This window comes from Pseudomonas sp. B37(2017) (assembly GCF_002112885.1).
In the GTDB taxonomy this organism is placed as follows: Bacteria; Pseudomonadota; Gammaproteobacteria; order Pseudomonadales; family Pseudomonadaceae; genus Aquipseudomonas; species Aquipseudomonas paraglycinae.
Genome location: NZ_NEIX01000003.1, coordinates 110,096 through 165,272, shown reverse-complemented (window position 1 = coordinate 165,272; position 55,177 = coordinate 110,096). Strand labels below are relative to the sequence as shown.

Genomic DNA, 55,177 nt, shown 5'->3' with positions numbered 1-55,177 from the left:
CGCTGGACTCCAAGGCCAGCCCGTTGCTGCACTTGCAGCGTCTGGCACCGACCGAGCGCGAGCAGACCCTGCGCGATTTCCTCGGCGGTTTCGACTTCCGTGGTGCGCGGATCGATGAGCCGGTGCTGAATTTCTCTGGCGGCGAAAAGGCCCGTCTGGCTCTGGCACTGATCGCCTGGGAACGGCCGAACCTGCTGCTGCTCGACGAACCCACCAACCACCTCGACCTGGAAATGCGCCTGGCGCTGACCATGGCGTTGCAGGAATTCAGCGGTGCGGTGCTGGTGGTTTCCCACGATCGGCATTTGCTCAAGAGCACCACCGACAACTTCTTCCTGGTCGCGGACGGCAAGGTCGAGGAGTTCGATGGCGACCTCGAAGACTACGCCCGTTGGCTGGTCGAGTACCGTCAGCGCAATGCCCCGGTCAGCAACACACCGGTCAACCCGGACAAGACCGACAAGAAGGCCCAGCGTCAGGCTGCCGCTGCGCTGCGTCAGCAACTGGCGCCGCACAAGCGCGAGGCTGACAAGCTCGAAGCCGAGCTCGGCAAGCTGCACGAGAAGCTGGCGAAGGTCGATGCCAGCCTTGGCGACAGCGACATCTACGAGCCGGCGCGCAAGAACGAATTGCGTGACCTGCTGGCCGAACAGGCCAAGCTGAAAGTCCGCGAAGGTGAACTTGAAGAAGCGTGGATGGAAGCTCTGGAAACGCTGGAAAGCATGCAGGCGGAGCTGGAGGCTTTGTCCTGATGGAAGCCTTCAAACTTCCATTGCCGGCGATGTGGGTCGAGCCGATCTGGCTCGGCGTGCAGATTCTGCTGATCCTGCTGGCCGGCTACTTCGCTCAGCGCGTCGTCGCCCGGTTCCTGACCCGCCTGGGCGAGAAGTATCCGTTCCCGCCGCAGCTGCTGATGCCGCTGCGCGGTGGTCTGCGCTGGCTGATCATGGGCAGTGCGCTGATCTTCGTGCTGGAACGCCTCGGGGTCTCGGCCACGGTGCTCTGGACTGCGTTGTCGGGCTTCGTCGCGGTGGCGGCGGTGGCGTTCTTCGCCATGTGGAGCGTGCTGTCGAACCTGCTCTGCGCAATCCTGATCTTCACCGTCGGACCGTTCCGTCTTGGCGACGTGGTCGAACTGGTCGACACCACCGACAAACCCGGCGTCAAAGGCCGGGTGGTGGCGATCAATCTGCTCTACACCACGTTGATCGAGGCTGAAGAACTCGGCACCGGCAGCGCCATGGTGCAAGTGCCCAACAGCCTGTTCTTCCAGCGTTCGGTGCGCCGCTGGCGCGGCACGGATATCTTCCCTTCCAGCGGTTTCGAAAAGTGATCGGACGCCGGCCACGTTGGTCGGCGCCCGCAACATCCTGCAAAAAATCGGTAGTCATCCAGCCAAATCCGCATTAGCTTTGAGGATTGTCACGAGTCCGAGTCGAGGTGTGCGATGGAGCTTCAAACATGGCTGGCGTTTTTTGCCGCCTGCTGGGTGATCAGTCTTTCTCCGGGTGCCGGCGCGATTGCGTCGATGTCCAGCGGCCTGCAATACGGTTTCTGGCGCGGCTACTGGAACGCCCTGGGCCTGCAGATCGGCCTGGCTGTGCAGATTGCCATTGTCGGCGCCGGTGTCGGTGCGATCCTCACCGCTTCGGCCACTGCGTTCCATGCGATCAAATGGTTCGGTGTCGCCTACCTGGTTTATCTCGCGATCAAACAATGGCGCGCACTGCCGATGGACATGAGTGACGACGCGGCCGTTCGACCGATCGGCAAGCCGCTGGCCCTGGTGTTTCGTGGTTTTCTGGTGAACATCAGCAACCCCAAGGCGCTGGTGTTCATGCTCGCGGTGCTGCCGCAGTTCATCAATCCACATGCACCGCTGCTGATCCAGTACGTGGTGATCGGCGTGACCATGATTGCGGTCGACCTGATCGTCATGGCTGGCTACACCGGACTGGCTTCGAAGGTGTTGCGCCTGTTGCGCACGCCGACCCAGCAGCGACGCATGAACCGCACGTTTGCCGGGCTGTTCATTGGCGCGGCGGCGTTCATGGCGACGTTGCGCAAAGCGGCCGCATAAAGCGTACAGGCACAAAAAAGGCGACCTTCTCAGGTCGCCTTTTTTTTGTGTCTGGAACGCAGAGCGTCCCGGGCTGCATTCCCACGCGGACGGTTCGACGCCTCGACGTGGGAACGATCATCGGTCAGTGAAGAATCACCGGCGCCGTATCACGCGGCAGATTGTTGCGCTGCTGCGGTTCGCGCGGCTGCTCGTAACCGCCACCACCGAGCTGCATGCTCAGTTGTCCGGCCACGTCTTCGCCCAGTGCCTTCGACACGTCACGCACCACCCGTGGGCGGTTGAGTGAGATCTTGATGTCGCGGTGGTTCACCAGTTTGGTGTCCTGCGCCTCACCCATCGCCGTGAAGGCCGAGGTGATTTCGTAGGTCTTGGTGTTGATCAGGCTGAAATCGGCCACCAGCGTCAGGCCCAGTACTGCCGAATAGCTGTCGGTGTGCGCCAGCTCGTTCATGTCCTGGGTGAAGTCGATGTCCGACACGGTGCCGAACAGCACGTAGTCGGCACCCTTGAAGTTGCCGGCCTTGATCCGCTTGATCACATCGTAGATGTCACCCTTGGACGACGCCGTGTACGGTGTGCCCTGAATCAACTGGAACATGCCGGTACGCAGGATTTCACCTTTGATGTCGCCGGTGAATTTACGCAGCTCGGCCTGCTCGATGTAGCTGGTGTTGGCTTCGAATTCGTCGTAGCTCGAAGAACCGCTGGAGCTGTAGTAGCCCTCGCGGTAGTTGTTCTTCGACGAAACGATGTGGATGTATTGCTCCACACGTTCCTGGTACGCCAGATCCGTCACCGCGACTTTCGGGGCCGCTTGCACGCTGAACGCGCAAGCCAGGGCCATCATGCCAATCCATGCGCGCATCGATTAACGCTCCGTGGTTTTGCGGATCTCTTTCTCGTCCATCCACTCGGCCAGACCGCTTTCAACGTCGATCAGTTGCAGGCTGAATTTGTAGAAGACGTCCTTGTAGTCGCTGCTGCGCTTGACGATCGAGCTGATCGAACCTTCAAGACGGTATTTGGCGGCGATCATGTTGCCAGTCTTGGCCACGGTGCTCTTCTTGTACAGGCCGCTCTGGTTTTGCAGCTTGAGCTGGTCGACCTGGCTCTGCATCGCGGTGTTGTCGCTGGCGAAACGGGCGGTGCCGGACTTCATCAGCTGGGTCTTGATGCTGGTGGTGATTTCGCGGGTGTCGATGTATTCGCTGGTCTTGTTCTTCACGTCGTAGACCTGCACCACAGGGCGACCCTGCAGGATGCCGGACTGGGCCAGGGAACGGGTCATCGACTCGGCGATCATCTGCAGGTCGGTCGAACCGAACTCGTTGGTCACGGTTTCAACGGCCTTGGTGTCGCCGTAGCTGATGTTCTTGCTGCCCAGGGTCGGCGAAGTGTTGGCGCAACCGGAGGCCAGCAGGGCGAGGACGGCGATGAAGGAAAAGCGTGCAAACATGGGAATGCTCTCTGAATCGGGAATAGGGTGTCGGGCTTAAGGCGTCTTGAGTTCCAGACGGAAATCCACGGCTTTCGGCGTCGGGGCGATGCCCTGGATGAAGCTGGTCTGGGCGCCGTACATCATCTGGCTCTTCCAGACTTCTTCTTCGGCGACCGGGAAACCTTCCGGCCCGAGCCAGGCGAAGCGGTAGTAGAACGTCTTGTTGCTGTTGAGGGTGTTGCTCAACTGCACGTTGACGGTCATGAAGCCGTTTTCACGGGCCACGCGCATCGCGCCGACCACGATGTGTTTCTGCGGGCCCATGGCCACGACCTTGCTCGCGGCACTGCCCGGCTCAGGTGGTGGCGGGGTGGCGCAGCCGCTCGCCAAAAGGGCGAGGGCGGCGACGGCGATGAGTTTGAAGCGCATGCAAAGACTCCGTTCTTAAGGTTGTTTGAGGCTGGCCACGGCGGTGGCGCCAGCACTCGGGGTAACGTGGGCGGCGAGGCCTGCGGCGAATACCTGATTGCCGACGGCGCGCAGGGTGATCACCTGGTAACGCTGATCGACGGTCACCTTGACCTGAGAACCACCAACGGCGCTCGGCAGAGTGACTTGGTGCTCGCCTTTCTTCAAGCGCAGACGTACCACTTGTGTGGTGTCCGGCAGGGTACGCCACGTACGGGTATCGGCACCTTCGAGCACAGCTGAAGAAATACCGACCGCCAGGCCCGCCAGCGGGTTGGTTTCGTTGATCTTCTTCTGCGCCACACCTTTGGTGATCGCACGCACGGTGGTGCGCAGGATGATCCCCGGCATGTCATCGCGCAGGGCGCGGCGGGACATGGCGGTGGTGCTGTTCAGTGCGGTCAGGTCGACCTGTTGGCCATCGACACCGATCTGCGCGAATGTCGCGGTGGAGGTGTCAGGTTTGATGATCGGGAACGACAGCGGAGTGATTACTACGTTGTTGGAGATCGGCAGCGGCAGTGGCACGCGGATCGAATCCCGGGCCGGCGCCAGACCGCTTTGCACCACGATCAGGATGTCGCTGTCGTCGCTCTTGACCGGCTTGTCGAGGTTGACCAGCGCCTGCTCCAGCAGGGGAGTGTTCGGGCGCAGTTCGGCCGCCTTGCGATAGCCCGGCGCAGCGAGGTCTTTCTCGCCCAGGGCTTCATAGACGAAACCGGCCAGGTAATGGCTGAACGCACTCTGGTAGCTGTTTTTCAGGCCGACCACTTCCGGGGCGTCGAGGCTGGCGACCGGGTAGCCCTGCAAGTCTTTGTATTCGGTCTTGATGCCTTCTTTCTCGGCTTCCTCTTCGCTCTTGAGGTATTCCTTGTCGCGCAGGTCGGCGATCACCGCTTCACGTTCGTGAGTCTTCTTGATCGCGGTGCGGGCGCCGTCGAAATCGTTGACCGCCAGCAGGTTCAGGGCCATCTGCGTGGTCAGCATGACTTTTTCGTAGTCGTAGCCTTCGTAGCGGCGGACCTTGTCGTTTACCAGGAAACTGCCGAACTGGGCCAAGTACTTGTCGGTGTCGAGCTTGACCGAGTCTTCCCACTTGCCCACCACCTGGTCGGCGCTGGTCCAGGCATTCTGGCTGCCGGACAGATCGCCCTTGGCGCGCAGCAGCTCACCCTTCTCGAAGTAATAGAGCAGGTCCTTGTCCGGGCCGGTGTTGTTTTTTTCCAGCAGGGTCAGGGCGGCGTCGACGTTGCCGGTGGCCAGTTGCTGGTTGGTCTGGGCCAGTTCGGAATCGTAGTTGCGAAACGCCGAACAGCCGGACAGCAGGGTGACAGCGCTGAGCGCGATCAGAGTGGGAGCGCGGAATGCCATGGGGTACTTCTTCCATGAGTAGCGACAGCCTCGGGTGCGGGTCGGGCTGCTGGGACCGATCGGCAGTGGCGCTGGCCTCCTGCCAATTCCTCATAACAAGAGGAGCTTTAATGCCGCATCGCGATAGCGCGGGCGCGGCATTATAAGCGGGCGGTGCTGGCTATGTAATAGCTTTTTAATTGCACCGGTTAGTTAGGTGCCATTACTTATTTCAGGCCGGATACCACGCGGCTTTCCGGCGATGTGGAGGCCTGGAAAGCGCTGCCGTTGGCATAGATTCTGTCGCCCAGGGCGCGCAGGCCGATGATCTGACGATCCTGATCGATGCGGATTTTCAGCGGTGCGACACCGGGTGCGGTAGGCAGATTGATCATGTGCTCGCCTTTCTTCAGCCGCAGGCGCACTACCTGGGTGAGGTTGGGCAGGGTGCGCCAGGTGCGGGTGTCTGCGTGCTCGAATCCATCGTAATGGGTCACATAGGACGCCTTGGCCGGGTTGCGCCGATTGTCGGTGCCCTGGACGTCTGCCGCCAGGAACGCGCGATACGTGGTGCGCTGGATGATCCCGGGCATGTCGTCACGCAGAGTGCGCAAGGACATGTCGGTAATGTTGTTGACCGTGATCAGCTTCTTTGGACGACCGTCGAGGCTGATCTGATTGAAGGGTTGGGTGGACGTGTCGGGCACCATCACCGGAAACGACACATTGGCCACGATCACCTGACCGTCCTCAAGCTTCACCGGATACGGCACTCGCACCGAACTGCGAGCCGGCGCCAGCCCGCTTTGCACGATGATCAGCACATCGCTTTCGTCCGCCTTGAGCCCGGGGCTGTCGAGGTCATGCAATGCCTGTTGGAAGAACGGCATGTCAGGACGCAGTTCTATGGCCTGACGGTAACCGGGTGCGGCCAGATCCTTTTCACCCAGGGCTTCATAAGTGAAGCCGGCCAGATAGTGGCTGAACGCACTTTGATAGCCGTTCTTCAGAGCGATGACCGCCGGCGAGTCCAGCATGACCACCGGGTAACCTTGCAGATCCTTGTAATGAACGCGCGCGCCCTGGGCCTTGGCGGCATTTTCAATGCGCTCGTATTCCAGTTCTCGTTGCCGGGCGATCAGGGTTTCGCGCTCGTGGGTTTTCTTGATGTCCGCACGGGCACCGTCGAAATCATTCACGGCCAACTGGTTCAGGGCCATCTGCGTGGTCAGCATGACCTTTTCATAGTCGTAACCATCGTAGCGACGAATCTTGTCGTTGATGATGCTGCCCCATTGATTGCCCAGGGCGGACAGCAACTTGTCGCCGGTGGTTTCTATGGTGTCCTGACGCTGGATCACCATCTGTTCGGCGCTGCGCCAGGCGACCTGACTTTGCGGCAACTCCCCGGCAGCGCTGAGTACCGCGCCTTTCTCGAAGTAATACAGCAGGTCTTTTTCTTCATCCGGGTTATGCGCCTCGATCAGGGCCAGCGCACCGTTGGTGTCGCCCGCTTTCAACTGATCGGTGGTCTGTTGCAGTTCCAGATCGTAATTGCGGTAGGCCCCGCAACCGCTCAACTGCAAGACGATGCTGAACAACAGGGAAAACAGCAGGCAATGGCGCATGGCGAGGGGTTCTTCCTTGAACAGAAGGGCGACTGAAGTGGCGCATTATAGTGGGAGATGATGGCTAATTGCCGGGCAGATTTTTTCACATGGTCTGTGCAAAAGTTGCACAGATCATGTGCCAATACTGCCGTGGTCAGGCCGTTTGCGGATTCCTAGACTTGGCCGACTTACACGCCTCTCTACAGGAACCGCGCCATGACTCTCTCGCAAACGTATCGCTGCAGCTCAGTTTTCAGAATCCTGTTCGCCAGTCTTGGTCTCGCTGCGGTCAGCAGTGCGATGGCCAGTACTGCACCGGATGCTCATCCAACCATTCGTGCAATATCCGGCGCGGTGCCGATCGAGCGCCTCGACCCGAAGACCACCGCGCTGGTGGTGATTGATTTCCAGAACGAGTACTTCAGCGGGCGTCTGCCGATTCCCGACGGCATCGCGGCCATGAACAAGGCCCGTGAGCTGATCCGCTTTGCCGATCAGGCGAAGATGCCGGTGTTCCAGGTTCAGCACGTCGCGCCCGCCGGTTCGCCGGTGTTTGCGCAGGGTGGCGAGACCGTGAAGTTTCATCCGCTGATGCAGCCGAGGGCGCAGGATCACGTGCTGCAAAAGTCCACGGTCAGCGTGTTCGCCAGCACCGACCTTGATCGCCAGCTCAAGCAGGCCGGCATCAAGACCGTGATTTTCGCCGGGCTGATGACCCACGCCTGCGTTGCCGGCGGTGCCCGGGACGCTGCACCGTTGGGCTATCAGGTCGTGGTAGCATCCGACGCTTCGGCGACCCGGGCGATCACCCGCGTCAACGGCGACACCGTCGACAAGGACAGCCTGCACCGCGCGGCGCTGGCCGAAATCGAAGACACCTTCGGTGACGTCATGACCACGCAGCAGATCGTTCGCCTGCCACTCGACTGAGGGCTTCGATGAATCAGCTGTTGGCCATGCGCGCGTTCCGTTGCATCGTCGAGTGTCGCGGCTTCACAGCCGCCGCCGAGCGGCTCGACACCACGCATTCGACGATCTCCCGTCAGCTCCAGCAACTGGAGGCGGAGCTCGGCACGCGCCTGATCAACCGCAACACCCGGCGCTTCAGCCTGACCACGGCGGGGCAGCAGTATTACGCCGCGTGCGTGGACATTCTCGACCGCCTCGATCAGGCCGCGCTGGCGGTCGGGCAGGCCCGTGAAACCCCCAGTGGACTGTTGCGCATCAGCGCGCCGGTGGTGATCGGCACGCTGGAACTGGCGAGCTGGCTGCCGGCGTTTCAGCAGCGTTATCCCGAGGTTGAGGTCGATCTGTCCTGCGATGACCGTTTCGTCGACCTGATCGCCGAAGGCTTCGACGTGGCGCTGCGCATCTGCGGGCCGCTGGCGGATTCATCCCTGGTGGCGCGTCTGCTGACGGTGTCCGAGATGGTGCTGGTGGCCTCGCCGACCTACGTCGCGCGACACGGTCTGATCCGCCAGGTCAGTGAGCTGGCCGACCATCAATTGCTCGCGTTCGCCGGCGGTGGCGACTGGTCGTTGACCGATGCGCGCGGGCTGACGACAGCGGTGCGTGCCCAGGGGCGGTTCAAGGCGGACTCGATCAGCTCGCTGCATGCGGCGGCGCTGGCCGGTGTCGGCATTGCCGCGTTCACCCGGGCCACGGTGCAGGACGATCTGTTGCATGGCCGGCTGGTGCAAATCCTGCCCAACTACAGCCTCGGCCAGCGGCATTACTACGCGCTGTATCCCCACGCCCGGCATGTGGCGCTGAAGGTGCAGGTGTTCGTCGAATTCATGGCCGAACACTACCGCAAGGCGAGTGCACCCTTGCGCTAAAACCCGTTGGGCCGCCAAGAAAGCTTGAGGGAAACGCGCTCGACGTGAACAATATGTAACTTCGCATTTCCACTTGAGACTCATTCATGACTGCCGCGTCCCGATTTCTGGCCTGGCTGGTGTTCCCGTTGTGCGCCCTGAGCAGCTTCAATCTGCTGGCCGACACCGTGGAAGGCGCGCCGCAAGCGCTGCACCTGCTCGATTACATCAGCGCCGATTACCCGCCGACGGTAGAGGCAGGCAAAGTCATCGACGACGGCGAGTACCGCGAGCAGCTGGAATTCACCCAGGTGCTGCAAGGGCTGATCGCCGGTCTGCCGGCCAAACCGGAGAAAGCGGCGCTGGAGCAGGGCGTGACTGCCTTGCACGCCGCGATCACGGCGAAACAGGATGGCGCGGACGTCGCCCGTCAGGCCCGGCAACTGGGGGCGAAACTGGCGGTGGCTTATGAAGTCAGCCAGGCCCCGATTATCACGCCCGATCCGACCCGTGGTGCGCCGCTGTACGCGCAAAACTGCTCGGTGTGCCACGGCGACACGGGTGCCGGCGACGGCCCGGCGGGTCTCGGCATGACGCCGGCGCCGGCCAATCTGCGCGACGCTGCGCGGATGGATCACCTGAGCCTGTACGCGATCTACAGCACTCTCGGCCAGGGCGTCGAAGGCACTGACATGCCAGCCTTCGCCGATCAGCTGGATGACCGTCAGCGCTGGGATCTGGCGACCTACATCGCGCAGTTCAGCGCCGATCCGGCCACGGCCAAATCCGACAAGACCTACAACATTGCCGATCTGGCCCGCCAGACCCCGGCCGAAGTGCAGGCCGCCGAAGGCGCTGAAGCCGCCGCGATCTTCCGTGTGCAACGGGCGCAGCCGCCGCAGGTCAAGCGCGGCCCGGCGCAGTTGCTCGACTACACCGCCGCGACGCTGGACAAGAGCTTGGCGGCGTACCGCGCCGGTGAGCACGATCAGGCCTATGACCTGTCGGTGGCGGCGTATCTGGAAGGCTTCGAACTGGTCGAAAGCTCGCTGGACAACGTCGACGCCAACGTGCGCAAGGACACCGAAAAATCCCTGATGGCCTATCGGCAATCGTTGCAGGACGGCTTGCCGGTGGAGCAGGCCGAGCAGCGTCTGGACGCGGCCAAGGCCAAACTCAAGGAATCCGCCGGCCTGTTGGGCAGCGATGGTCTGAGCTGGTCGCTGAGCTACATCTCCGGTCTGCTGATTCTGCTGCGCGAAGGTCTGGAAGCGATTCTGGTGCTGGCGGCGATCCTCGCGTTCCTGCGCAACACCGGCCAGCAATCGGCGGTGCGCAGCGTCAACGTCGGCTGGGGGCTGGCGCTGCTGGCCGGCCTCGGCACCTGGGCGCTGGCGGCGTATGTGATCGATGTCAGCGGCTCCCAGCGTGAACTGTTGGAAGGCGCCACGGCGCTGTTTGCCAGCGTCATGGTGTTGTGGCTCGGCGTGTGGATGCACGACCGTCGGCACGCGGCGGCCTGGCAGGATTACATCAAGCAGAGCCTGGTGGGCGGAGGCGGGCGTTTCGGTTTCGCGATCCTGGCGTTCTTCTCGGTGTACCGCGAGCTGTTCGAAGTGATCCTGTTCTACGAAACCCTGTGGCTGCAGGCCGGTCCCGCCGGGCATAACGCGGTACTCGCCGGCGGCGCGACGGCGCTGGTGCTGCTGTTCGGTCTGGCGTGGGTGATCTTGCGCGGCTCGGCGAAACTGCCGCTGACGCTGTTCTTCAGCATCAACGCAGCGCTGCTCTGCGCGTTGTCGGTGGTATTCGCCGGCCACGGCGTGAAGGCGTTGCAGGAAGCCGGGATCTTCGGCACCCGCCCGGTGGCGTTCTTCGATTTCGACTGGCTGGGGATTCATGCCGATGCGTACTCGCTGACGGCGCAGGCCGTGGCGATTGCGGCGATTATCGTGCTGTATGGTCGTAGCTGGGTGGCTGAAAAACGTAGGGTGACTGCTGCTTAAAGGCATTCGCTGCGCTCATATTCGCGAGCAAGCTCGCTCCCACAGGGTTGGTGCGTAATCTGTGGGAGCGAGCTTGCTCGCGAATTTTTTGGAGGTAGAAAACATGCGCGTATGGATCGATGCCGACGCCTGCCCGAAGATGGCCAAAGAGCTGGTGGTGAAGTTCGCCCTCAAGCGCCGCTTCGAAGTGGTGCTGGTGGCGGGGCAACCGCAGAGCAAACCGGCGCTGGCGATCGTCAAGCTGATCGTGGTGCCGAGCGGCCCGGATGCGGCGGATGATTATCTGGTGGAACACGCGGTGCCGGGCGAACTGGTGATTTGCAGCGACATCCCGCTGGCCGACCGGCTGGTGAAGAAGGGCGTTGCAGCGCTGGACCCGCGAGGCAAGGAGTTCGACGCACAGAACATGGGTGAGCGGCTGGCGACTCGCAATCTGTTCACTGACCTGCGTGAACAGGGCCAGGTCAGCGGCGGTCCGGCACCGTTCGGTGACCGCGAGAAGCAGGCGTTCGCCAATGCGCTGGACCGGATCCTGACGCGGCTGGCGCGCCAGGTTTGATCGTTCCCACGCTCTGCGTGGGAACGCCTCTCGGGACGCTCCGCGTCCCAGCCTCACCGCCGATGCAAGGCAGACGCGGAGCGTCCAAGGCTGCATTCCCACGCGGAGCGTGGGAACGATCACTATCGCCGGTCAGGCGTCGTTTTCGTGGGTCAGTTCCAACACCCGATCCACCAGCTTGTTGATCCCCGAAGCCGCCTCGCTGATCGTCTGCGCCAGCATGTAGGCCGGGGTGGTCACCAGTTTGCGCGCCTTGTCTTCGATGATGTCGGTCACCGCGCAGTCTTCGTGGGTGGCGCCCATCTTGTTCATGGCAGCGGCCGTGTCGGCATCGTTGCCGATGGTGCAGGTCACGCCCGGGCCGTAGATCTTCGCGGCCAGTGCCGGCGAGATGCAGATCAGGCCAACAGGCTTGCCCGCTTCGGCAAAGGCTTCGGCCAGCGCCAGCACTTCCGGCTGCACGGTGCAGCCGGCGCCTTCGATGGCGAAGTTCGACAGGTTCTTCGCCGCACCGAAACCGCCGGGCACGATCAGCGCATCGAAGTCCTCGACATCGGCCTCGCGCAGATCCTTGACGTTGCCCCGGGCGATGCGTGCCGATTCCACCAGCACGTTGCGCGATTCGGGCATTTCTTCACCGGTCAGGTGGTTGATCACATGCAATTGCGCAATGTTCGGGGCGAAGCACTGCACTTGTGCGCCGCGCTGGTCGAGGCGCAGCAGGGTGATGACGCTTTCGTGGATCTCGGCGCCGTCGTACACGCCGCAACCGGACAGGATCACTGCAACTTTTTTGCTCATGGGTTTCTCTCCAGATTCATGGCGTTAAATGTCCACTAATTTGTCGTTCGTTGCCATAGGGTCTAGCCCCGGCTACACCTAGGATCTGTGCACACGGATCTCGATCAGGGCGCGTCATGAACTTCATTTTGTATGCGGTGCCTTTTTTCTTCGTATTGATTGCGGCGGAGCTCATCGCCGACCGCTGGCGCGGGGTGAGCAACTATCGCCTGGCCGATGCGGTGAACAGCATCAGCACCGGGGTGTTGTCGACCACCACCGGCCTGTTGACCAAGGGCGTGGGCCTGGTGACCTATGCGTTTGCCCTTGAGCACCTGGCGCTGGTCAGGTTGCCTGCGAACAGCGTATGGGTCTGGGTGTTTGCCTTTGTCCTCTATGACTTCTGCTATTACTGGCTGCATCGCATGGGCCATGAACGCAACATCCTCTGGGCCGCGCATTCGGTGCATCACCAAAGCGAGGACTACAACCTTTCCACAGCCTTGCGCCAGACCAGTACCGGGTTTCTGCTGGGCTGGATTTTCTACCTGCCGATGGCGGTACTCGGGGTGCCGCTGCTGGTGTTCGTCAGTGTCGCGGCGCTGAATCTGCTCTACCAGTTCTGGGTCCACACCCGGCACATTCCCAAGCTCGGCTGGTTCGAGTGGTGCTTCGTCACGCCGTCCAATCATCGGGCCCACCATGCACAGAACGCTCTCTACATGGATCGCAACTACGGCGGGGTGTTCATTATTTGGGACCGTCTGTTCGGCTCGTTCCAGGAAGAGGACGACAACGAACCGGTGATTTTCGGCGTGACCACACCGTTGGCGAGCTGGAATCCGTTGTGGGCCAACCTGCAGTTTTACGCGCAGCTATGGGATGACGCGCGCCGGGCCGAGCGTACGTGGGACAAGATCCGGATCTGGTTCATGCGCACCGGCTGGCGTCCGGCGGACGTCGCGGCGAAGTACCCGATGAGCAAGCCGGACCTGAGTCAGTTCCGCAAGTTCGAGGTGCCGTTGGACAGCCGTCAGCAGTGGTACGTGGGGTTGCAGTTCGGCGTGTATGTGGCGCTGGGCAGTTATCTGCTGAACCTGGAACGCAGTCTGCCCACCGGCGCATTGCTGCTCGGCTGGGGCGCGGTGGCGTTCGGTTTGTTCGTATTGGGCGTGGCCCTGGAGAATCGCCCGTGGGCGGGGAGGCTGGAAGTGCTGCGGCTGGCATCGAACCTGCCGCTGGTGTGGCTGGCGCCGCTGGTCGGGCTGTGGCCGGCCAGCCCGGGGATGTGGGTCGGCCTGCTCAGTTACAGCCTGCTCAGCGGCATCGGGCTGTATTGCTGCCGCCAGAGACTTACTCGGCTGGCGTCTTAGGGTCGGCGGCCTTGGCCATTTCGGCTTTGTGCCGTTCGGCCTTGGCCAGTTGCTCGGCCTGCTCTTCCTCGTAGACCTTTTTCGCCAGCCGGGCATTCTTGAACCGGCGGCGCAGCCACAGGCCCAGGCCAAGCACCAGCAGCGCGCCCAGTACCCACAATTCATACTTCTTGATGCTGCCGAGCATGCCTTCGAGCACGGCGCCGAAATGGTAAGCAGCGGCGGCCAGGGCGGTGGCCCAGATCGCAGCGCCGATGCCGTTCAGCAGCAGATAACGTCCCGGCGGATAGCCCGACAGGCCGATCGCCACCGGCATCACCGTGCGCAGGCCGTATACGAAGCGAAAGCTCAGGACCCAGATGTCCGGGTGCTTGCGGATGTGTTCCAGCGCGCGGTCGCCCATCATCTGCCAGCGCGGTTTGCGCGCCAGCAACTTGCGTCCGTGCTTGCGGCCCAGGAAGTACCACAGCTGATCGCCGGCATAGCTGCCGAAGAACGCCACGACCACCACCAGTTTGATGTCCATGTATTCACGGAACGCGAGGAAGCCCGCGAGCACCAGGATGGTTTCGCCTTCGAAAAACGTGCCGAGAAACAGGGCAAAGTAGCCGAAGTCATGCAGAAATTGTTGGAGCATTGTCTGGGTGCTGGCGAAATGAACGCGCAGCCTAACCCTTCGGACACATTCAGGAAAGTGTCGAAATGTGTCTCGACGTGAACATTTCCTACACGGACAATGGAAAGCGACTACCTGTCGCAGGGGTGCACATAACTGTAATACGTTGGTCATAATGGCCATCTATAACTGTCACGCTCGCCCGTTTGCGCGGGCTCAGGAGTCTGCCGTGAGCTTTACCCCAGCCAACCGTCTGTTCCCTGCCACCCGCCTGCGTCGCAATCGCCGTGATGATTTTTCCCGGCGGCTGGTGCGTGAGAATGTGTTGACGGTCGATGACCTGATCCTGCCGGTGTTCGTGCTCGACGGTGAAAACCGTCGCGAAGCCGTGGCCTCGATGCCGGGTGTCGAGCGCCTGACCATCGACCTGCTGCTTGAAGAAGCCGCCAAATGGGTCGAACTGGGAATCCCGGCGCTGGCGCTGTTCCCGGTTACCCCGCCCGAACTCAAATCCCTCGATGCCGCCGAAGCCTGGAATCCCGAAGGTATCGCCCAGCGCGCCACCCGTGCCCTGCGTGACCGATTCCCCGAGCTGGGCGTGATCACCGACGTCGCCCTCGACCCGTTCACCACCCACGGTCAGGACGGCATTCTCGATGAAGAAGGCTATGTGCAGAACGACATCACTGTCGATGCACTGGTCAAACAGGCGTTGTCTCACGCCGCTGCCGGCGCCCAGGTGGTTGCCCCGTCGGACATGATGGACGGCCGCATTCAGGCGATCCGCGAAGCGTTGGAGCTGGCCGGTCACGTCAACGTGCGGATCATGGCCTACTCGGCCAAGTACGCGAGCGCCTATTACGGCCCGTTCCGCGATGCCGTGGGTTCGGCCGCGAACCTGGGCAAGGCGAACAAGGCCTCCTATCAGATGGACCCGGCCAACAGCGACGAAGCGCTGCACGAAGTGGGCGCGGACTTGTCTGAAGGCGCGGACATGGTCATGGTCAAACCCGGCATGCCGTACCTGGACATTTTGTTCCGGGTAAAAGATGCCTTCAAAGTGCCGACCTTCGTCTATCAAGTTAGCGGCGAATACGCCATGCACATGGCGGCGATCCAGAATGGCTGGTTGAGCGAAGGCGTGATCCTCGAATCCCTGACCGCCTTTAAACGTGCCGGCGCCGATGGCATCCTGACTTACTTTGCTGTCCGTGCCGCTCAATTGTTACGAGAGCAGAAATAGCCCTCCCAGGAACATTCGATGAATACCGAAGGACTCACTGAAGTTGCCGTAAAAGAAGCTCAACCCGTGGTCGAGCAGATTACCGAAACCCCGCCGGAACTGGAGCCAGCGCCACCCGCGCCGGCAACCGAGCCTGCCGCGGCGGTTCCGGCGATCGCGATTCCCGGCCTGGATGACAGCAGCCTGTACATCCACCGGGAGTTGTCGCAACTGCAGTTCAACATCCGCGTGCTGGAACAGGCGCTGGACGAGTCCTACCCGTTGCTGGAGCGGCTGAAGTTCCTGCTGATCTTCTCCAGCAACCTCGACGAATTCTTCGAAATCCGCGTCGCCGGCCTCAAGAAACAAATCACCTTCGCCCGTGAACAGGCCGGTGCTGATGGCCTGCAACCGCATCAGGCCCTGGCCCGCATCAGCGAGCTGGTGCACGGTCATGTCGACCGCCAGTACGCGATCCTCAACGACATCCTGCTGCCGGAGCTGGAAAAGCATCAGGTGCGTTTCATCCGCCGGCGCAACTGGACGACCAAGCTCAAGACCTGGGTGCGCCGCTATTTCCGCGACGAGATCGCACCGATCATCACCCCGATCGGCCTCGACCCGACGCACCCGTTCCCGTTGCTGGTGAACAAGAGCCTGAACTTCATCGTCGAGCTCGAAGGCATCGACGCCTTCGGCCGCGATTCCGGTCTGGCGATCATCCCGGCGCCGCGTCTGCTGCCGCGGATCATCAAGGTGCCGGAAGAAGTCGGCGGCCCTGGCGACAACTATGTGTTCCTGTCGTCGATGATCCACGCCCACGCCGATGACCTGTTCCAGGGCATGAAGGTAAAAGGCTGCTACCAGTTCCGTCTGACCCGAAACGCCGACCTTGCGCTCGACTCCGAAGACGTCGAAGACCTGGCCCGCGCCCTGCGTGGCGAGCTGTTCTCCCGTCGTTACGGTGACGCCGTGCGCCTGGAAGTCGCCGACACCTGCCCGAAACACCTGTCGGACTACCTGCTCAAGCAGTTCAACCTGAGCGAAACCGAGCTGTATCAGGTCAACGGTCCGGTGAACCTGACGCGTCTGTTCAGCATCACCGGTCTGGACAGCCATCCGGAGCTGCAATACACGCCGTTCACGCCGCAGATCCCGAAACTGCTGCAGAACAGCGAGAACATTTTCAGCGTGATCAGCAAGCAGGACATCCTGCTGCTGCACCCGTTCGAGTCGTTCACCCCGGTGGTCGACCTGCTGCGCCAGGCCGCCAAGGACCCGCACGTTCTGGCCGTGCGCCAGACCCTGTACCGCTCCGGCGCCAACTCGGAAATTGTCGATGCGCTGGTGGACGCCGCGCGTAACGGCAAGGAAGTGACGGCGGTCATCGAGCTGCGTGCGCGCTTCGACGAAGAATCCAACCTGCAACTGGCCAGCCGTCTGCAAGCGGCGGGTGCGGTGGTGATCTATGGCGTGGTGGGCTTCAAGACCCACGCCAAGATGATGCTGATCCTGCGTCGCGAGGCCGGCGAGATCGTGCGTTACGCGCACCTCGGCACCGGTAACTACCACGCCGGCAACGCCCGTCTGTACACCGACTACAGCCTGCTGACCTCCGACGACGCCTTGTGCGAAGACGTCGGCAAACTGTTCAGCCAGTTGATCGGCATGGGTAAAACGTTGCGCATGAAGAAGCTGCTGCATGCGCCGTTCACCCTGAAGAAGGGCATGCTCGACATGATCCTGCGCGAGACGCAATTCGCGCTCGACGGCAAGCCGGCGCACATCATCGCCAAGTTCAACTCGCTGACCGATCCGAAGATCATCCGCGCGCTGTACAAGGCCAGCCAGTCCGGCGTGCGCATCGATCTGGTGGTGCGCGGCATGTGCTGCCTGCGTCCGGGCATCGCCGGGGTTTCGCACAACATCCACGTGCGCTCGATCATCGGTCGCTTCCTTGAACACACCCGAGTGTTCTACTTCCTCAACGGTGGCGAGGAGCAGATGTTCCTGTCCAGCGCCGACTGGATGGAGCGCAACCTCGACAAGCGCGTCGAGACTTGCTTCCCGGTGGAAGGCAAGAAGCTGCTGACCCGGGTCAAGAAAGAGCTGGAGCTGTACCTGACCGACAACACCCACAGCTGGAGCCTGCAATCGGACGGCCGCTACATCCGCAACACGCCGACCGGCAACCAGAACCCGCGCAGTGCGCAGGCGACGTTGCTGGAGCGGTTGGGTAGCCCGATTCTGCCGGTCAGCAGCTGACCGCAGGTTTTAAAGCCATAAAAAAGGCGATCCATCCGGATCGCCTTTTTTGTGCCTGCCCGTTACTCAATGCACGGTCAGAACAATCCCCACCCGCGTCAGCCACTCGGCCTCAAGCCCGAAATCCGCCTGGGTCAGCTGGTTTTCATCCAGCCAGTTCTCCGGGAATTCCACGTCGAGGTTGCTGCCGTTGGCATGCAGTGCCACTTGCGGCATCGCCTGGGTGCCACGGATGTGGTGGAACAGGATGGCAAAGCGCAACAGCACGCACAGGCGGATCAGCTTGTCGCCGTCGTCGCCGAACTCGGCGAACTTGTCTTTGGGGATGTTGCGGCGGTGGCCGCGCACCAGCAGGGCGAGCATTTGCTGGTCTTCGCGGGAGAAGCCGGCGAGGTCCGAGTGCTCGATCAGGTAAGCGCCGTGCTTGTGGTAGTGATAGTGAGCGATGTCGAGCCCGACTTCGTGCACTTTCGCCGCCCAGCCCAGCAGTTCGCGCCAGATGCCGTCGTCCAGCTCCCAGTCCACGGCCACTTGATCAAACGCGTGCAAGGCTTTGCGCTCGACCCGTGCGGCCTGTTCCAGATCGACGTGGTAGCGCTCCATCAGCGAGGTCAGGGTGCGTTCGCGCACGTCTTCGTGGTGATGGCGGCCGAGCAGGTCGTAGAGCACGCCTTCACGCAGCGCGCCTTCGCAGTGATCCATGCGTTGCAGTTCGAGGGCGTCGAAGATCGCTTCGAGAATCGCTAGACCTGCCGGGAAGATCGCCCGGCGATCCGGCTTGATGCCTTCGAAATCGATCTTGTCGACATCGCCCAGCTTGAACAGGCGGCGCTTGAGCCACGCCAGACCTTCGGCATTCACTTCGCCGGTGCCGTGGCCGCCGGCCTTCAGCGCCAGGCCGATGGCGCGGATGGTGCCCGAGGAGCCGATGGCTTCATCCCAGGTCAGGCGGTGCAGGGCGTGTTCGATACTCATGATTTCCAGCCGCGCCGCCGTGTACGCCTGGGCGTAGCGGGCCGGGGTGATCTTGCCGTCCTTGAAATAGCGCTGGGTGAAACTCACGCAGCCCATTTGCAGGCTTTCGCGCAGCAGCGGTTCGAAACGCTGGCCGATGATGAATTCGGTACTGCCGCCGCCGATGTCGGCGACCAGACGTTTGCCCGGAGTGTCGGCGAGGGTGTGGGACACGCCGAGGTAGATCAGGCGGGCCTCTTCACGGCCGGAGATGACTTCCACCGGATGGCCGAGGATTTCTTCGGCGCGGCGGATGAATTCGCCACGGTTGCGCGCCTCGCGCAGGGCGTTGGTGCCGACGATCCGCACGGCGCCCAGCGGCATGCCGTTGATCAGTTGGGCAAAGCGCTTGAGGCAGTCGAGCCCGCGCTGCATGGATTCTTCGTTGAGCTGGCGCTCATCGTCGATGCCGGCGGCCAGCTGAACCTTTTCACCGAGCCGTTCGAGAATACGGATTTCGCCGTTCTGGGCCTTGGCCACGACCATATGGAAGCTGTTGGAGCCCAGGTCGATCGCGGCGATCAGGGACAGATTCTTGGCTTGGGATTGCGGCATGGTCAGGGGGTCTCGGTCGATAACCCCGACATCGTGCCACGATCAAACGCTGCCGCCAACGCGCATGGTTCAAACCCTTGATTCGGCGCATAAAGTCTCAAGACCGCGGCGCGGTCAATCGCTAGCAGGCTAGCTCCCACATTGAAATACGCTCCCCTGTGGGAGCTAGCCTGCTAGCGATGAGGCCTTTACCGGTGCTGAGAGCATTTCAGGCAGTCGCTTCGACGGTGCCAATGAAATTCGCCAGCTCCGGCGTCTGCGGATCGGCAAACAGCACTTTCGGATCTCCCACCTCGTGCACCTTGCCCTGATGCATGAACACCAGTTTGTCCCCGACCTCCCGGGCGAAGCGCATTTCGTGGGTGACCATGATCAGCGTCATGCCTTCTTTGGCGAGCTGGCGGACCACGCTGAGCACTTCATTGACCAGCTCCGGGTCCAGCGCCGAGGTGATCTCGTCGCACAGCAACACCTTCGGCGACATTGCCAGCGCCCGGGCAATCGCCACGCGCTGTTGCTGGCCGCCCGAGAGGCGTTCCGGGAACGCATCGAACTTTTCACCCAGGCCGACGCGCTCCAGCATCTGCCGCGCCAGCTCTTGCGCCTTGGCCTTGGGCACTTTCTGCACCACTTGCGGCGCGAGCATCACGTTTTCGCCGACGGTCAGGTGCGGAAACAGGTTGAACTGCTGAAACACCATCCCGACTTTCTGCCGCAGGCTGCGCAGATCGGCGCGTGCGGCGTCGAGGTATTCGCCGTCGACTTCGATCACGCCGTCGTTGATCGACTCCAGGCCGTTGAGGGTGCGCAGCAGGGTGGATTTGCCCGAGCCGCTGCGGCCGATAATCGCCACCACCTGGCCTTCCTCGACGCTCAGGTCGATGCCTTTGAGCACGTGGTGATCGCCGTAGTATTTATGCAGGGCGGAAATTCTAAGCAGAGGCATGCAGTCTCCTTTCCAGGTAGCGCGCACTGAGGGACAGGGGGTAGCAGAGCAGGAAGTAGCCGGCGGCGACGAGGCCGTAGACCATGAACGGTTCGAAGGTGGCGTTGGCGAGCATGCCGCCGGTCTTGGTCAGTTCGGTGAAGCCGATGATCGAGGTCACGGCGGTGCCCTTGACCACTTGCACCGAAAAACCCACGGTCGGCGCCACGGCAATGCGCAGCGCTTGCGGCAGGATCACGTAGCGCAGTTGCTCCAGCGGATTCAACGCCAGGCTCGACGAAGCTTCCCACTGACCATTGGGAATCGCCTCCACACAGCCGCGCCAGATCTCCGCCAGGTAGGCGCTGGTGAACAGCGTCAGGGCAATCGCCGCCGCCATCCACGGCGAAATCTCCACCCCGGCCAGCGCCACGCCGAAGAACACCAGAAACAGCTGCATCAACAGCGGGGTGCCCTGGAACAGTTCGATCCAGGTGCGGGCGATGCTGCTGGGCAGCGGGTTTTTCGAGATGCGCATGATCAGGATCAGCAACCCGACGATCCCGCCGCCGATGAACGCTACCAGCGACAGCGCCAGCGTCCATTGCAGGCCGGTCAGCAGGTTGCGCAGGATGTCCCAGAACGTGAAGTCGCTCATTGGCTGCTCCTTGCACTGCTTTTCGACAGGTAACGCCGGCCGAGCCAGTTCAACAGCTGACGGATCAGCAGCGCCATGCACAGATAAATGAGGGTGGTCAGGGCGTAGGTTTCAAAGGCGCGGAAGTTGCGTGACTGAATGAAGTTGGCGGCGAAGCTCAACTCCTCGGTGGCAATCTGCGAACACACCGCCGAACCGAGCATGACGATGATGATCTGGCTGCTCAGCGCCGGCCAGACCTTGCCCAGCGCCGGCAACAGCACCACATGGCGGAACGCTTCGAAACGGCTCATCGCCAATGCCGCTGCGGCTTCCAGCTGCCCGCGCGGAATCGCCTGGATTCCGGCGCGGATGATCTCGGTCGAGTACGCGCCGAGGTTGATCACCATCGCCAGCACCGCCGCTTGCCACTCGGAAATCTGTACACCGAGGGACGGCAGGCCGAAGAAGATGAAGAACAGTTGCACCAGGAATGGCGTGTTGCGGATCAACTCCACATAAACGCCGAAGATCGTCGAGAACGGGCGGATGTTCCACGCCCGCACCAGCGCCCCGACGATGCCCACGCCAACCCCGAGCAGCGCGCCGATGGCCGTCAGCTCAAGGGTGAACAGCGCCCCGCGCAGCAGCAGGTCGGTGTTTTCCACTACCGGCAAGAAATCGAACTGATAGGCCATGAAAGTCTCCCGCGTCGCCGGTCAGAGGTCGGCCGGCAGCGGCTCTTTGAGCCAGGTCAGCGCGTTCTTTTCCAGCGCGCCGTCAGCCTTGGCGGTGGCCAGGATCTCGTTGACCTTGCCCAGCAGCGCCGGCTCGTTCTTGTTTACGCCGACGTAGACCGGCGAATCCTTGAGCTTCACTTTCAGCGCGGGCACGCGTTTCGGGTTCTTTTCGCTGATCGCGACCATCACCACGTTGCCGCTGGCGATCAGGTCGACCTGGCCTGCGAGGTAGGCGGCGATGGTCGAGTTGTTGTCTTCGAAGCGTTTGATGGTCACGCCTTCAGGGGCGACCTTGGTCAGCTCGATGTCTTCGATGGCGCCCCGGGTGACGCTGATGGTCTTGCCCTTGAGGTCGTCGAGGGTGCTGACGGCTGCGTCCGGCGGGCCGAATACGGCGAGGTAGAACGGCGCATAGGCGCGGGAGAAATCGATGACCTTCTCGCGCTCGGGGTTCTTGCCGAGGCTGGAAATCACCAGGTCGACCTTGCCGGTGGTGAGGAACGGGATGCGGTTGGTGCTGTTGACCGGGGTCAGTTCGAGTTTGACCTTGAGCTGCTCGGCCAGCAGTTTCGCGGTGTCGATATCGAGGCCGCGCGGCTTCATGTCCGGGCCGACCGAACCAAACGGCGGGAAGTCCTGGGGCACGGCGACTTTCAAGGTGCCGCGTTTGACCACGTCATCCAGACCGTCGGCATGGGCGGGGGCCTGGCTCAGCATCAGACCGGCAAACAGGGCGGCGAGGAGGGCGCTGTAACGCTTCGTCATGGACAATCTCCGGATCGGCGGGAAGTGAATTCTGCGATCGGACAGAGCATGGGCCGTGCCAAGACAACGGTTTAGCCCCGCAAAGCCACGGGTTTAGCGGGTTTGTTCGGTCTTACTGGTCTGAACAGTCAGGTCGGGTTTCGCACTGCGATAGCGCATCGATGCGCACCGTCGAACCCCGCTGGGGCACGACTTGCCTGATGCCTCGAATAGCTTTACAACTGGCCGCACCTTGGCCTGGTCCGTCTGGAAAACCATGAACTCGATCTCCCGCGCCGTACCCGAAGTGGCGCTGCAAGCGATCCGCAAACTGATTACTGAGCAGGGCTTCGGCCCCGGCGATGCGCTGCCTTCGCAACGGGATCTGGCGGTTCAGCTGGGTGTCAGTCGCGCGTCATTGCGTGAGGCGTTGTCGTCCTTGAGTGCGCTGGGCGTGGTCAGCATTCAGCCGGGTAAGGGCGTGTTCGTGCAGGCGCCGGTGGAATTGCCGCGCGGCGAGGGCGCACCGGCCTGGCCGTTTGCAGCCCAGGCTTCGCCGCTGGAGATCTTTCAGTTGCGCTACGCGCTGGAAGGGTTCGCGGCCGGATTGGCGGCGGTGACGCTGAGCACGTTTGATCTGGACGAACTGGAAGACAACGTCGCCGCCATGCGCGAGCAACTGCGCGCCGGCGACTTCGAGGCCGCGGCGAAACTGGATTTCGAATTCCACCGGCGAATCCTGCTGGCCAGCGGCAATCAGGCGATGCTGAGCATCCTCACCGCCAGCGCCGACATCTTTCTGGAGAGCCAGAAACTACCGTTCATCCGCGCGGAACGGGCCATGGAAACCTGGCAGGAACACCGCAAGATCCTCCGCGCCCTGGCCCGCCGGGCCTCTGCCGCCGCGCAGAAAGCCATGCAGGAGCACGTGCGCAACGCGGCCCTGCGCACCGGAATTTCCTTCATCGCCCCCGCCAGCGCGTGACTTGAGCTATACCCAAACTCATCGAGTGCCATAGCAAGACTCAATCATCTGCGGCTTCCTGAACAAGGGAAGGGCGGCTATGATGGGCCACGTTTTTTTGCTTACAACCTGGAGAATTCCATGAGCAGCGATCTGATCAAACACGTTAGCGACGCTAGCTTCGAAGCCGACGTACTCAAGGCCGAAGGCGCTGTCCTGGTCGACTACTGGGCTGAATGGTGCGGCCCTTGCAAAATGATCGCTCCGGTTCTGGACGAGATTGCAGAGACTTACAAAGGCAAGCTGACCGTTGCCAAACTGAACATCGACGAAAACCAGGAAACCCCTGCCAAGCACGGTGTACGTGGTATTCCGACCCTGATGCTGTTCAAGAACGGCAACGTGGAAGCGACCAAGGTCGGCGCTCTGTCGAAGTCGCAACTGGCTGCTTTCCTCGACGCCAACATCTAAGCGTCGCGGTAAAGATTGTCCTCAAAAAGCCCCGCAAATTGCGGGGCTTTTTGCGTATTCAGGGCTAGACGCTCCGAAACTCAGGTGATACATTCGGCCCCGCACTGGTTTCTCCACTGCCCCCTGCTAGCCGTCGCCGACGCACTCCTTTTCGAATAAGTACGCGATCCTGTCGCCTTCTCCGCGGCGCGGCCTCATTAAGCCAAAAGCTTAATTTCCCCCCTCCATAAATGATTACGTCATTCCTATATGAATCTGACTGAACTCAAGCAAAAGCCGATTACCGAACTGCTCGAATTGGCCGAACAGATGGGCATAGAAAATATGGCCCGTTCGCGCAAGCAGGACGTGATTTTCTCCCTGCTGAAAAAGCACGCTAAAAGCGGTGAGGAAATCTCCGGTGATGGCGTGCTGGAGATTCTCCAGGACGGCTTCGGCTTCCTGCGCTCCGCTGACGCTTCCTATCTCGCCGGCCCTGACGACATCTACGTCTCGCCGAGCCAGATCCGCCGTTTCAACTTGCGCACCGGTGACACCATCGTTGGCAAGATCCGCCCTCCGAAGGAAGGCGAGCGTTATTTCGCCCTGCTCAAGGTCGACACGATCAACTTCGATCGTCCTGAGAACGCGAAGAACAAGATTCTCTTCGAGAACCTGACCCCGCTGTTCCCGAACGTGCGCATGAAGATGGAAGCCGGCAACGGTTCCACCGAAGACCTCACCGGTCGTGTGATCGACCTGTGCGCCCCGATCGGCAAAGGCCAGCGTGGTCTGATCGTTGCACCGCCGAAAGCCGGTAAAACGATCATGCTGCAGAACATTGCAGCGAACATCGCCCGTAACAATCCTGAAGTTCACCTGATCGTGCTGTTGATCGACGAACGTCCGGAAGAAGTGACCGAAATGCAGCGCACCGTGCGCGGCGAAGTGGTTGCCTCGACCTTCGACGAGCCGCCGACCCGCCACGTGCAAGTGGCTGAAATGGTGATCGAGAAGGCCAAGCGCCTGGTCGAACACAAGAAGGACGTGGTGATCCTGCTCGACTCCATCACTCGTCTGGCCCGTGCCTACAACACCGTGATCCCGAGCTCCGGCAAGGTGCTGACCGGTGGTGTCGATGCCCACGCCCTGGAGAAACCGAAGCGTTTCTTCGGCGCTGCGCGCAACATCGAAGAAGGCGGCTCGCTGACCATCATCGCCACCGCGCTGGTTGAAACCGGCTCGAAGATGGACGAAGTGATCTACGAAGAGTTCAAGGGCACCGGCAACATGGAGCTGCCACTGGACCGTCGTATCGCCGAGAAACGTGTGTTCCCGGCCATCAACATCAACAAGTCCGGTACCCGTCGCGAAGAGCTGTTGACCGCCGACGACGAACTGCAGCGTATGTGGATCCTGCGCAAGCTGCTGCACCCGATGGACGAAGTGGCGGCCATCGAGTTCCTGGTCGACAAGCTGAAAACGACCAAGACCAACGACGAATTCTTCCTGTCGATGAAGCGCAAGTAACATCGTCGGTTGATTCAGAAAATGGCGTCCCTCAGGGGGCGCCATTTTTTTTGCCTGTTTTCTGTCCGGGACGATGGGAGGTTTGCGATCTGGTAAGGTCATTGAGTTGGCAAAACAAAGAAGCAGCATTCAAGGCTGTACAAAAATAACCATCTGATTGGCATCAAGGATTTATGAGCACACTCGCTTATCGAAGGGATATCGACGGCTTGCGCGCAGTCGCTGTAATTGCCGTGGTGTTGTTCCATTTTGGCGTCCCCGGAATTACCGGCGGTTTTGTCGGCGTGGACGTGTTTTTCGTGATCTCCGGCTACCTCATCACCTCGATCATCTGGAACCAGCGCCAGGCGGGCAGGTTCAGCTTCGTCGAGTTCTGGTCGCGGCGAGCGCGGCGGATTCTGCCGGCGCTGTTTGCGATGATCATCGCGGTGCTGGCGTTAGGCTGGTTCCTGCTGGCGCCCAAGGACTACGAAGAACTCGGGCGTTCGGTGCGCTATCAGGTGATGTTCGTCTCGAATATTCTGTTCATGCGCCAGGACGGCTATTTCGATGTTGCCTCGGACCTCAAACCGCTGCTGCATACCTGGTCGCTGGCGGTGGAGGAGCAGTTCTACATCGTCTTTCCGCTGTTGCTGACCCTGATGTCGAGCCGCTTGAAACACTGGCGGCTGGCGCTGTTCGGCATCTTGCTCGTTTCGTTCGGGTTGAGTGTCTGGGCGGTCCATCATCACCCGGAAAAAGCCTTCTTTCTGTTGCCGATGCGGGCGTGGGAGCTGTTGGCCGGTGCGATGCTGGCGATCGCGCCGAAGCATGCCTGGCGACTCAAGCCGATGGCCGCACAACTGTTGAGCCTGCTCGGCATGGGCCTGATTCTGTTGGCGGTGTTCGGTTTCGACAAGCGTACGCCGTTCCCCGGTGCGGCCGCATTGCTGCCGGTGCTTGGCGTCGTGCTGCTGATCCTGGCCAACGGTCATCGCCAGACCTGGGTGGGTCAATTCTTGAGCAGCCGGGTCATGGTCGGCCTGGGTCTGATTTCCTATTCCTGGTACCTGTGGCACTGGCCGGTGTTCGTGTTTTCCAGCTACGCCAGCGTCGAGGAACCGAGCGCCTTCGACAGTGCCGGGCTGATCCTGCTGACCCTGGTGCTGGGTTATCTGTCGTGGAAATTCGTCGAGACGCCGTTTCGCGAGCGGCGTTTGCTGGCCGGGCGTCGGCAGATTCTCCTGGCGGGTGCCTGCGGCGTGCTGGTGCTCGGGCTGGCAGGGCAAACCCTGCGCTGGACCGATGGCCTGCCGTGGCGCCTGTCCGATCAGGCGCTGCAATACGCCAAGGGCCGCGAATGGCGGCCGGAACTGATGGCATGCCTGGCCGACGACAAGACGCCGGATGACAAACTGTTCTGCCGCTACGGCCAGCAGGACCGCCCGTCACGTGCGCTGGTCTGGGGTGACAGCCATGCCACGGCGCTGATTCCGATATTCGACGATGGCGCCAAAGCCCATGGTGTCAGCGTAATCCTCGCCAGTTCGGCCGGTTGCGTTCCGGTGGCGGGAATTGAACATGACGCTCGCTGCGTACGGTTCAATCAGCGGGTCGAGCAGGCACTCAAGCCGCAGAACGTCAGCGATGTGGTGCTGGTCGCGCGCTGGAGCCTGTATCTCTATGGCGACACGAAAAGTGGCCTGGATCACGCATTGAAAGCAGCCGACGGACATTACGACCGGGTCATCGCCGAGCAGCGTCTGGCCGAAGGCCTTCGTGCACGGGTGGCGCAGTTGCGAGCCGGTGGGCATCGGGTCTGGCTGGTGAAAGAGGTGCCGTTGCAGGCTTTCAGTCCGCCGTACCGCCTGACGCGGCTGGCGATGCTGGATCGCCCGGTGGATGACGTCGGGCTGAATGTCGCCGAACACCACAAGCGCCAGGCGTTCATCAGTCAGCTGTTCGCCGATCTGGCAAAAGACCCGGCGGTGCGAGTCATCGATCCGGCGCCGAAGCTGTGCGATGAAAGCGGCCTGTGCCGTGCCGAGCTCGGTGGTTACTCGCTGTACACCGATGACAATCACCTGTCGGAAGTCGGTGCGCGCTTCGTGGCGCCGATCCTCGAACCGCTGTTTGTCGGCCTGCAGGCCAGGGCAAATCTTGGAAAAGGTCAGGCGAATGCAGCCAAGTAAGCAGTGACGGGCTGCCAGCGACCGGCATAGCAGGTAGGATGTACGCCTATTTTGAGGGTGCCATCGTCAATGAAATTCAAGGATCTTCGGGATTTCGTGCAGCAGCTTGAGCAGCGCGGAGAGTTGAAACGCATCCAGATTCCCGTCTCGCCGGTGCTGGAAATGACCGAGGTGTGCGACCGCACGCTGCGGGCCAAGGGCCCGGCGCTGCTGTTCGAGAAGCCGACCGGTTACGACATCCCGGTGCTCGGCAACCTGTTCGGCACTCCCGAGCGGGTGGCCATGGGCATGGGCGCCGAGTCGGTCAGCGAGCTGCGCGAAATCGGCAAGCTGCTGGCGTTCCTCAAGGAACCTGAGCCGCCGAAGGGCTTGAAGGACGCGTGGTCGAAGCTGCCGATCTTCCGCAAGATCATCGCGATGGCGCCGAAAGTCGTCAAAGACGCACCGTGCCAGGAAGTGGTCATCGAAGGCGATGACGTCGATCTGGCGATGCTGCCGGTGCAGACCTGCTGGCCGGGCGACGTGGCGCCGCTGATCACTTGGGGCCTGACCGTCACCAAGGGCCCGAACAAGGACCGGCAGAACCTTGGTATCTACCGTCAGCAAGTGATCGGCCGCAACAAGGTCATCATGCGCTGGCTCAGCCACCGTGGCGGCGCCTTGGATTTCCGTGAGTGGTGCGAAAAGCATCCGGGGCAGCCGTTCCCGGTGTCCGTGGCCCTTGGCGCGGATCCGGCGACCATTCTCGGCGCCGTTACTCCGGTGCCGGACAGCCTCTCCGAATACGCCTTCGCCGGTCTGCTGCGCGACAGCCGCACGGAACTGGTGAAGTGCCGTGGCAACGACCTGCAAGTGCCGGCCACTGCCGAAATCATTCTTGAAGGCGTGATCCATCCGGGCGAAATGGCCGATGAAGGCCCGTACGGTGACCACACCGGTTACTACAACGAAGTCGACAGCTTCCCGGTGTTCACCGTCGAGCGTATTACCCACCGGATCAAGCCGATCTACCACAGCACCTACACCGGTCGTCCGCCGGATGAGCCGGCGATTCTCGGCGTGGCGCTGAACGAAGTGTTCGTGCCGATCCTGCAAAAGCAGTTTCCGGAGATCACCGACTTCTACCTGCCGCCGGAAGGCTGCTCGTACCGCATGGCCGTGGTGACGATGAAGAAGTCGTATCCGGGCCACGCCAAGCGCGTGATGTTGGGTGTCTGGTCGTTTTTGCGACAGTTCATGTACACCAAGTTCGTTATCGTCACCGACGACGACATCAACGCGCGTGACTGGAACGACGTGATCTGGGCCATCACCACGCGCATGGACCCCAAGCGCGACACGGTGATGATCGACAACACGCCGATCGACTACCTCGACTTCGCCTCGCCGGTGTCGGGGCTCGGCTCGAAGATGGGCCTGGACGCCACCCACAAGTGGCCGGGCGAAACCACTCGCGAGTGGGGCCGCGTCATCGTCAAGGATGACGCCGTCACCCAACGGATCGATGCCATCTGGAATCAGTTAGGAATAGATTGATGCGTGTAACCCTGCAGCCCTCCGGAGCGGTGCTCGAGATACAGCCCGGAGAGCGGATTCTCGATGGTGCGCGGCGCCTGGGCTACGAATGCCCGCAAAGCTGTCGCAACGGCAATTGCCATGTGTGTGCGGCGCTGCTGGTGGAAGGCCGGGTCGAACAGGCCGGCAAGGTGCACGACCACGGCGAGTTCTACACTTGCATAGCGGAGCCGCTGGAAGACTGCATCGTGCTGTGGGATGGCGTGCTCGCGCTGGGAGAACTGCCCGTGCGCAGCGTGTCGTGTCAGGTCATCGAATGCCGGGATGTCGGTGGCGATACCTTTCGTGTGCGCCTGCGGGCACCGGCCGGCAAGCCGCCGCGCTACCACGCTGGCCAATACTTGATGATCGAGCGCGAGAGCGGCGAGAAGTCGGCGTTCTCCATGGCCTCGGCGCCCCACGGCGGGCGCGATCTGGAAATCCATGTGCTGGCGCGCGAATCCAGTGCGCTGAGCCTGATCGATCAGCTCACGCGCAACCCGATGGTGCGGGTCGAGCTGCCGTTCGGCGACACCCATCTGGCGGAACTGCCGGACGGGCCGCTGGTGCTGATCGCCGCCGGCACCGGCATGGGCCAGATCCACAGCCTGATCGAACATTGCCGGGCCAATGGCTTCAAACATCCGGTGCACTTGTACTGGGGCGTGCGTCGTCCGGAAGATTTTTACGAAATCGAACATTGGGACGAATGGCTGAAGTTGCCCAATCTGTTCCTGCACAAGGTCGTCAGTGATCAGTGCGGCTGGGAAGGGCGCTGTGGCATGTTGCACGAAGCGGTCTGTGAGGATTTCCCTGATCTGAAGCCGCTGCACGTCTACGCCAGCGGCTCGCCGGCGATGGTCTACGGCACGCTGGACGCGCTGGTGGAAGCGGGGATGGATGCTCATCAGATGCGTGCGGATGTGTTCGCTTACGCGCCTCGCTCGTAAGTTCGTTATAACTCTCTATATAGCCGATCGGTATTTATGTAATTGCATAAATGCCGGTAGGTTATATATCAATCAGGCAATCAATTAAGAACTGTGCCATGGCACTCAAATTGCCTTAAAACATATGTGCCTTATTGTTACAGCGGTGCGTTCTATTAAGTAATTCTTCACCCGCGGGGAGCTGAACGCTATTCGCCATGAGCGCCATTGAAAACGCTTTTCTGAACCTGGCTTACCCTCCGCGGCTCGATCTTGGGCCGCAGCTGACGCACGAACAACTTCTCGCTTCCATGCAATCGACCATGGCGCGCCACAAAGGCGGGCCGGTGTGGCTGTTCGCCTACGGCTCGCTGATCTGGCGGCCGGAATGCTCCGCCGTCGAGCGGATGCGCGGGCGAGTCCATGGCTACCATCGCGGTTTGTACCTGTGGTCCCACGAACATCGCGGCACGCCGGAAATGCCCGGTTTGGTCTTCGGTCTGGATCGCGGCGGCTCGTGCAGCGGCTTCGCCTACCGGTTGCCGGAAGACAATCTGGACAGCGCGCTGTATGCGTTGTGGAAACGCGAGATGCCGTTCCCGTCCTATCGGCCACACTGGCTCAACTGCCGACTCGAAGATGGCAGCCAGGTTCAGGCCTTGGGATTCGTATTGGAGCGACACCTGCCCAGCTATGCCGGCAACTTGCCGGATCATGTGCTGAGCCAGGTGTTCGAAAGCGCTTGCGGGCGTTACGGCACCACTCGCGATTATGTCGAGCAGACCGCTCACGCCCTGCGCAGCCACGCCATGCCAGACCGGAATCTGGAGGCGCGGCTCAAGCGCTGTAAGTCAAAGGCCGATCAGGCGACTGCTTCGCGGCTCTGACTGGCGACTTGCTTGTGCCACAGGGTCGGGGCCAGGAGGGCCATCGACAGCAGGCAAGCGCCCACCAGCAGCACGAAACCGCCATCCCAGCCGAAATGGTCCACGGTGTAGCCCATTGCTGCACTGGCCGCGACCGAACCACCCAGATAACCGAACAGACCGGTGAAGCCTGCGGCAGTGCCGGCGGCTTTCTTCGGTGCCAGTTCCAGGGCCTGCAGGCCGATCAGCATCACCGGGCCGTAGATCAGGAAGCCGATGGAGAACAGCGCGATCATGTCGACGGTCGGGTTGCCGGCCGGGTTCAGCCAGTACACCAGCGTCGCCACGGTCACCAGTGCCATGAACACCATGCCGGTCAGGCCACGGTTGCCACGGAAGATCTTGTCCGACATCCAGCCGCACAGCAGCGTGCCCGGAATCCCCGCCCACTCGTAGAAGAAATAGGCCCACGAGGTTTTATCCACGGTGAAACCCTTGGCTTCCTTCAGGTAGGTCGGCGCCCAGTCCAGCACGCCGTAGCGGAGCAGGTAGACGAAGACGTTGGCCATGGCGATGTACCAGAGCATTTTGTTGCGCAGCACGTATTTGACGAAGATTTCCTTGGCGCTGAATTCGTCTTCGTGGCTGGCGTCGTAGCCTTCCGGGTAGTCGTTCTTGTACTTCTCGATCGGCGGCAGGCCGACCGACTGCGGGGTGTCGCGCATGGTCACGAAAGCGAACACCGCTACCGCCAGAGCCACAGCGGCCGGGACGTAGAACGCTGCGTGCCAGTCGTTGAACAGGCCCATGCCGATCAGGAACAGCGGGCCGATCAGGCCGCCACCGACGTTATGCGCCACGTTCCACACCGACACCACGCCGCCACGTTCCTTCTGCGACCACCAGTGCACCATCGTGCGTCCGCTCGGCGGCCAACCCATGCCCTGGGCCCAACCGTTGATGAACAGCAGGATGAACATCATGGTCACGCTGGAGGTTGCCCAAGGCGCGAAACCGAAAATGAACATGACCCCGGCCGATACCAGCAGACCGAACGGCAGGAAGTAACGCGGGTTGGAGCGGTCGGACACCAGGCCCATGAGGAACTTGGACAGACCGTAGGCGATGGCGATGGCCGACATCGCCAGACCCAGATCGCCACGGCTGTAGCCTTCGTCGATCAGGTACGGCATGGCCAGCGAGAAGTTCTTGCGCAGCAGGTAGTAACCCGCGTAGCCAAAGAAGATGCCGGCGAAGATCTGCCAACGCAGGCGTCGGTAGGTGCTGTCGATTTTTTCTTCAGGCAATGGAGCCTGATGTGCGGCAGGACGAAAGAAAGCAAACATTCAAGAGCTCCAGATTTCTTGTTTTGACTGCGGATGCGAATGTTACAGTTTCGTTACCGAAAATAGCACCGCTTCCCATCGGCAAAACAGCGGAAATGTTGGAAGTCGCGCGTTCCTTTATGAACATGTCGCTCAGATATAAGTACGCGGCGCTGTGGGAAATGTTACTTCGACGTCTTCCTGCCGGGTTTCATGGCTTTGTAGGGCACAGATTTGGGAAATGTCCTGCGAACAATGCGGAAGGCGCGGCGTTCTGTTTCAGGCTGCCGGGCTCTACCCTTTTGACGGTGCCAATCGGGCACTCGTGCGGTGAAGGGGGGGAGGGCTCATGCGGTGGTGTGTGTTGCTGTTTTTGCTGATGGCATCGGGAGGTGCGTGGGCGGTAGAGGTGCTGCTGATCCCGGAAAACAACCCGAAGCCGATCTATCCGTTGGCGCTTTTCAGGGCGGGTGTTACAGGAGAAGTGGGGGCCGAGTTCACCGTCCATGCCGACGGTTCAGTCGACCGGATCAGCTTTGCGCCAAGCAGCCATCCGGAGCTGATCGAGGCGGTCAGGATTGCCGTCGAGCAATGGCGTTTCAGGCCGTGGACCGTCGAGGGCGACAGGCCGGCAGAGAGGCGAGTCCTTGCGCCGATGGTATTCAGGCTGGATCTGGATCAACCCATCCACATCAACCAGCAACTGAAAGCCTTGAAGTGCCGAACCCTGAACGAATATCTCGGCGACATTGCGGAACAGTCGTGGATCGATACCAAGGTGTTCGTTCACACCAGGGCCTACCTTTCCAATGTTTTCCACAAAGCGCAGCTGCCGGACGAACAGCGCCTCGATATGATCGCCAGACTGAACAAGCGGATTCCGACGATTGTCCGGGGATGTCGCGACAGTCCGGTCCGGACTTACATGAGTCTGTTGCCGGAGGACATTCGCAGTTTGATGTAGGGCTGGAGTGCTCTGAAGGGCGACCCGGCAGTTGCCATCAATCCCGGGTCGCCCGATCAGCTCAGCGCACTTGCACCACAACCTTGCCGACAGCCTTTCGCTGCCCGAGATCATTGATCGCCTGTGCGGCATTGCCCAGCGGATAGACCTGCGACACCAGCGGTTTCAGCTTGCCCTCGGCAAACCAGCCGAACAGTTGCTGGAAGTTCGCCGCGTTGTCCTGCGGCTGGCGCTGGGCGAAGGAGCCCCAGAACACGCCGAGCACTGCCGCGCCCTTGAGCAGTGCGAGGTTGACCGGCAGTTCGGGAATGCGGCCGCTGGCGAAACCGACGACCAACAGGCGGCCGTTCCAGGCGATGGCGCGGATGGCCTGATCGAACAGGTCGCCGCCGACCGGGTCGTAGATCACGTCGGCGCCCTGGCCGTCGGTCAGGCGCTTGATCTCGTCCTTGAGGCTGGTTTCGCTGTAGTTGATCAGTTCGTCGGCACCGGCCGCCTTGGCCACGGCGAGTTTTTCCGCGCTGCTGGCGGCGGCGATCACCCGGGCGCCCATGGCTTTGCCGATTTCCACAGCGGCCAGGCCGACGCCGCCGGAGGCGCCGAGTACCAGCAGGGTTTCACCCGGTTGCAGGTTGCCGCGCTGTTTGAGGGCGTGCATCGAAGTGCCGTAGGTCATGCTGAAGGCGGCGGCGGTGTTGAAATCCATCGACGGCGGGATCGGCAGCACGTTGTAGCCCGGCACCGCGACCTGCTCGGCGAAGCTGCCCCAGCCGGTCAGGGCCATGACCCGATCGCCGACCTTCAGGTGACTGACCTTTTCACCGACTTCGCTGACCACGCCGGAGGCTTCGCCACCTGGGGAGAACGGGAAGGGCGGCTTGAACTGGTACTTGCCCTCGATGATCAGCGTGTCCGGGAAGTTGACCCCGGCTGCGTGCACGTCCAGCAGGATTTCGTTCTTCTTGGCGACAGGACTGGCGACGTCTTCCAGCACCAGCGATTCGGCAGGGCCGAAGGCTTTGCACAGCACGGCTTTCATCAGGGCTATTCCTTTGGGAGTGATGGCCGATAAGTGTAGGTGTGGCAGTCAACGGGTCAACGAGCATGCCCGGCCCTGATAGTCCGCCATAAGCTTGTGCTTGCGCGGCGGGTCGTTATGCTAGGCCGCAAACCGGATAAGGAGCGAATTGTGAAAGCGTGGATCATGTTGTTGCTGGCCCTGTCTCTGCCTGTGGCAGCGCTGGCCGAAGAAGCCAAAGAAGGCGAGGCGCCGAAGGTCAACTACATCACCCTGAGCCCGCCGTTTGTGGGCAACTACGGGCTCGATGGCACCCCGAAGCTTAAGGTCTACAAGGCCGACGTGGCACTGCGGGTGACCGGTGAAGAGGCGACCAAACTGGTCAAGGCCAACGAGCCGCTGATCCGCAATCAGCTGGTGGCGCTGTTCACTCAGCAGACCACCGATGCGATGGGCAGCATCGAGGGCAAGGAAAAGCTGCGTCAGGAAGCCTTGAAGCAGACCCAGCAAGTGATGAATGACGAGACCGGCAAGCCGGTGGTTGAAGATCTGTTGTTCAACAACCTGATCATCCAGTAAGGCATTCGTTGTCCGGGCGGGCCTCATCGCGAGCAAGCTCGCTCCCACAGGATTCATGGTGATCACAATTTTGTGATTCACACAGATCCCTTGTGGGAGCGAGCTTGCTCGCGATGGCATTTTGTCAGGCGACAAATGACTCAGGGTTTGAGCGCGATAACCGCGGCCCACTGCTCGGCCGTCACCGGCATCACCGACAGTCGCGAACCCTTCTGCACCAGCGGCATCTCGGCCAGCGCGGTCTGCTGTTTCAGGTAATCCAGCTTCAAGACCCGGCTGAAAGTTTCGACGTGGGCAACATCAATCGCGCTCCAGGCGTTCTTCTCCGGCGTGGCTTTCGGGTCGAAGTAATGGCTTTCCGGTTCCAGTGCGGTGGGATCCGGGTACGCGGCTTCGATGATTTTGCCGATTCCGGCAATCCCCGGCTCCGGGCAGCTGGAATGGTAGAAAAAGAACTCGTCCCCCACCGCCATGGCCCGCAGGAAATTGCGTGCCTGATAGTTGCGAACCCCGTCCCAGCGCGCTTTGCCGAGCTTTTCCAGGCCCTTGATCGAGAGTTCGTCGGGCTCGGATTTCATCAGCCAGTAGGCCATGGTGTGTGCTCCTCAAGCGGTCATTGGGCAGGTTGTCCGGCAATTTTATGACAAACCGACGGTCGGTTGACGCCAGCATTTGCGCAGAGGTTCACGTTGTCGCAAAATGCCGGCCTTTAAAGCTTGACGCTGCTGCACGGCCTACGAATGGAAACCGCTGCTGTCATCGTGATGATGTGCCTTGAGGGGGGCAATCGATGAAACGCAAACCGGATTTGCTGTGGACTTTGGTGATTTTGTTCGGTCTGGGCGTCGTGACCACCGGTTATGCGCAAAGTCTGTGGGCCAACAAGGCCGATGCACCGATTGAAGTAGCGCAACAAGTACAACAGTCGACAGCCTTCAAACGCTGAAACTGCCTTTTCGACGCCGCTGATCCGCGCGGCGTCTATCCTGCGAAATACCACGCCTTGTCTGTCACCGTTCCCTGCAACGGTACATCCCAGCTCGCTTGCGCGAGACGTTCGACTTTCTGACATTCATGGGCCAACCCCAAGAGCGTCGGCTTGCGCCAGTTCTGGCGTCGGGCCAGGTACGCCAGACTGCGATCGTAGAAACCTCCGCCCATGCCCAGGCGCCCGCCAATATCGTCGAATCCCACCAATGGCAACAACACCAGATCCAGTGCCCAGACCTTGCGCTGACGGGCCAGATTGGCGCGCGGCTCAAGGATACGGAAGCGGTTGGGTTTGAGTTTTTCGCCGGGGCGGATTTGCTGGAAGACCATCTTGGTCCGTGGCCAGGCACTGAGTACCGGCAGGTAGGTTTTCTTGCCCCGACGCTGGGCGGCGCGCAGCAACAGGCGCGGGTCGATTTCACCGTCGGTGGGCAGGTACAGGGAAATGTGTTTCGCCCGGCGAAAGTGCGGGTCTTGTGCCAGTTGCTTGTACAGACCTTCGGCGGCCTCGCGTTGTTCGCTTCGCGTCAGCGAGCGGCGGGCCTTGCGCAGCAGGCGGCGCAGTTGGGGGCGGGGCAGCAACGCGGGTTCGGTCATGGTTCGGCTTCGGCAGGGTGGGACGAAAACGTACGCATAAAAAATCCGATGCCGGCATGCACCGGCATCGGATTCGAATCAGGCTCCCCGGATGAGCCGCTGTCGACTTAGCCCTTGAACCCGAGAGTTCAAGGTGGAGGATGCAGTAGGCTTTAAGGCTTTCCGTCTGGCGGACATGCACACCAGCCCAACGTGCAACCCCCAGGGTAGTGCAAATCGGCTCAGGGACATCGTCAACTGGCAAGCACCCCAGGGAGTGCGGCGAGTATAACTCAAGCAGCCTGGCGAATCAGCCCTTGCTGATGTCCGGATCGTCGGCCAGCACCAGATCGACACGATCGAGCAAGTCACGCACCTGTTCACGGGTCGAACCGCTGGCCTGGATGTCCGGACGCTCTTCTTTGTGCAAGAGGTCGTGGGTGATGTTCAGCGCGGCCATCACGGCGATGCGGTCGGCGCCGATGACTTTGCCGCTGCTGCGGATCTCGCGCATCTTGCCGTCCAGGTAGCGGGCGGCGCTGATCAGATTGCTGCGCTCTTCCTGGGGACAGATGATCGAATACTCTTTGTCGAGGATCTGCACGGTAACGCTATTGCTTGAACTCATGAGTCTTGCTCCAGGGCCTTGAGGCGCGAAATCATCGATTCGACCTTACGCCGGGCGATTTCGTTTTTTTCAATGAGGTGCGCGCGTTCCTCGCGCCAGGTCTTTTCCTGAGCAAGTAAGAGTGCGTTTTGACTCTTTAGTTGCTCGACTCGGGTAATCAGCAGTTCGAGTCTGGCCATCAGCGCTTGCAGGTCGGTGTCTTCCATTGTGTCCACTGATTCGGTCTGATGGGTTTGGCTGGCGGACAGCCTTTAATGGTCTTGGCGAGTCTGTCGATGTAGGATACAAGGCCTTCATTCTAGACATAGCGCCGTCTGGCGCCTAGCTGCCCATGCCCATTCAGAATTCCCCGTACCAAGGCTTTGCCACCCTGCTGAACTCCAGCGGTCATTCCGTTTCGCCTGCCGAACTGCACGGCCTGTTGCTGGGCCGCAGTTGCGCCGGCGCCGGCTTCAATGCCGAAGAGTGGCTGATCGATGCCGCCGAGCTGCTCGAAAGCGAGCCGCAGGACAACGTCCGCAACGCGCTGATCGGTCTGCAGGAGATGGTCAAGAGCGAACTCACCGGTGATGACGTCACCGTGGTTCTGCTGCTGCCGAACGATGACGCGCCACTGGCCGAGCGCGCCGCCGCGCTGGGCGAATGGTGTCAGGGTTTCCTCACCGGTTTCGGCCTGAACTGCCGCGACAGCAGCATGTTGAGCACCGAAGCCACTGAAGTGTTGCAGGATTTGGCAGCGATCTCCCAGGTGCAAGACGCACTGGAAGAATCCGAAGACGGCGAAAGCGACTATATGGAAGTCATGGAGTACCTGCGTGTCGCTCCGCTGCTGCTGTTCTCCGAAACCAAAAAGGCCGACGTGCCGCCAGCGGCCAAGCCGTCGCTGCACTGATCGCGTGCCAGGGAAAGCCATCTGCCCATGATCCATATCCCGAAAGCGGAATACGCCCGGCGCCGCAAGGCGCTGATGGCGCAGATGGAACCCAACAGCATCGCGATCCTGCCTGCCGCCGCGGTCGCCATTCGCAACCGCGACGTCGAGCATGTCTATCGTCAGGACAGCGACTTCCAGTACCTCAGCGGTTTTCCCGAGCCGCAAGCGGTCATCGTCCTGATGCCCGGTCGCGAACACGGCGAATACGTGCTGTTCTGCCGTGAGCGCAATGCCGAACGCGAACTCTGGGACGGCCTGCGCGCCGGCCAGGAAGGCGCGATCCGCGATTTCGGCGCCGACGACGCCTTCCCGATTACTGACATCGACGACATCCTGCCGGGCCTGATCGAAGGCCGCGACCGGGTGTATTCGGCCATGGGCAGCAACCCCGAATTCGACCGCCACCTGATGGACTGGATCAACGTGATCCGCTCCAAGGCGCACCTCGGCGCCCAGCCGCCGAACGAATTCGTTGCCCTGGATCACCTGCTGCACGACATGCGCCTGTATAAATCGGCGGCAGAAGTGAAGGTGATGCGCGAAGCGGCGCGGATCTCTGCCCAGGCTCACATCCGGGCGATGCAGGCCAGCCGTGCCGGGTTGTACGAGTACAGCCTCGAAGCCGAACTGGATTACGAGTTCCGCAAGGGCGGGGCGAAAATGCCGGCCTATGGTTCGATCGTCGCTGCCGGGCGCAACAGCTGCATCCTGCATTACCAGCAGAATGACGCGTTGCTCAAGGACGGCGATCTGGTGCTGATCGACGCCGGATGCGAGATCGACTGCTACGCCAGCGACATCACCCGCACCTGGCCGGTCAACGGCAAGTTTTCCGCTGAACAGAAAGCGATCTACGAACTGGTGCTGGCTTCGCAGGAAGCGGCATTCGCCGAAATCGCTCCGAACAAGCACTGGAACCAGGCGCACGAAGCCACGGTTCGGGTCATCACCGCCGGACTGGTGAAGCTGGGGCTGTTGCAGGGCGAAGTCGACGAGTTGATCGCTACCGAGGCCTACAAGGCGTTTTACATGCACCGCGCCGGCCACTGGCTGGGGATGGATGTGCATGACGTCGGCGAATACAAGGTCGGCGGCGAATGGCGAGTGCTGGAAGTCGGCATGGCGCTGACCGTGGAGCCGGGCATCTACATCGCTCCGGACAATCAGAACGTAGCGAAGAAATGGCGCGGCATTGGCGTGCGCATCGAGGATGACGTGGTAGTGACCAAGAGCGGTTGTCAAATCCTGACGGGTGGCGTGCCGAAAACCGTCGCCGAGATCGAAGCCCTGATGGCGCAAGCACGGACCTGCGCGGCATGAGTCGGGTCAATCTGGCAATCATCGGTGGCGGTCTGGTCGGCGCCAGTCTGGCGTTAGCCTTGCAGGCCGGGGCCAAGGCCCGCGGCTGGAAGATCGTGCTGATCGAACCGTTCGCCCCCGGTGATACCTGGCAGCCAAGCTACGACGCGCGCTCCTCGGCGCTGTCCTTCGGCTCGCGGCAGATTTATCAGCGGTTGGGCGTGTGGCAGGAAATCTCCCGCCGCGCCGAACCGATCAAGCAGATTCATGTATCCGACCGTGGTCGTTTCTCCACCGCCCGACTTTCGGCGATGGAAGAGGGCGTCCCTGCGCTCGGCTATGTCGTGGAAAACGCCTGGCTCGGCCAGTGTCTGTGGCAGCACCTCGACAAAGACGTGATCAGCTGGCGCTGCCCGGCGGAAGTCACCCGCATGGAGCCGTTGCCGGACGGCTATCGCCTGACCCTCAACGACGAAACCACGGTCGAGTGCGATCTGGCGGTGCTCGCCGATGGTGGCCGTTCCGGTCTGCGCGAACAACTGGGCATCAACGTGCGCAAGCGCCCGTACAACCAGAGCGCGCTGATCGCCAACATCACCCCGAGTGAAGCGCACAACGGCATGGCCTTCGAGCGCTTCACCGACGAAGGCCCGATGGCGCTGCTGCCGCTGCCGGAAAACCGTTGCGCGCTGGTCTGGACCCGTCTGGGCATGGACGCGCAACGGTTGGCCGACCTGAGCGAGCGTGATTTTCTCAGCGAGCTGCAAGGCGTGTTCGGCTACCGTCTCGGCACTTTGAAACAGGTTGGCGCGCGGCATCTCTATCCGCTGTCGCTGGTGGAAGCCGAAGAACAGGTGCGTTCGCATCTGGCCGTCCTCGGCAACGCCGCCCACAGTTTGCACCCGATTGCCGGGCAGGGTTTCAACCTGTCTCTGCGCGATGCCGATGCGTTGGCCGCCGCGCTGCTGGCCAGCGACAAACCGCTGGGGGATTTCGCCACGTTGCAGGCCTATCGCGAGCGTCAGCGTCTCGATCAGGACCTGACCGTGGGTTTCTCCGATCAGGTCACGCGCCTGTTCGGCAGCACCCAGCCGCTGGTGTCGCTGGGGCGCAACATCGGCCTGCTCGGCCTCGATCTGCTGCCGCCGGCCAAACGCTGGTTCGCCCGTCAGGCCATGGGGCTGGGGACGCGGCCGGATGCGTGAGTGGCTGATCAAACAGTTTGGCAAGGCTCGGCTGATGCGCTGGATCATGACGTTCTACCCGCCGTACTTCGGCGCCGGTGTCCGGGTGCAGCACATCAGCGATGACTTTCGTGACATCCAGGTCTCGATGGGCCTGGGCTGGTACAACCGCAATTACGTCGGCACCCAATTCGGCGGCAGTCTGTATTCGATGGTCGATCCGTTCTTCATGTTAATGCTCATGGAGAACCTCGGCTCGAAGTACATCGTCTGGGACAAGGCCGCCGACATTGATTTCATATCGCCGGGCAAAGGCCCGGTGTTCGCCCGGTTCAACATCGACGACACCCTGCTCGACGAGATCCGTCGGCAGACCGCCAGTGGCGAAAAATACCTGCCGCAGTTGCAGGTCGACATTCATGACGGCGCCGGCAACCTGGTGGCGCGGGTCGGTAAAACCCTTTACGTGCGGCTCAAGCCGCCAGCGAGACAGGCTTAAAGCATGGAAATGCGCGCGGATGTGCTGATTGTCGGAGCCGGAATGGTCGGCAGTGCCCTGGCGCTGGCGTTGCAGGGCAGCGGGCTGGAGGTGCTGCTGCTCGACGGCAGCCCGTTGAGCGTCAAACCCTTCAATGGCGACGCGCCGTTCGAGCCACGGGTGAGCGCACTGTCGGCGGCCAGCCAGCGGATCCTCGACCGCCTCGGCGTGTGGGACGGCATCGTCAATCGACGCAGCAGCCCTTACACCGACATGCACGTCTGGGACGGCAGCGGCACCGGCCAGATTCACTTCTCGGCCAGCAGCGTGCACGCCGAGGTGCTCGGCCACATTGTCGAAAACCGCGTGGTCCAGGATGCCTTGCTCGACCGTCTGCACGATTGCGATATGGGCCTGTTGGCCAACGCGCGACTGGAGCAGATGCGCCGTTCCGGTGACGACTGGCTGCTGACCCTGGCCGACGGCCGCACCTTGCGCGCGCCGCTGGTGATCGCGGCGGACGGTGCCAATTCCGCTGTGCGCCGTCTGACTGGCGTTGCCACTCGCGAGTGGGATTACCTGCATCACGCCATCGTCACCAGCGTGCGCAGCAGCAAGCCGCACCGCATGACCGCGTGGCAGCGCTTCACCGATCACGGGCCGCTGGCGTTTTTGCCGCTGGAGCGTGATGGCCAGCAGGACTGGTGCTCGATCGTCTGGTCGACCACGCCGAGCGAAGCCGAACGGCTGATGGCGCTGGATGAAGCGGATTTCTGCCGTGAACTCGAACGCGCTTTCGAAGGTTGCCTCGGCGACGTCATCAGTGCCGACCCGCGCCTGTGCGTGCCGCTGCGTCAACGTCACGCCAAACGCTACGTGGCCGAAGGCCTGGCACTGATCGGTGATGCCGCGCACACCATTCACCCGTTGGCGGGGCAGGGCGTGAACCTCGGCTTCCTCGATGCCGCCGTACTGGCCGAAGTGTTGTTGCAGGCCAACGAACGCGGCGAACGCCTGGCGGACGTGAAAGTCCTGAGCCGCTACGAACGCCGGCGCATGCCGCACAATCTGGCGTTGATGGCCGCGATGGAAGGCTTCGAGCGGTTGTTCCAGGCCGATCCGCTGCCGCTGCGCTGGTTGCGTAATACCGGACTGAAAATCGTCGAGCAGATGCCCGAAGCCAAGGCGTTGTTCGTGCGCGAAGCATTGGGGCTGACCGGGGACTTGCCGGCCCTCGCCAAGGCCTGACGAATGTCGTGCAACATCTGGTAACTCCTTGGGAAAGTGTTCGATTGAGCTCGTAAATGTGAGTCCTTATCATTTGGGCCACTTTTCCCGACCGAGAGACCGCTCCCATGTTGGCATCCAAGCGTGTTCTGACCGCACTGGCCCTGACCCTGATCGGCAGCACTGCCGCCCAGGCCGCCGACGAGGTGGTGGTCTACTCCTCGCGTATCGATGAGCTGATCAAGCCGGTGTTCGATGCCTACACCGCCAAGACCGGGGTGAAGATCAAGTTCATCACCGACAAGGAAGCGCCGCTGATGCAGCGGATCAAGGCCGAAGGCGAGAACGCCACCGCCGACCTGCTGCTGACCGTCGACGCCGGCAACCTCTGGCAGGCCGAGCAGATGGGCATTCTCCAGCCGTTCACCTCGAAAACCATCGACGCCAACATTCCCCTGCAATATCGCTCGTCCAGCCACGCCTGGACTGGCTTGAGCCTGCGCGCGCGGACCATCGCCTATTCCACCGAACGGGTGAAACCGGGCGAACTGACCACCTACGAAGCACTGGCCGACAAGAACTGGGAAGGCCGCCTGTGCCTGCGCACGGCGAAGAAGGTCTACAACCAGTCGCTGACCGCCACCATGATCGAAGTCCACGGTGCCGAGAAGACCGAGAAGATCCTCAAGGGCTGGGTCAACAACCTGTCCACCGACGTGTTCTCCGATGACGTCGCGGTGCTGGAAGCGATCAACGCCGGCCAGTGCGACGTCGGCATCGTCAACACCTACTACTACGGTCGCCTGCACAAGCAGAAGCCTGAACTGCCGGTGAAACTGTTCTGGCCGAATCAGGCGGATCGTGGTGTGCACGTCAACCTGTCGGGCATCGGCCTGACCAAACATGCACCGCACCCGGAAGCGGCCAAGGCGCTGGTCGAGTGGATGACTACGCCTGAGACGCAGAAGATCTTTGCCGATGTGAACCAGGAGTTCCCGGCGAATCCGGCGGTGAAGCCTTCGGAAGAAGTGGCGGCGTGGGGGCAGTTCGTGGCGGATACGCTGCCGGTTGAAGTGGCGGGCAAACGTCAGGCTGAAGCGATCCGGATGATGGATCGGGCGGGCTGGAATTGAGTCATTCCTGACAGCACTGTTTACCATGATATCGCTGCCCTCACCCCAGCCCTCTCCCGGAGGGAGAGGGAGCCGATTGGGGTTGTTTTCGAAACCTGAGTTCGGCTCGATTTATCAGGTCGGCGTAACTCGAATGAACAACACGGTCAGTCCCCTCTCCCTCCGGGAGAGGGCTAGGGTGAGGGCAGCAATCCTGACCTGAAACAAAAAAATCAAGAACACCTACATCCCTCCAGAGTTCTAAAAGTGGCCCACCCCGCCCAACGCCGCTGGTACCCCATCGTCTTCGCCATCGCCGCGTTGGTGCTGCTCCCCCTCAGCGTGCTCCTGCTCTCATGGCAAACCATCGATCACCAGATCTGGTCGCACCTGTGGGAAACCCAGATGCCGCGTCTGCTGGGCAACACGTTGACGCTAGTCCTCGGCGTAGGCGTCGGCGTGACGCTGATCGGCGTAAGCCTCGCCTGGCTCACCAGCCTCTGCGAATTCCCCGGCCGCCGCTGGCTCGACTGGGCGCTGATGCTGCCGTTCGCAATCCCGGCCTACGTGCTGGCGTTCGTGTTCGTCGGCCTGCTGGACTTCGCAGGCCCCGTACAAACCCTGCTGCGCGAATGGTTCGGCACCGGCCTGCGCCTGCCGCGAGTGCGCTCCACCGGTGGCGTGATTCTGGTGCTGGTGCTGGTGTTTTATCCCTACGTCTACCTGCTGGCGCGCACCGCGTTCCTGGCGCAGGGCAAGGGATTGATGGAAGCCGCGCGAGTGCTTGGCCAGTCGCCGTGGCAAGCATTCTGGCGAGTGGCATTACCGATGGCGCGGCCGGCCATCGGTGCCGGCGTGGCGCTGGCGTTGATGGAAACCCTGGCGGATTTCGGTGCGGTGTCGGTGTTCAACTTCGACACCTTCACCACCGCGATCTACAAGACCTGGTACGGCTTCTTCAGCCTGCCCAGCGCTGCGCAACTGGCCAGTCTGTTGTTGCTGGTGGTGATGCTGGTGCTGTACGGCGAACGTCGCGCGCGCGGCGCCAATCGGGCAAGCAACGAGCGGCCACGGGTCAAGGCGCTGTATCACCTGCGCGGGCCAAAAGCCTGGGCGGCGACCGGCTGGTGCGGTCTGGTGTTCGCCTGCGCGTTTGTCATTCCTGTGCTGCAACTGGTGGTGTGGTTCTGGCAGCGTGGACGTTTCGATCTGGATGAGCGCTACGCCGGGCTGATTCTCCATACGCTGTATCTGGGTGGCATGGCGGCGCTGATCACGGTCAGCGTGGCGATGTTGCTGGCGTTCGCCCGGCGTCTGGCGCCTACCCGGACGATCAATTCGGCGGTCGGTCTGGCCAATCTCGGTTATGCCTTGCCAGGCTCGGTGCTGGCGGTGTCGATCATGCTCGCGTTCAGTTATCTGGATCGTGAGCTGGTGATTCCGCTGTCCGGCTGGCTCGGCGGTGCGGGCAAACCGCTGCTGCTGGGCAGTCTGGCGGCGTTGCTGCTGGCGTATCTGGTGCGGTTCGTGGCGGTGGCTTACGGGCCGCTCGAAAGCAGTCTGGCGCGTATACGGCCATCTTTGCCTGAAGCGGCACGTAGCCTGGGCGTCAGCGGGCCGCGACTGTTTTTCAAAGTGTATCTGCCGTTGTTGCTGCCCGGCACGCTCAGCGCCGCGTTGCTGGTGTTCGTCGATGTGCTCAAGGAAATGCCCGCGACCCTGCTGATGCGCCCGTTTGGCTGGGACACGCTGGCGGTACGGATCTTCGAAATGACCAGCGAAGGTGAATGGGCGAGGGCGTCGTTGCCGGCGCTGACCCTGGTGCTTGTCGGCTTGTTGCCGGTCATCGGACTTATTCGCCGTTCGGCGCATCGAAACACTTAGTCGTCAGTCCTGAATCATGCGGCTACAATGCGCGGCATTCGGTGCGGTCCGTCTGACAGACCCTGTCGCTGAAATCGGCTGAAAGCCCTTTTTTACAGGGCTTTCCGATCCGTGCAGCAGCGCTCCGCACCTTCGCCACGCCCGGAAGGAGAAACCCATGGGACAGCGTACGCCTCTGTATGACCTGCATCTCGCCCTTGGCGCGAAGATGGTCGATTTTGGCGGTTGGGACATGCCCCTGCATTACGGCTCGCAGGTCGAGGAACACCATCAGGTGCGCCGCGATTGCGGGGTGTTCGATGTTTCCCACATGACCGTGATCGATGTCACCGGCCTCCAGGCCAAGGCCTGGCTCCAGCATTTGCTGGCCAATGACGTCGAACGCCTGCACAGCCCCGGCCGTGCGTTGTACAGCACCATGCTCAACGAGCGCGGCGGCATCGTCGACGACATGATCGTCTATCGCCTCGAGGACGGTTATCGTCTGGTGGTCAACGCTTCCACCCGCGATCAGGATCTGGCCTGGATGCAGGCACAGCTGGGCAGCTTCGATGTGCAAATGCACGAACGCTCCGAGCTGGCGATGCTCGCCATCCAAGGTCCCCATGCCCGGCACAAGATTGCCGAACTGGTGACCCAGTCCCGCGCAAATCTGATCCAGATGCTCAAGCCTTTCGAAGGCCACGTCGACGGCGACTGGTTCATTGCGCGCACCGGCTACACCGGTGAGGACGGTCTGGAAATTGCCCTGCCGGCCGATCAGGCCCCCGGATTTTTCAACGATCTGGTGGGCGCCGGCATTTCCCCCATCGGCCTCGGTGCCCGCGACACGCTGCGGGTCGAAGCCGGCATGAACCTTTACGGTCAGGACATCCACCAGGACCTTTCGCCACTGGCCTCGAACATGGCCTGGAGCATCGCCTGGGAGCCGGCCACGCGCCGGTTCATCGGTCGCGACGCGCTGGAAGCGGAAAAAGCCGCCGGCGTGCAGCACAAACTGGTCGGCCTGGTGCTTGAGGAACGCGGGGTTTTGCGGGCCCATCAGGTCGTTCGTATCGCTGATGTTGGCGAAGGGGAGATCACCAGTGGTAGTTTCTCTCCTACGCTTAGCAAGTCGATTGCCCTGGCGCGTGTACCGATGGCGACTGCCGACCGCGCCGAAGTGGAAATCCGTGGCAAGTGGTATCCGGTACGAGTGGTCAAACCGACCTTTGTCCGTCACGGCAAAACCTTGATCTAAACCTTTTCCGGCGGGCACGACCGCTGACAATTTCTTGAGGACACCGAGCATGAGCAACATCCCAGCTGAACTGCGTTTTGCCGAAAGTCATGAATGGGCGCGCCTGGAAGCCGACGGCACCGTCACCGTGGGCATCAGCGATCACGCCCAGGAAGCGTTGGGTGATGTGGTGTTCGTTGAGCTGACCGAAGTGGGTAAGGTTTTCGCTGCCGAAGACCAGGCCGGTGTCGTTGAGTCGGTGAAAGCCGCTTCCGATATCTACGCTCCGATCAGCGGTGAAGTGATTGCCATCAACGAAGAGCTGAGCGGCTCGCCGGAGCTGCTGAACTCTGATCCTTACGGTGCGTGGATCTTCAAGCTCAAGCCAAGCGACAAGGCCGAGCTGGACAAGCTGCTCGACGCTGCCGGCTACAAGGCTGCCATCGGCGAATAAGCTGCAGGCGAGACCCCAAAGCCCCGACCCGTCGGGGCTTTTTTCTGCCCGGGACTTTGGCCGTCGGGGTGGCTGCTATGCTGGTTTGACCGTGTTGCATTGACGCCGAGCCGCCAGCCAAGAGAGAGCCCGTCATGTCCCAGTTGCCATCCTTGAGCCAGTTACGCGATCCCCATGCCTTTCTGCGCCGCCACCTCGGCCCCGATGCCGCCGAGCAGCAGGCGATGCTCGACAGCCTCGGCCTCGGCAGTCGGGTCGAACTGATCGAACAGACCGTGCCGCCGGGCATTCGCCTCAACCGCGAGCTGGACCTGCCACCGGCGCTGGACGAACAGGCGGCTCTGGCAAAGCTGCGCGGTTATGCCGAGCAGAACCAGGTCTGGACCAGCCTGATCGGCATGGGCTACCACGGCACCCTGACGCCGACCGTCATCCTGCGCAACGTGCTGGAAAATCCCGGCTGGTACACCGCCTACACGCCTTATCAACCGGAAATCGCCCAAGGCCGGCTCGAAGCGTTGCTCAATTTTCAGCAACTGACCATCGACCTCACCGGCCTTGAACTGGCCAACGCTTCGCTGCTCGATGAAGCCACCGCTGCGGCGGAAGCCATGGCCCTGGCCAAGCGCGTGGCGAAGTCGAAAAGCAATCTGTTCTTCGTCGACGAAAACTGTCATCCACAAACCATTTCCGTGGTGCAGACCCGCGCCGAAGGCTTCGGCTTCGAGCTGATCGTCGACGCTGTGGATAACTTGAAGCAGCACCAGGTGTTCGGTGCACTGCTGCAATACCCCGACACCCACGGCGAAGTCCGCGACCTGCGGCCACTGATCGATCACCTGCACGCGCAGCAGGCGCTGGCCTGCGTGGCGGCCGATCTGCTCAGTCTGTTGCTGCTGACCCCGCCGGGCGAACTGGGTGCCGACGTGGTGTTCGGTTCATCCCAGCGCTTCGGCGTGCCGATGGGTTACGGCGGCCCGCACGCGGCGTTTTTCGCCAGTCGCGAGGAATACAAACGGGCGATTCCCGGCCGGATCATCGGTGTGTCGAAAGATGCCCGCGGCAATGTCGCGCTGCGTATGGCCCTGCAAACTCGCGAACAGCACATCCGCCGGGAGAAGGCCAATTCGAACATCTGCACCGCCCAGGTCTTGCTGGCCAACATCGCCAGTTTCTATGCGGTCTATCACGGCCCGGAAGGTCTGAAACGAATCGCCCAGCGGGTGCACCGGCTGACCTGCATTCTCGCCGCCGGGCTCGAACGCCATGGCATAAAACGGCTGAACGAACACTTCTTCGACACCCTCACGCTGGACGTGGGCGGCGCGCAAACCGCGATCATCGAAAGCGCCCAGGCCGCGCAGATCAACCTGCGAATTCTCGGTCGTGGCCAACTGGGTCTGAGCCTCGACGAGGCCTGTGATGAAAGCACCGTGGCCAGACTGTTCGATGTGCTGCTGGGCGCCGATCACGGGTTGAGCGTCGATGAGCTCGACGCCGAAACGCTGGACTCCGGCATTCCCGACACGCTGCAACGCAGCACGCCGTACCTGCGTCACCCGGTGTTCAACGCCCACCACAGCGAAACCGAGATGTTGCGCTACCTCAAACAACTGGAGAGCAAGGATCTGGCGCTCAACCAGTCGATGATCCCGCTGGGCTCCTGCACCATGAAACTCAACGCCACCAGCGAGATGATCCCGATCACCTGGCCGCAATTCGCCAATCTGCACCCGTTCGTGCCCCGGGAGCAGGCGGTCGGTTACACGCTGATGATCGAGGAACTGGAGCGCTGGCTGTGCGCGATCACCGGGTTCGATGCGATCTGCATGCAACCCAACTCCGGCGCCCAGGGCGAGTACGCCGGGTTGCTGGCGATCCGCAAATACCACGAGAGCCGCCAGCAGGGCGGGCGCGACATCTGCCTGATTCCTTCTTCGGCCCACGGCACCAACCCGGCCTCGGCGCAGATGGCCGGGATGCGCGTGGTGATTGTCGAGTGCGACGACGCTGGTAACGTTGATCTGGAGGACTTGAAAGCCAAGGCGTCCGAGGCCGGGGACAAGCTGTCATGCCTGATGGCGACCTACCCGTCGACCCATGGCGTGTACGAGGAAGGCATCAGCGAAATCTGCGAAGTTATCCACAAGCACGGCGGCCAGGTGTACATGGACGGCGCCAACCTCAACGCTCAGGTCGGGCTGGCGCGGCCGGCGGACATCGGCGCCGACGTGTCACACATGAACCTGCACAAGACGTTCTGCATTCCCCACGGCGGAGGCGGGCCGGGCATGGGGCCGATTGGCGTGCGTGCGCATCTGGCGCCGTTCGTTGCCAACCATCCGGTGATTCCGATCGACGGGCCGCAACCGCAGAACGGTGCGGTCAGCGCCGCGCCGTGGGGCAGCGCAAGCATTCTGCCGATCAGCTGGATGTACATCGCGATGATGGGGCCGCAACTGGCGGATGCCAGCGAAGTGGCGATCCTTGCGGCCAACTACCTGGCGCAGCACCTGTCCGGTGCTTTCCCCGTTCTGTACACCGGCCGCAACGAGCGGGTTGCCCATGAGTGCATTCTGGATCTGCGGCCGCTGAAAGGGCAGACCGGCATCAGCGAAGAAGACGTCGCCAAGCGCCTGATGGATTACGGCTTCCACGCGCCGACCATGTCGTTCCCGGTGCCGGGCACCTTGATGGTCGAGCCGACCGAGAGCGAGTCCAAGGCCGAACTGGATCGGTTCATCGGCGCGATGCTGAGCATCCGCGCAGAAATCACCGAGGTGCAGAACGGCAACTGGCCGGCCGAGGACAACCCGCTCAAACGGGCGCCGCATACCCTGGCCGATATCACCGGCGTGTGGGAGCGGCCGTACAGCATCGAGCAGGGCATCACGCCGGATGCGCACACCAAAGCGCACAAATATTGGCCGGCGGTGAACCGGGTCGATAACGTCTACGGCGACCGCAACCTGTTCTGTGCCTGCGTGCCGGTGGACGATTACCGCTGAACACTGTGGGTGAAATCAAACCATTGTGGGAGCGAGCCTGCTCGCGATTGCGCTAGTCCAATCGACATCTTCGGTGACTGATCCACCGCTATCGCCAGCAGGCTGGCTCCCACAGTGTTCCGTGTTGAATGTGAAATCCGAGGCAAAAAAATGCCGCTCGTGTGAGCGGCATTTTTGTCTGTCCGGAGGGTTATTCCGACGCTACGGCGTTCTTCGCCAGGATCGCGTTCGCCAGTTCCATGTCCGTTGCCTGCAGGCCCGGGTTGTCGGCGCGGACTTTCTGCATCGCCGCTTCCAGGTACGGGCCACGGATACCGCCGTCGCTGGCGACGAAGCTGCCGGCATCGTCCTGGGCGGCAACGATCAGTTTGTGATCCTTGAAGGTCAGGTAGGTCGAGCCGGTGGTGGCACCGGACGAAATGACGTTACGCCAAAAGCTGTCGGCCATTGCCGAACCGACGGGCAGAGACAGCAGGGCAAGGGTGGCGACAGCAAGTTTGAGACGCATGTTGGGTGACTCCACTGGTGTTGAATAACCGGTTGGATCGTCGTTTCCCCGATCCGGTTCCGTGAGCGGCTATTTCTGCTCGCTCTGTGGCGTCACCCGCAGCACTTCCTCAAGGGTTGTCAGCCCCGCAGCAACTTTCTGCGCGCCGGACAATCGCAGGCTGCGCATGCCTTCCTTGAACGCCTGTCGGCGGATCGCGGTGAGATCGGTGTCGGGGCTGATCAAGGCCTTGAGGCTGTCGCTCAGTTGCATGATTTCGTAGACCCCGGCGCGGCCGTGATAACCGGTGTCGCGACACTCCAGGCAACCGATGGCCCGTTGCGCATTACCGGGCAGCGGCGCCTGCCACGGTCGGGTCAGGGTTTGCCAGTCTTCTTCATCAAGAGTCAGCGGCGCCTTGCAGTGCGGGCACAGGGTTCGCACCAGTCGTTGCGCCATGACGCCGAGCACGGTGGCCTTGATCAGGTAATGCGGCACGCCGAGTTCCAGCAGACGGCTGATGGCGCTCGGCGCATCGTTGGTGTGCAGGGTCGAGAGCACCAGGTGCCCGGTCAGCGCGGCCTGAATCGCCATTTCGGCGGTTTCCAGGTCGCGGATCTCGCCGATCATGATGATGTCCGGGTCCTGCCGCATCAGCGCGCGCACACCGGCGGCGAACGTCAGGTCGATGTTGTGCTGGACCTGCATCTGGTTGAAGGCCGGCTCGACCATCTCGATCGGGTCCTCGATGGTGCAGAGGTTGACCTCGGGCGTCGCCAGTTTTTTCAGCGTGGTGTACAGCGTGGTGGTCTTGCCGGAACCGGTCGGCCCGGTGACCAGGATGATGCCGTTGGGCTGGCGGGTCATGTCCTGCCAGCGCCGCAGGTCGTCGGCGGAAAAACCCAACTGATCGAAATCCTTGAGCAGCACCTCCGGGTCGAAGATCCGCATCACCATTTTTTCGCCGAACGCAGTGGGCAGCGTCGACAGGCGCAACTCAACCTCTCCGCCGTCCGGGGTCTTGGTCTTGACCCGGCCGTCCTGGGGTTTGCGCTTCTCGGCGACGTTCATCCGGCCAAGGCTTTTCAGGCGACTGACAATGGCCATCGTCACCTGCGGCGGAAATTGATAGACGTTGTGCAGCACGCCGTCGATGCGAAAACGCACCGTGCCTTGCTCGCGCCGGGGTTCGATGTGGATATCGCTGGCCCGCTGCTGGAAGGCGTACTGGAACAGCCAGTCGACGATGTTGACGATGTGCGCGTCGTTGGCGTCCGGCTCCTGATCGCTGGCGCCGAGGTTGAGCAGTTGTTCGAAGTTGCCGAGGTTGCCGCTTTGCGCATCGGCATTGCTGGCGCCGCTGACCGATTTTGCGAGACGAAAGAATTCGACGCTGAAACGCTGGATGTCCGCCGGGTTGGCCACCACCCGTTTGATCGGCAGCTTCAGGACGTGAGTCAGATCCGCCTCCCAGCCGCTGACGTAGGGCTGAGCGCTGGCCACGGTGACTGCATCGCGGTCGACCGACACCGCGAGAATCTTGTGGCGCTGGGCAAAGGCATAGGACATCAGCGGCGTGATGGCGGCGACGTTGATCTTCAGCGGATCGATCCGCAGGTACGGCTGGCCGGCCTGTTGCGCCAGCCACAGGGTCAGGCTTTCCAGGTCGAGGTGTTTGCCCGGACGGCTGAGATCGTCCAGTTGCTGGCTGGCGATGAATTCCAGCGGGTGCTTCTGGCCGTGGGCGGCATGCCGACGCCGGGCATTCAGCGCCTGCTCGGCCGAGTCCTGGCAGATGAAACCCTGGGCGACCAGTTCACGCAGTACCTCATTGAGATCCAGCCAGCGGTCCTGAGTGGCGAGTTGAACGGACATGCGGGCTCCTTTTGAACGACAGTGCGCAAAGGATAGTCGTGGCCCCGCCGACCGTTGGGCCACTACCCGACGAAGACGTTTCGGTTCTTGTCAGCCGGCCGCCTGCGCCGGCGCATCCCACGCCTCGTCGGGGTTCTGCAGGTTCACCGAGCAGACGCTGATCAGGTTACGAAGTTTTTCCGCGATCACTTGGGCGCGGTGCCAGCTCAGGCGGCTCATGACGATGTCGATCGACAGCAGATCGTCCAGCCGCTGGACATTCACCTGTTCCGGGGTGAGGCACTGCAAGGCGAACAGGTTCAGCACCCGCACCAGCAAATCCGGCTCGGCCTCGGCCAGGATCTGGTACTGCGCAAGGCAATGGGCGTTGCTGGCGTTCCACACATCGGCACGGGGCGCAGGGGTGTTGACGGCTTCGAGGTATGGCATGGCAGGTCTCCGGAATCAGTGGAGGAATTTTTACATCCGATGCCGGGCATTTCTTGTCTAAGATGAGCTGATCAGGCGATTGGTAAGGTTGATCAATTCGCCATTGGCTTATTTTGGGGATTATTTATGCACAGCGAGCTGGACAGCTACGACCGGCGCATTCTCGCCCTGCTGCAAGAGGACGCTTCCTTGTCCAGCGCACAGATCGCCGAACAGGTGGGCCTGTCGCAGTCGCCGTGCTGGCGGCGGATTCAGCGGATGAAGGAGGAGGGGATCATTCGTGGCCAGGTGACTTTGCTCGATCGCAAGAAGATCGGCCTGAACACGCAGATCTTCGCCGAGATCAAACTCAACGCCCACGGCCGTTCGAACTTCACTGAGTTCACCGAGGCGATTCGCGGTTTTCCCGAAGTGCTGGAGTGTTACGTGCTGATGGGGGCGGTGGATTTTCTGTTGCGGATTGTCGCGGCGGACATCGAGGCGTATGAGCGGTTCTTCTTCGAGAAGCTGTCGCTGGTGCCGGGGATTCAGGAAGTGAACTCGATTGTGGCGCTGTCGGAGATCAAGTCGACGACGAGCCTGCCGGTACTGCGCTGATTTGATGATCGTTCCCACGCTCCGCGTGGGAATGCAGCCCGGGACGCTCCGCGTCCCAAAGCGGACGCAGAGCGTCCATTGAGGCATTCCCACGCAGACGGTTCGACGTGGGAACGATCACAGTCTGCTGGCGATGGCGGTGTTACATGCGCAGCAGCATTTTCCAGGCGCGATTCTGGTACACCGCAATCGCCTGATGCTTGCGCGCATCGAGCAATTCGTCGGTGATGGTCGGCTCGTTGGCCAGTTGCGCCAGTTTGTTCAGCTCGCCGTACAGGCGATCCATTTCCGGGATTTCCAGCACGTTGCGCGCGTGGTGCAGCCAGACCTGGATGCGTTCGATGCGTGGCAGTTGCTCGGCCAGATCTTCCGGCTGCTGCTGATAGCGCTGCAGTTGCAGCGAAGTGGCTTCTTCGCCCAGCAGGCGCGGCAGCCAGCTTTGCAACTGCGCGGCACCCTGGCGATTGCCACGGGTGTTGCGGTCAGCCGTCCAGGTGCGCGCCAGCAACCAGCGCGAAGCGTTCAGCGAGAACAGGCCCCAGCGCGGATCTTCCAGTTCTTCGAGGAACTGCTCCGGCGCGGCTTTACGCACGTCTTCGTCTTCGATGCCAACCTGGACCAGCGGACGCCAGTCTTCCAGCAGGGCATCGAGGGCAACGCGCAAGTCGTGGGTCGACGGACGCGGTGCGGCCTGGCCGAGGCTGCTCAGCAGGGCGCGCATTTCCGCGAGGTTCTCGACCCAGTCCTGCAGCAGGCGCCAGTGGCCGTTGAAGCGATACTGTTCGGCCAGACGTTGGCTGCTGCCGAGCAAGTGCCAGGCCAGGGCGGCGAAGGCGTCGTCCAGCGGGGTTTCAGCAGTGATGGCCGGCGCCGGCAGGCTCAGCGAGTAACTGTTGGCGTCGTACAGACGGTAGCCGCGCTCGGCCTTGCTGATGTCGCACGGCATCAGGGCCAGGGTTTCGGCCAGCTCGGCGGCCAGTTCCAGCAGCGCGGCAGGTTCGCCTTCGCGCAGTTCCAGTTCCAGCTCGCAGATTTCTTCTTTCTGCTTGCCGACCACCACGTGGCCCAGGTCCAGCGCGGCTTCGATGACCACTTTGGTCTTGCCACGGCCCCAGGCGATTTCGGCGCGCTCGCGGACGAAATCGGTGGTGAAGATCGGCTTCAGGGTTTTCTTGTCCAGCTCGGCGAGGGACTCGGGCCAGCATTCGCCGTCGAGTTTCTTCACGTCGAGCTTGGCTTTGGGCAGGTTCCAGTCGTACTCGTTACGCTCGGACAGACCGGCAACGCTCTGGCCACGGGTCTTGAGGGTCTGAATCACCTCTTCGCCGTCCTTGCGCAGGCGCAGGGCAACCTTGGCCCGGGCCAGGTCACGCTCAGGCGTGTCGAAGTACTGATTCATCAACTCACGGCGTTCCCAGCCACTTTTGTTGCGTTTTTTCAGGAGAGGGTGCTCGCGCAGGGCGGCGAGGGTTTCGCGGCTGACGCGGAGTTTGATTTCGGTTTCTTTCTGCATGGCCGGAAAATCCAGGATCGGGAGCGCAGCCGGGGGAATGTGTGGCTGCCAAGGCCGTGCAGTGTACAGGACTGAACCTTCCTACGCTTTGCGGCGGTTTATTCTCGGCGCCGGATGGTTCTATGATGAACCTCAATCCGGGAGTTGGAGTCAGCGATGCCTTTGCCGTCCATGCAAGACCAGTTCGCTGCACTGATCGCCGCGCCATCGGTCAGTTGCACCCAGCCGGGCCTCGATCAGTCCAACCGGGCGGTGATCGATCTGCTCGCGGGCTGGCTCGGCGATCTGGGTTTCAGCTGCGACATCCAGCAGGTCAGCCCCGGCAAATTCAACCTCCTCGCCAGTTTCGGCAGCGGCCCCGGCGGGCTGGTGCTGGCCGGGCACAGCGACACGGTGCCGTACGACGATGCGCTGTGGAAAACCGATCCGCTGAAACTCACCGAAGTCGACGGCCGCTGGGTCGGCCTCGGCAGTTGCGACATGAAGGGCTTTTTCGCCCTGATCATCGAAGCCGTGCAACCGCTGCTCGACCAGCCGTTCAAGCAGCCGCTGCTGATCCTCGCCACCTGCGATGAAGAAAGCTCGATGTCCGGTGCCCGCGCGCTGGCCGAAGCGGGGCGACCGCTGGGCCGGGCGGCGGTGATCGGCGAGCCGACCGGGCTCAAGCCGATCCGCATGCACAAAGGCATCATGATGGAACGCATCGATATCCTTGGGCAGAGCGGCCATTC

The 55,177-nt window shown here is 61.8% G+C and carries 54 protein-coding genes and 1 other RNA gene (2 of these 55 cut by a window edge); 32 read left to right on the top strand and 23 right to left on the bottom strand.

What is annotated here, in order from left to right; all coding sequences use genetic code 11:
- From CAF90_RS10015 to CAF90_RS10005, 3 genes are all read left to right on the top strand, one after another.
- Positions 1–752: the final stretch of an ATP-binding cassette domain-containing protein gene (locus tag CAF90_RS10015; protein WP_007951855.1), read on the top strand. The gene continues 1,159 nt to the left of window position 1, outside the view; the window shows 752 of its 1,911 coding nt (coding positions 1,160–1,911); the start codon falls outside the window, past its left edge; its stop codon occupies positions 750–752.
- A complete protein-coding gene (locus CAF90_RS10010) occupies positions 752–1,333 on the top strand; it encodes a mechanosensitive ion channel family protein (RefSeq protein ID WP_085606057.1) in 582 nt (193 codons plus the stop codon). The genes CAF90_RS10015 and CAF90_RS10010 overlap by 1 nt, the downstream gene beginning before the upstream one ends.
- 114 nt (positions 1,334–1,447) lie before the next feature.
- Positions 1,448–2,080, top strand: a complete 633-nt coding sequence (locus CAF90_RS10005) for a LysE family transporter (protein WP_064600316.1) — start codon at positions 1,448–1,450, stop codon at positions 2,078–2,080.
- Between the two features lie 124 nt (positions 2,081–2,204).
- Here CAF90_RS10005 and CAF90_RS10000 read toward each other — a convergent pair whose 3' ends face one another.
- The 5 genes from CAF90_RS10000 to CAF90_RS09980 all read right to left on the bottom strand — a co-directional run bounded on the left by CAF90_RS10000 (position 2,205) and on the right by CAF90_RS09980 (position 6,967).
- A complete protein-coding gene (locus tag CAF90_RS10000) occupies positions 2,205–2,948 on the bottom strand; it encodes a hypothetical protein (RefSeq protein ID WP_007951850.1) in 744 nt (247 codons plus the stop codon).
- Positions 2,949–2,951: 3 nt separating this feature from the next.
- A complete protein-coding gene (lpoB, locus tag CAF90_RS09995) occupies positions 2,952–3,539 on the bottom strand; it encodes a penicillin-binding protein activator LpoB (RefSeq protein WP_007951848.1) in 588 nt (195 codons plus the stop codon).
- Between the two features lie 36 nt (positions 3,540–3,575).
- Positions 3,576–3,950: a YcfL family protein gene (locus tag CAF90_RS09990; RefSeq protein ID WP_007951846.1), complete on the bottom strand. Its 375-nt coding sequence runs from the start codon at positions 3,948–3,950 to the stop codon at positions 3,576–3,578.
- A 15-nt stretch (positions 3,951–3,965) separates the two neighbouring features.
- Positions 3,966–5,360 carry a COG3014 family protein gene (locus CAF90_RS09985; protein ID WP_085606055.1) on the bottom strand — a complete coding sequence of 465 codons (1,395 nt, stop codon included), beginning with the start codon at positions 5,358–5,360 and terminating at the stop codon, positions 3,966–3,968.
- A 206-nt stretch (positions 5,361–5,566) separates the two neighbouring features.
- Positions 5,567–6,967 carry a COG3014 family protein gene (locus CAF90_RS09980; protein ID WP_085606053.1) on the bottom strand — a complete coding sequence of 467 codons (1,401 nt, stop codon included), beginning with the start codon at positions 6,965–6,967 and terminating at the stop codon, positions 5,567–5,569.
- Positions 6,968–7,165: 198 nt separating this feature from the next.
- Between CAF90_RS09980 and CAF90_RS09975 the strand changes: the two genes are divergently transcribed.
- The 4 genes from CAF90_RS09975 (at position 7,166) to CAF90_RS09960 (ending at position 11,331) form a co-directional block, all read left to right on the top strand.
- Complete coding sequence (locus CAF90_RS09975) at positions 7,166–7,879, top strand: cysteine hydrolase family protein (protein WP_256578427.1); 714 nt, start codon at positions 7,166–7,168, stop codon at positions 7,877–7,879.
- Positions 7,880–7,887: 8 nt separating this feature from the next.
- The gene (locus CAF90_RS09970; protein ID WP_085606051.1) at positions 7,888–8,787 is read left to right on the top strand and encodes a LysR family transcriptional regulator; all 900 of its coding nucleotides are present in this window, start codon (positions 7,888–7,890) and stop codon (positions 8,785–8,787) included.
- Positions 8,788–8,873: 86 nt separating this feature from the next.
- A complete protein-coding gene (locus CAF90_RS09965) occupies positions 8,874–10,772 on the top strand; it encodes an FTR1 family protein (RefSeq protein WP_085606049.1) in 1,899 nt (632 codons plus the stop codon).
- 103 nt (positions 10,773–10,875) lie between these two features.
- Positions 10,876–11,331: a YaiI/YqxD family protein gene (locus CAF90_RS09960; RefSeq protein ID WP_085606047.1), complete on the top strand. Its 456-nt coding sequence runs from the start codon at positions 10,876–10,878 to the stop codon at positions 11,329–11,331.
- A 132-nt stretch (positions 11,332–11,463) separates the two neighbouring features.
- On the opposite strand, the gene elbB is transcribed toward CAF90_RS09960, so the two are convergent.
- A complete protein-coding gene (gene elbB / locus CAF90_RS09955; protein ID WP_085606045.1) occupies positions 11,464–12,132 on the bottom strand; it encodes an isoprenoid biosynthesis glyoxalase ElbB in 669 nt (222 codons plus the stop codon).
- A gap of 116 nt (positions 12,133–12,248) precedes the next feature.
- Between elbB and CAF90_RS09950 the strand changes: the two genes are divergently transcribed.
- Positions 12,249–13,484, top strand: coding sequence for a sterol desaturase family protein (locus CAF90_RS09950; protein WP_085606043.1), 1,236 nt, complete (start codon positions 12,249–12,251; stop codon positions 13,482–13,484).
- On the opposite strand, the gene CAF90_RS09945 is transcribed toward CAF90_RS09950, so the two are convergent.
- Positions 13,465–14,121: a DedA family protein gene (locus CAF90_RS09945; RefSeq protein ID WP_085606041.1), complete on the bottom strand. Its 657-nt coding sequence runs from the start codon at positions 14,119–14,121 to the stop codon at positions 13,465–13,467. The two genes, CAF90_RS09950 and CAF90_RS09945, sit on opposite strands and share 20 nt — an antisense overlap.
- 208 nt (positions 14,122–14,329) lie before the next feature.
- Here CAF90_RS09945 and hemB point away from each other — a divergent pair, with 208 nt between their 5' ends.
- Together hemB and ppk1 are read left to right on the top strand one after the other, a co-directional pair.
- A complete protein-coding gene (gene hemB / locus CAF90_RS09940; protein WP_007951836.1) occupies positions 14,330–15,343 on the top strand; it encodes a porphobilinogen synthase in 1,014 nt (337 codons plus the stop codon).
- Positions 15,344–15,361: 18 nt separating this feature from the next.
- Entirely contained in the window at positions 15,362–17,587 is a 2,226-nt protein-coding gene (gene ppk1, locus CAF90_RS09935) for a polyphosphate kinase 1 (protein WP_007951835.1), read from the top strand.
- Between the two features lie 66 nt (positions 17,588–17,653).
- On the opposite strand, the gene ppx is transcribed toward ppk1, so the two are convergent.
- The 5 genes from ppx to CAF90_RS09910 all read right to left on the bottom strand — a co-directional run bounded on the left by ppx (position 17,654) and on the right by CAF90_RS09910 (position 22,223).
- Entirely contained in the window at positions 17,654–19,156 is a 1,503-nt protein-coding gene (gene ppx, locus CAF90_RS09930) for an exopolyphosphatase (protein WP_085606039.1), read from the bottom strand.
- A 208-nt stretch (positions 19,157–19,364) separates the two neighbouring features.
- The gene (locus tag CAF90_RS09925; protein WP_064600296.1) at positions 19,365–20,102 is read right to left on the bottom strand and encodes an amino acid ABC transporter ATP-binding protein; all 738 of its coding nucleotides are present in this window, start codon (positions 20,100–20,102) and stop codon (positions 19,365–19,367) included.
- Positions 20,089–20,739: an amino acid ABC transporter permease gene (locus CAF90_RS09920; RefSeq protein ID WP_085606037.1), complete on the bottom strand. Its 651-nt coding sequence runs from the start codon at positions 20,737–20,739 to the stop codon at positions 20,089–20,091. Before CAF90_RS09920 ends, CAF90_RS09925 begins: the two co-directional genes overlap by 14 nt.
- A complete protein-coding gene (locus tag CAF90_RS09915; RefSeq protein WP_085606035.1) occupies positions 20,736–21,416 on the bottom strand; it encodes an amino acid ABC transporter permease in 681 nt (226 codons plus the stop codon). Before CAF90_RS09915 ends, CAF90_RS09920 begins: the two co-directional genes overlap by 4 nt.
- 21 nt (positions 21,417–21,437) lie before the next feature.
- On the bottom strand, positions 21,438–22,223 hold the full coding sequence (locus tag CAF90_RS09910; protein WP_085606033.1) for a transporter substrate-binding domain-containing protein: 786 nt from the start codon (positions 22,221–22,223) through the stop codon (positions 21,438–21,440).
- Between the two features lie 256 nt (positions 22,224–22,479).
- Between CAF90_RS09910 and CAF90_RS09905 the strand changes: the two genes are divergently transcribed.
- The 7 genes from CAF90_RS09905 (at position 22,480) to CAF90_RS09875 (ending at position 30,687) form a co-directional block, all read left to right on the top strand.
- A complete protein-coding gene (locus tag CAF90_RS09905; RefSeq protein WP_007951828.1) occupies positions 22,480–23,187 on the top strand; it encodes a FadR/GntR family transcriptional regulator in 708 nt (235 codons plus the stop codon).
- A gap of 120 nt (positions 23,188–23,307) precedes the next feature.
- Complete coding sequence (trxA, locus tag CAF90_RS09900; protein WP_003206727.1) at positions 23,308–23,637, top strand: thioredoxin TrxA; 330 nt, start codon at positions 23,308–23,310, stop codon at positions 23,635–23,637.
- Between the two features lie 249 nt (positions 23,638–23,886).
- On the top strand, positions 23,887–25,146 hold the full coding sequence (gene rho, locus CAF90_RS09895) for a transcription termination factor Rho (protein ID WP_007951825.1): 1,260 nt from the start codon (positions 23,887–23,889) through the stop codon (positions 25,144–25,146).
- Between the two features lie 173 nt (positions 25,147–25,319).
- Positions 25,320–27,317 carry an acyltransferase family protein gene (locus CAF90_RS09890; RefSeq protein ID WP_085606031.1) on the top strand — a complete coding sequence of 666 codons (1,998 nt, stop codon included), beginning with the start codon at positions 25,320–25,322 and terminating at the stop codon, positions 27,315–27,317.
- Between the two features lie 69 nt (positions 27,318–27,386).
- Complete coding sequence (gene ubiD, locus CAF90_RS09885) at positions 27,387–28,853, top strand: 4-hydroxy-3-polyprenylbenzoate decarboxylase (protein ID WP_007951823.1); 1,467 nt, start codon at positions 27,387–27,389, stop codon at positions 28,851–28,853.
- Positions 28,853–29,821 (top strand): CDP-6-deoxy-delta-3,4-glucoseen reductase, encoded by a 969-nt coding sequence (locus tag CAF90_RS09880; protein WP_085606029.1) that lies wholly within the window; start codon positions 28,853–28,855, stop codon positions 29,819–29,821. The genes ubiD and CAF90_RS09880 overlap by 1 nt, the downstream gene beginning before the upstream one ends.
- Positions 29,822–30,018: 197 nt before the next feature.
- Positions 30,019–30,687: a gamma-glutamylcyclotransferase gene (locus tag CAF90_RS09875; protein ID WP_085606027.1), complete on the top strand. Its 669-nt coding sequence runs from the start codon at positions 30,019–30,021 to the stop codon at positions 30,685–30,687.
- On the opposite strand, the gene glpT is transcribed toward CAF90_RS09875, so the two are convergent.
- Entirely contained in the window at positions 30,663–32,012 is a 1,350-nt protein-coding gene (glpT, locus tag CAF90_RS09870; RefSeq protein WP_085606025.1) for a glycerol-3-phosphate transporter, read from the bottom strand. The two genes, CAF90_RS09875 and glpT, sit on opposite strands and share 25 nt — an antisense overlap.
- Positions 32,013–32,340: 328 nt before the next feature.
- On the opposite strand from glpT, the gene CAF90_RS09865 reads away from it, so the two are divergent.
- The gene (locus CAF90_RS09865; protein ID WP_085606023.1) at positions 32,341–32,955 is read left to right on the top strand and encodes an energy transducer TonB; all 615 of its coding nucleotides are present in this window, start codon (positions 32,341–32,343) and stop codon (positions 32,953–32,955) included.
- A gap of 61 nt (positions 32,956–33,016) precedes the next feature.
- Here the strand turns inward: CAF90_RS09865 and CAF90_RS09860 are convergent, their stop codons facing one another.
- Positions 33,017–33,994: an NADPH:quinone oxidoreductase family protein gene (locus tag CAF90_RS09860; protein ID WP_007951816.1), complete on the bottom strand. Its 978-nt coding sequence runs from the start codon at positions 33,992–33,994 to the stop codon at positions 33,017–33,019.
- A 150-nt stretch (positions 33,995–34,144) separates the two neighbouring features.
- Here CAF90_RS09860 and CAF90_RS09855 point away from each other — a divergent pair, with 150 nt between their 5' ends.
- The gene (locus tag CAF90_RS09855; RefSeq protein WP_007951814.1) at positions 34,145–34,552 is read left to right on the top strand and encodes a flagellar basal body-associated protein FliL; all 408 of its coding nucleotides are present in this window, start codon (positions 34,145–34,147) and stop codon (positions 34,550–34,552) included.
- Positions 34,553–34,692: 140 nt separating this feature from the next.
- On the opposite strand, the gene CAF90_RS09850 is transcribed toward CAF90_RS09855, so the two are convergent.
- Complete coding sequence (locus CAF90_RS09850; RefSeq protein WP_007951813.1) at positions 34,693–35,145, bottom strand: EVE domain-containing protein; 453 nt, start codon at positions 35,143–35,145, stop codon at positions 34,693–34,695.
- 197 nt (positions 35,146–35,342) lie between these two features.
- Between CAF90_RS09850 and CAF90_RS29555 the strand changes: the two genes are divergently transcribed.
- Complete coding sequence (locus CAF90_RS29555; protein WP_007911192.1) at positions 35,343–35,498, top strand: hypothetical protein; 156 nt, start codon at positions 35,343–35,345, stop codon at positions 35,496–35,498.
- A gap of 35 nt (positions 35,499–35,533) precedes the next feature.
- Here the strand turns inward: CAF90_RS29555 and CAF90_RS09845 are convergent, their stop codons facing one another.
- From CAF90_RS09845 to CAF90_RS09830, 4 genes are all read right to left on the bottom strand, one after another.
- On the bottom strand, positions 35,534–36,139 hold the full coding sequence (locus tag CAF90_RS09845) for a 5-formyltetrahydrofolate cyclo-ligase (RefSeq protein ID WP_085606020.1): 606 nt from the start codon (positions 36,137–36,139) through the stop codon (positions 35,534–35,536).
- An 80-nt stretch (positions 36,140–36,219) separates the two neighbouring features.
- A non-coding RNA gene (ssrS, locus tag CAF90_RS09840) (6S RNA) lies at positions 36,220–36,398 on the bottom strand.
- Positions 36,399–36,428: 30 nt separating this feature from the next.
- Positions 36,429–36,746 (bottom strand): cell division protein ZapA, encoded by a 318-nt coding sequence (locus CAF90_RS09835; protein ID WP_007951811.1) that lies wholly within the window; start codon positions 36,744–36,746, stop codon positions 36,429–36,431.
- Complete coding sequence (locus tag CAF90_RS09830; RefSeq protein WP_007940359.1) at positions 36,743–36,952, bottom strand: TIGR02449 family protein; 210 nt, start codon at positions 36,950–36,952, stop codon at positions 36,743–36,745. The genes CAF90_RS09835 and CAF90_RS09830 overlap by 4 nt, the downstream gene beginning before the upstream one ends.
- A 125-nt stretch (positions 36,953–37,077) precedes the next feature.
- Here CAF90_RS09830 and CAF90_RS09825 point away from each other — a divergent pair, with 125 nt between their 5' ends.
- The 10 genes from CAF90_RS09825 to gcvP all read left to right on the top strand — a co-directional run bounded on the left by CAF90_RS09825 (position 37,078) and on the right by gcvP (position 49,545).
- Entirely contained in the window at positions 37,078–37,638 is a 561-nt protein-coding gene (locus tag CAF90_RS09825) for a YecA family protein (RefSeq protein ID WP_007951810.1), read from the top strand.
- Positions 37,639–37,665: 27 nt separating this feature from the next.
- The gene (gene pepP / locus CAF90_RS09820; protein ID WP_085606018.1) at positions 37,666–39,000 is read left to right on the top strand and encodes a Xaa-Pro aminopeptidase; all 1,335 of its coding nucleotides are present in this window, start codon (positions 37,666–37,668) and stop codon (positions 38,998–39,000) included.
- On the top strand, positions 38,997–40,184 hold the full coding sequence (ubiH, locus tag CAF90_RS09815) for a 2-octaprenyl-6-methoxyphenyl hydroxylase (protein WP_085606016.1): 1,188 nt from the start codon (positions 38,997–38,999) through the stop codon (positions 40,182–40,184). The genes pepP and ubiH overlap by 4 nt, the downstream gene beginning before the upstream one ends.
- Complete coding sequence (locus CAF90_RS09810; protein ID WP_085606014.1) at positions 40,177–40,662, top strand: DUF4442 domain-containing protein; 486 nt, start codon at positions 40,177–40,179, stop codon at positions 40,660–40,662. Before ubiH ends, CAF90_RS09810 begins: the two co-directional genes overlap by 8 nt.
- A gap of 9 nt (positions 40,663–40,671) precedes the next feature.
- On the top strand, positions 40,672–41,889 hold the full coding sequence (locus CAF90_RS09805; protein ID WP_170929376.1) for a 2-octaprenyl-3-methyl-6-methoxy-1,4-benzoquinol hydroxylase: 1,218 nt from the start codon (positions 40,672–40,674) through the stop codon (positions 41,887–41,889).
- Between the two features lie 107 nt (positions 41,890–41,996).
- Positions 41,997–43,001, top strand: a complete 1,005-nt coding sequence (locus tag CAF90_RS09800) for an extracellular solute-binding protein (RefSeq protein ID WP_085606010.1) — start codon at positions 41,997–41,999, stop codon at positions 42,999–43,001.
- 246 nt (positions 43,002–43,247) lie between these two features.
- Positions 43,248–44,864: an iron ABC transporter permease gene (locus CAF90_RS09795; RefSeq protein ID WP_085606008.1), complete on the top strand. Its 1,617-nt coding sequence runs from the start codon at positions 43,248–43,250 to the stop codon at positions 44,862–44,864.
- A gap of 157 nt (positions 44,865–45,021) precedes the next feature.
- Positions 45,022–46,104, top strand: coding sequence for a glycine cleavage system aminomethyltransferase GcvT (gene gcvT, locus CAF90_RS09790; RefSeq protein ID WP_085606006.1), 1,083 nt, complete (start codon positions 45,022–45,024; stop codon positions 46,102–46,104).
- Between the two features lie 49 nt (positions 46,105–46,153).
- On the top strand, positions 46,154–46,537 hold the full coding sequence (gene gcvH, locus CAF90_RS09785) for a glycine cleavage system protein GcvH (RefSeq protein WP_085606004.1): 384 nt from the start codon (positions 46,154–46,156) through the stop codon (positions 46,535–46,537).
- A 134-nt stretch (positions 46,538–46,671) separates the two neighbouring features.
- Positions 46,672–49,545: an aminomethyl-transferring glycine dehydrogenase gene (gene gcvP / locus CAF90_RS09780; protein WP_085606002.1), complete on the top strand. Its 2,874-nt coding sequence runs from the start codon at positions 46,672–46,674 to the stop codon at positions 49,543–49,545.
- A gap of 190 nt (positions 49,546–49,735) precedes the next feature.
- Here gcvP and CAF90_RS09775 read toward each other — a convergent pair whose 3' ends face one another.
- From CAF90_RS09775 to CAF90_RS09765, 3 genes are all read right to left on the bottom strand, one after another.
- Complete coding sequence (locus tag CAF90_RS09775; RefSeq protein WP_007951791.1) at positions 49,736–50,053, bottom strand: DUF2388 domain-containing protein; 318 nt, start codon at positions 50,051–50,053, stop codon at positions 49,736–49,738.
- 69 nt (positions 50,054–50,122) lie between these two features.
- On the bottom strand, positions 50,123–51,907 hold the full coding sequence (locus CAF90_RS09770; RefSeq protein WP_085606000.1) for a GspE/PulE family protein: 1,785 nt from the start codon (positions 51,905–51,907) through the stop codon (positions 50,123–50,125).
- A 90-nt stretch (positions 51,908–51,997) separates the two neighbouring features.
- Positions 51,998–52,336, bottom strand: a complete 339-nt coding sequence (locus CAF90_RS09765) for a hypothetical protein (RefSeq protein ID WP_085605998.1) — start codon at positions 52,334–52,336, stop codon at positions 51,998–52,000.
- A 126-nt stretch (positions 52,337–52,462) separates the two neighbouring features.
- Here CAF90_RS09765 and CAF90_RS09760 point away from each other — a divergent pair, with 126 nt between their 5' ends.
- Positions 52,463–52,933 carry an Lrp/AsnC family transcriptional regulator gene (locus CAF90_RS09760; protein WP_007951785.1) on the top strand — a complete coding sequence of 157 codons (471 nt, stop codon included), beginning with the start codon at positions 52,463–52,465 and terminating at the stop codon, positions 52,931–52,933.
- Positions 52,934–53,075: 142 nt separating this feature from the next.
- On the opposite strand, the gene CAF90_RS09755 is transcribed toward CAF90_RS09760, so the two are convergent.
- On the bottom strand, positions 53,076–54,446 hold the full coding sequence (locus CAF90_RS09755) for an inorganic triphosphatase (protein ID WP_007951783.1): 1,371 nt from the start codon (positions 54,444–54,446) through the stop codon (positions 53,076–53,078).
- A 156-nt stretch (positions 54,447–54,602) separates the two neighbouring features.
- Between CAF90_RS09755 and argE the strand changes: the two genes are divergently transcribed.
- Positions 54,603–55,177 carry the 5' portion of an acetylornithine deacetylase gene (argE, locus tag CAF90_RS09750; protein WP_085605996.1) on the top strand. Its footprint extends 574 nt past the window's final position, so only the first 575 of its 1,149 coding nucleotides appear in the window; the start codon lies at positions 54,603–54,605; its stop codon lies off the right edge, out of view.

What these genes read in the sequence shown, in the direction of transcription:
- CAF90_RS10010 (WP_085606057.1), top strand. Translation starts at nt 752, where the DNA reads ATGGAAGCCTTCAAACTTCCATTGCCGGCGATGTGGGTCGAGCCGATC.
- CAF90_RS10005 (WP_064600316.1), top strand. Translation starts at nt 1,448, where the DNA reads ATGGAGCTTCAAACATGGCTGGCGTTTTTTGCCGCCTGCTGGGTGATC.
- CAF90_RS10000 (WP_007951850.1), bottom strand. Translation starts at nt 2,948, where the DNA reads ATGCGCGCATGGATTGGCATGATGGCCCTGGCTTGCGCGTTCAGCGTG.
- lpoB (WP_007951848.1), bottom strand. Translation starts at nt 3,539, where the DNA reads ATGTTTGCACGCTTTTCCTTCATCGCCGTCCTCGCCCTGCTGGCCTCC.
- CAF90_RS09990 (WP_007951846.1), bottom strand. Translation starts at nt 3,950, where the DNA reads ATGCGCTTCAAACTCATCGCCGTCGCCGCCCTCGCCCTTTTGGCGAGC.
- CAF90_RS09985 (WP_085606055.1), bottom strand. Translation starts at nt 5,360, where the DNA reads ATGGCATTCCGCGCTCCCACTCTGATCGCGCTCAGCGCTGTCACCCTG.
- CAF90_RS09980 (WP_085606053.1), bottom strand. Translation starts at nt 6,967, where the DNA reads ATGCGCCATTGCCTGCTGTTTTCCCTGTTGTTCAGCATCGTCTTGCAG.
- CAF90_RS09975 (WP_256578427.1), top strand. Translation starts at nt 7,166, where the DNA reads ATGACTCTCTCGCAAACGTATCGCTGCAGCTCAGTTTTCAGAATCCTG.
- CAF90_RS09970 (WP_085606051.1), top strand. Translation starts at nt 7,888, where the DNA reads ATGAATCAGCTGTTGGCCATGCGCGCGTTCCGTTGCATCGTCGAGTGT.
- CAF90_RS09965 (WP_085606049.1), top strand. Translation starts at nt 8,874, where the DNA reads ATGACTGCCGCGTCCCGATTTCTGGCCTGGCTGGTGTTCCCGTTGTGC.
- CAF90_RS09960 (WP_085606047.1), top strand. Translation starts at nt 10,876, where the DNA reads ATGCGCGTATGGATCGATGCCGACGCCTGCCCGAAGATGGCCAAAGAG.
- elbB (WP_085606045.1), bottom strand. Translation starts at nt 12,132, where the DNA reads ATGAGCAAAAAAGTTGCAGTGATCCTGTCCGGTTGCGGCGTGTACGAC.
- CAF90_RS09950 (WP_085606043.1), top strand. Translation starts at nt 12,249, where the DNA reads ATGAACTTCATTTTGTATGCGGTGCCTTTTTTCTTCGTATTGATTGCG.
- CAF90_RS09945 (WP_085606041.1), bottom strand. Translation starts at nt 14,121, where the DNA reads ATGCTCCAACAATTTCTGCATGACTTCGGCTACTTTGCCCTGTTTCTC.
- ppk1 (WP_007951835.1), top strand. Translation starts at nt 15,362, where the DNA reads ATGAATACCGAAGGACTCACTGAAGTTGCCGTAAAAGAAGCTCAACCC.
- ppx (WP_085606039.1), bottom strand. Translation starts at nt 19,156, where the DNA reads ATGCCGCAATCCCAAGCCAAGAATCTGTCCCTGATCGCCGCGATCGAC.
- CAF90_RS09925 (WP_064600296.1), bottom strand. Translation starts at nt 20,102, where the DNA reads ATGCCTCTGCTTAGAATTTCCGCCCTGCATAAATACTACGGCGATCAC.
- CAF90_RS09920 (WP_085606037.1), bottom strand. Translation starts at nt 20,739, where the DNA reads ATGAGCGACTTCACGTTCTGGGACATCCTGCGCAACCTGCTGACCGGC.
- CAF90_RS09915 (WP_085606035.1), bottom strand. Translation starts at nt 21,416, where the DNA reads ATGGCCTATCAGTTCGATTTCTTGCCGGTAGTGGAAAACACCGACCTG.
- CAF90_RS09910 (WP_085606033.1), bottom strand. Translation starts at nt 22,223, where the DNA reads ATGACGAAGCGTTACAGCGCCCTCCTCGCCGCCCTGTTTGCCGGTCTG.
- CAF90_RS09905 (WP_007951828.1), top strand. Translation starts at nt 22,480, where the DNA reads ATGAACTCGATCTCCCGCGCCGTACCCGAAGTGGCGCTGCAAGCGATC.
- trxA (WP_003206727.1), top strand. Translation starts at nt 23,308, where the DNA reads ATGAGCAGCGATCTGATCAAACACGTTAGCGACGCTAGCTTCGAAGCC.
- rho (WP_007951825.1), top strand. Translation starts at nt 23,887, where the DNA reads ATGAATCTGACTGAACTCAAGCAAAAGCCGATTACCGAACTGCTCGAA.
- CAF90_RS09890 (WP_085606031.1), top strand. Translation starts at nt 25,320, where the DNA reads ATGAGCACACTCGCTTATCGAAGGGATATCGACGGCTTGCGCGCAGTC.
- ubiD (WP_007951823.1), top strand. Translation starts at nt 27,387, where the DNA reads ATGAAATTCAAGGATCTTCGGGATTTCGTGCAGCAGCTTGAGCAGCGC.
- CAF90_RS09880 (WP_085606029.1), top strand. Translation starts at nt 28,853, where the DNA reads ATGCGTGTAACCCTGCAGCCCTCCGGAGCGGTGCTCGAGATACAGCCC.
- CAF90_RS09875 (WP_085606027.1), top strand. Translation starts at nt 30,019, where the DNA reads ATGAGCGCCATTGAAAACGCTTTTCTGAACCTGGCTTACCCTCCGCGG.
- glpT (WP_085606025.1), bottom strand. Translation starts at nt 32,012, where the DNA reads ATGTTTGCTTTCTTTCGTCCTGCCGCACATCAGGCTCCATTGCCTGAA.
- CAF90_RS09865 (WP_085606023.1), top strand. Translation starts at nt 32,341, where the DNA reads ATGCGGTGGTGTGTGTTGCTGTTTTTGCTGATGGCATCGGGAGGTGCG.
- CAF90_RS09860 (WP_007951816.1), bottom strand. Translation starts at nt 33,994, where the DNA reads ATGAAAGCCGTGCTGTGCAAAGCCTTCGGCCCTGCCGAATCGCTGGTG.
- CAF90_RS09850 (WP_007951813.1), bottom strand. Translation starts at nt 35,145, where the DNA reads ATGGCCTACTGGCTGATGAAATCCGAGCCCGACGAACTCTCGATCAAG.
- CAF90_RS29555 (WP_007911192.1), top strand. Translation starts at nt 35,343, where the DNA reads ATGAAACGCAAACCGGATTTGCTGTGGACTTTGGTGATTTTGTTCGGT.
- CAF90_RS09845 (WP_085606020.1), bottom strand. Translation starts at nt 36,139, where the DNA reads ATGACCGAACCCGCGTTGCTGCCCCGCCCCCAACTGCGCCGCCTGCTG.
- CAF90_RS09835 (WP_007951811.1), bottom strand. Translation starts at nt 36,746, where the DNA reads ATGAGTTCAAGCAATAGCGTTACCGTGCAGATCCTCGACAAAGAGTAT.
- CAF90_RS09830 (WP_007940359.1), bottom strand. Translation starts at nt 36,952, where the DNA reads ATGGAAGACACCGACCTGCAAGCGCTGATGGCCAGACTCGAACTGCTG.
- CAF90_RS09825 (WP_007951810.1), top strand. Translation starts at nt 37,078, where the DNA reads ATGCCCATTCAGAATTCCCCGTACCAAGGCTTTGCCACCCTGCTGAAC.
- pepP (WP_085606018.1), top strand. Translation starts at nt 37,666, where the DNA reads ATGATCCATATCCCGAAAGCGGAATACGCCCGGCGCCGCAAGGCGCTG.
- ubiH (WP_085606016.1), top strand. Translation starts at nt 38,997, where the DNA reads ATGAGTCGGGTCAATCTGGCAATCATCGGTGGCGGTCTGGTCGGCGCC.
- CAF90_RS09810 (WP_085606014.1), top strand. Translation starts at nt 40,177, where the DNA reads ATGCGTGAGTGGCTGATCAAACAGTTTGGCAAGGCTCGGCTGATGCGC.
- CAF90_RS09805 (WP_170929376.1), top strand. Translation starts at nt 40,672, where the DNA reads ATGCGCGCGGATGTGCTGATTGTCGGAGCCGGAATGGTCGGCAGTGCC.
- CAF90_RS09800 (WP_085606010.1), top strand. Translation starts at nt 41,997, where the DNA reads ATGTTGGCATCCAAGCGTGTTCTGACCGCACTGGCCCTGACCCTGATC.
- gcvT (WP_085606006.1), top strand. Translation starts at nt 45,022, where the DNA reads ATGGGACAGCGTACGCCTCTGTATGACCTGCATCTCGCCCTTGGCGCG.
- gcvH (WP_085606004.1), top strand. Translation starts at nt 46,154, where the DNA reads ATGAGCAACATCCCAGCTGAACTGCGTTTTGCCGAAAGTCATGAATGG.
- gcvP (WP_085606002.1), top strand. Translation starts at nt 46,672, where the DNA reads ATGTCCCAGTTGCCATCCTTGAGCCAGTTACGCGATCCCCATGCCTTT.
- CAF90_RS09775 (WP_007951791.1), bottom strand. Translation starts at nt 50,053, where the DNA reads ATGCGTCTCAAACTTGCTGTCGCCACCCTTGCCCTGCTGTCTCTGCCC.
- CAF90_RS09770 (WP_085606000.1), bottom strand. Translation starts at nt 51,907, where the DNA reads ATGTCCGTTCAACTCGCCACTCAGGACCGCTGGCTGGATCTCAATGAG.
- CAF90_RS09765 (WP_085605998.1), bottom strand. Translation starts at nt 52,336, where the DNA reads ATGCCATACCTCGAAGCCGTCAACACCCCTGCGCCCCGTGCCGATGTG.
- CAF90_RS09760 (WP_007951785.1), top strand. Translation starts at nt 52,463, where the DNA reads ATGCACAGCGAGCTGGACAGCTACGACCGGCGCATTCTCGCCCTGCTG.
- CAF90_RS09755 (WP_007951783.1), bottom strand. Translation starts at nt 54,446, where the DNA reads ATGCAGAAAGAAACCGAAATCAAACTCCGCGTCAGCCGCGAAACCCTC.